Below are 40,564 nucleotides of genomic sequence, written 5' to 3'. Positions count from 1 at the left end.
CAAAATCCTATATCAAAAAAGATGGCGGATATGTGATTATGGCAGACAACAGTAATTTGCCAATTTCGCAACGAAAAAAAGACCGATTACAAGAAATTTTGAAAACAATGTAGATGATTAGTTCTCTTAAGAAGAGAACTAGTTTAGCAAAAAAGGAAACTAGTTTAGCTTAGAAGACAACTGGTTTAGATAAAAAGGAAACTAATTGAGTTCTGAAGAGAACTTGGAATAAAAAGAATAATAAAAAATGCAAATTCTAAATATAAACAACCGTTTACTCATTTACTATATTTCACTAAAAAGAAGGACTGTAAATTAGCTGAAAAATAAAACCAAAAACAAAGATTATGAAAAACTCACTTTACATTTTAATACTAATCACAGGTTTTGCCAACGCGCAGATTGTAGCCATTCCCGATGCGAATTTTAAGAATAAATTAGTGAATACACTTTGTATAGATACTGATGGTGATGGTTATGGCGATACCGATGTTGATTCGAATAATGATGGGGAAATACAAGTTAGCGAAGCCGAAGCGGTTTTAAATCTGAATATTTCATTTCCAAATTTCACTCCAATAGCTGAACAAATATCAGATTTAACAGGTATCAGTTCTTTCATTAATTTAGAATTATTTGATTGTACAAACAACAATCTTATTACGCTAGATTTAACTGGATTGACAAGTTTGAAAACAATAAATTGTTTAAATAATCATATTTCTACATTGAACATTATCGGATTAACCAATTTAGAATATATCTATTGTGATTACAACCAAATAAGTGTTTTAAATCTAACGGGTTTAACCAATCTTAAAAGTTTGAGTTGCTATAATAATCAGCTAAGTGCATTAAATTTAAATGGATTAACAAATCTTTTAGGACTTGAATGTGGAAAAAATCTTATAACTAGTTTGAATTTAAGTCCTACTCCAAATCTTGTTGTTTTGAGATGTAGTGATAATTTATTGAATACCTTAAATGTCAATTTTTTAACAAATCTAGCAGAGTTAGAATATGGTAATCCGGGATTAAACAGTGTTGCAATTAATAATTTAGTAAACTTGCGTGGTTTGTTTATAACTGGTGGTATTCAAAATTCTATAAACTTAAATCCATTAGTTTCACTACAATCATTACGATTAACGAATACTAATTTAATTCAAATTGACGCTTCCAATTTACCTTTTTTAAATCGTTTTTATGCGTATAATAATTATTCTTTAAATTATGTAAACATTAAAAACGGACGTGAATTTAATCCTGCAAATGGCGGCAATGGAGTGTATTTGCAAACTAATCCAAACTTAAATTTTATATGTGCTGATGAAAATAACATCGTTTATATTAATCAAGAGTTAGCAACACAAAATAACACAACAACTCAAGTCAACTCTTATTGCAACTTTACGCCAGGCGGAGATTACAACACTATAGTTGGACAAATTCAATTTGATGCAGATAATAACGGTTGTGATGCAAACGATTTTGGTTCTCAAAATGTTAGAGTAAATATTACTGACGGAACAGTTCAAGGCGCTGCATTTAGCAAAGTAAACGGTGGTTATACATTTTACTCCCAATCATTAAATCAAGAATTATCTGTCTCTACTGAAAACCCAAGTTGGTTTACTGTTTCACCAGTTTTGGCGTCTTTAAGTTTTCCTGATGTTAATAATAATGAAACAGTACAAAACTTTTGTATTACTCCAAACGGCATTCATCCAGATTTAGAAATTATCATTACTCCAACTGTTCCAGCGCGACCAGGATTTGATGCAATCTATAAAATTGTATATAAGAACAAAGGAAATCAAACTTTATCGCAACAATATGGCATCAACTTTTTCTACAATCAAAACCTTATGGAATATGTTTCAGCATCACTAGCACCAAGCCAAATGGTTGTTGGAGGAATTTCTTGGGATTATGCCAACCTACAACCGTTTGAAAGTAGAGAAATTGTATTCACACTAAACATCAATGCACCAACTGATACAAATCCAGTTAATAATGACGATGTTTTGGTGTTTACTACCTCAATTATGCCTCAAGCTGGCGACGAAAACACCTCTGATAATACCTTTGTTTTGAATCAAGTTGTTGTAGGTTCTTATGATCCAAACGATATTACATGTCTTGAAGGCGATGTCGTTTCACCAACCGAAATAGGTGAATATCTGCATTATAATATTCGTTTTGAAAACACAGGAACAGCTTCTGCTGAAAACATTGTAGTAAAAACCGAAATCAATCCTGATGAATTTGATATTAGCTCGTTACAATTATTAAATGCTTCTCATGGAGTTGATGCTAGAATTAGAGGAAACATAATTGAGTTTATCTTCCAAGAAATTTATCTAGAAACTGGTGGTCACGGAAATGTGTTACTAAAAGTAAAAACTAAACCAAGTTTACAAACAGGTGCTTTGGTAAAAAATAAAGCCAATATTTACTTTGACTACAATTTTCCAATAATAACTAATGACGCAGTGACAGTATTCCAAACGTTAAGCAATCCTGATTTTGAAATTGACAAAAGTGTAAAAATATATCCAAACCCAACAAACTCATTAGTCAATATTAGTGGCGATTTCAATATCAAATCGATACAATTATTTGATGTTCAAGGAAGATTATTACAAACAACTTTATTAAATGATACAAATGCAACTTTAGACTTAACCCCAAAAGCCAAAGGATTGTATTTTATCAAAGTGATTTCGGAAGCAGGAATTAAAGTTGAAAAGTTAATTAAGAAGTAAGTGGTGTATTAAAATTAGGAAAAGACGCAAGCAATTGTGTCTTTTTTATTTATATATCATTTTTGCAAATTTTATCAAATAATTAACGAAAACGTTGTCTTAAATCTTTTTTATTTCATTTTGAATTCCCTATTTTTGTTAAATTATTAATTTTAATAAGATTTAATTCCCATTTTATCTCATGTCAAAAACTGCTATATTAGAATTTGATGGCAAAAAATATGAATTTCCAGTAATTGTTGGAAGCGAAAATGAACCTGCTATCGACATTGAAAAATTACGCGCACTAACTGGTGCAATTACTCTTGATCCAGGTTATAAAAACTCAGGTTCATGTACAAGCGACATCACTTTTCTTGATGGTGAAGAAGGAATTCTTCGTTACAGAGGTTATGCTATCGAAGATTTAGCCGAAAAAGCTGGATTTTTAGAAACAGCCTACCTTGTTATTTTTGGAGAATTACCAACCAAAGCTCAATTAGAGCAATTTGAAAACGACATTCGTAAATACACTTTAGTAAACGAAGAAATGAAAAACATCATTGATGGTTTTCCAAAAACAGCGCATCCAATGGGTGTTTTATCTTCGTTGACTTCAGCTTTAACCGCTTTTAACCCAAAAGTAGTTAATGTTGAAAACGAAAAAGAAATGTATGAAGCTGTTTGTAAAACAATGGGGAAATTCCTTGTAATTGCAACTTGGACCTACCGAAAAATGATGGGCTATCCTTTAAATTATTATGATAATACAAAAGGATATGTTGAAAACTTCATGCACCTAATGTTTGAATTACCAACTGGACCATACAAAGCAAATCCTGTTGTAATTGACGCTTTAGACAAATTATTTATTCTTCATGCTGATCATGAGCAAAACTGTTCAACATCAACTGTTAGAATTGTAGGTTCATCACATGCAGGATTATTTGCATCCATTTCTGCCGGAGTTTCTGCACTTTGGGGACCATTGCATGGTGGTGCAAACCAAGCTGTTCTTGAAATGCTAGAAGCTATCCAAAAAGATGGTGGCGATGCTGCAAAATATATGGCAAAAGCCAAAGACAAAGACGATCCATTCCGTTTAATGGGATTTGGACACCGTGTTTACAAAAACTTTGACCCAAGAGCAAGAATTATCAAAAAAGCAGCCGACGAAGTTTTGGCAACTTTAGGTGTTAATGATCCAATCTTGAATATTGCAAAACAACTAGAAGAAGCAGCACTAGTTGATGATTACTTCGTATCTAGAAAATTATATCCAAATGTAGATTTCTATTCAGGGATTATTTACCGTGCATTAGGAATTCCTACGGATATGTTTACCGTTATGTTTGCTATTGGTCGTTTACCAGGTTGGATTGCACAATGGAAAGAAATGCGTGTAAACAAAGAACCAATTGGAAGACCAAGACAAGTTTATACAGGTTATCCTTTGAGAGAATTTAAATCTATTGATTTAAGATAAATTCAAAAAAATATTGATGTAAAAGACTCGTTGTTTTAGCAACGAGTTTTTTTTATTGTTTGTTTTTATTTTGTAAGAAAAATAAATTATCTATTTGTAAAAATATGTATTTAATCGAATAATTTTGCTTTTTGTGGTTTTTTTGTGCTTTTTAAGAATATATTTGAGATGTCAAAAAACAACAACTAATAATCAAATAATTTAATTAAACTTCAAAATGATTAAATTGTTTGATAGTATTTGCTTTTAGCTTACTGTTCAAAAAATCATTTTAGTTTATAAGATACTCTAATTAAGATATTTATCATGCTAAAATAGAATAATAACCCTCAAATTGAACAGTTATGAAGATAAAAAACTACTATTTGCTTACCGCTTTGATTTTTTTAGGAACGAATTTAGCTTCCTATTCTCAAACGATTAATACTTTTTTTGGTGGTAACTCCGGGACTAACAATACGGGAAATTATAATACTGGATTTGGAATAAATTCTCTATTAAATTACACAAGTCATAGTAATAATGCTTTTGGTTTTGAAACATTAATAAATTCTTCTGGAGGTTATAATTGTGCATTTGGGAATAATGCTCTTCAAAAAAATACAACTGGAAGTTTAAATAGCGCATATGGAACTCGTGCATTAGAGAATAATACAACAGGATCAAGAAATATTGCTATTGGTCATAGGTCTTTAGGTAGTAATATAGCTGGTATTGGGAATACTGCACTTGGTTATGGTGCGCTTACTACATCAACAGGAAATGATAATATTGCTATAGGTCAAATAACGCCAAGACATCTAGTAACTGGTAATTCTAACATTTTTATTGGAAATGAAACAGCAGTTAATTTATATAATGGAAATTATAATTTACTACTAGGAAATGTTAGATTGAATAATTCGGCAACAACAAATAAATTAGCAGGAAATAATCTTGAAAAAACTGTAATTATTGCTGATGGGCACGGAAATCAAAAGATGTTGATGAGTAGAGGTGGAAATATAGGAATCGGCTTGGGTAACAATATTATACCAAGAAATAGATTAGATATTGGTGGAGGTGTTGTAATTGGTAGAGGTTTTACACCTAGTTTTTCAGATTTTGATGGTTATCTTGCTCCAACAAATGGTTTATTAGTAGAAGGTAGAGTAGGTATTGGAAACTCTAGTCCAAAAAATAAAATAGAGATTACTCACGGAACAGATGGTTTTTCAGGTTTGAGATTTACAAATCTAACAAGTAATTCAGTACCAATTCAAACTCAATCAACAGATAAATTTTTAACTGTTAATCAATTTGGAGATGTCATTTTTCAAAAAGTAGCACCATCAAATGTTTCATCAAATCTTTTAACTTCGGCTGGAAATACAATGACAAGTAATGTAGCATCATTAATTTCTACAGCACCTATAGTTAATTCTATTTCAAATACAATTACACCTTTTAATCAGTTAATTACAACAATTAATGGAGTGTCTAGCGTACCTGTTAATTTGCCAGAATTTGATTTTTCTGAATTGGATGCTAGTACAACTAATGAATTACAAACCATTTCTATTTCTGGAAATACTATATCATTGTCAAATAATGGAGGTTCAATAACATTGCCAACATTAGTTGATACTGATCAACAATCATTGTCATTAATAGGTAATACATTATCAATTTCAAATGGTAATTCTGTTGTTCTTCCAACTTATGTTGATACAAATACCGATCAACAATCGTTGTCATTAACAGATAACACATTATCAATCTCTAATGGTAATTCAGTTGTTCTTCCAACTTTTGTTGATACAAACACTGATGAACAATCTTTGTCATTGACAGGTAACACATTGTCAATTTCAAATGGAAATTCAGTAATGCTTCCTATTTACACAGATACAGATGCTCAATCATTGACATTGAATGGAAATATACTTTCAATTTCTAATGGAAATTCCGTGACTATTCCAACTTTAAATTTTGCAAATGGAACAAATACAACAATTTCTGGGAATGGAACAGTTTCAAATCCTTTTCAAATAAATACAACAATAACAGATACAAGTATATATGCTAACAATGGTGTGATAAATCAAGCTACTACTGTAAATAATAATCGTATCGTTGATATGAATAATAGTAATATATGGTTCAATTCAGCAAATAGTACAACAAATGGAAATATATATATTGGAGATTCTGCTACTTATCCAACAAATACAGGCGATTATAAACTTTATGTTGAAGGTGGTATTTTAACTGAAAAAGTTAAAGTAGCTTTGAGAAGTACAGCTAATTGGGCTGATTACGTTTTTGCCGATAATTATGAATTAATGCCATTAAAAGATGTAGAAAAATTTATAAACTCAAATAAACATTTACCAGGAATTAAATCAGCAAAAGAATTAATGGAAGATGGTTTAGATGTAGCTCAAATGCAAGCTAAACATATGGAAAAAATTGAAGAGTTGACGTTGTATGTTATTGAGCAGGAAAAGAAAATAAATGAACAAAATCTAGTTATTCAAAAGTATAATTCAGAATTGGAATTGCTTAAAAAACAAGTAAATGCATTAATTGAAAAAACAAAGTAATATGAAGAAAATAGTAAAAACAGCATTGCTGATTATTGTTTTCCTAAATTCTAACTCAATTTTTGCTCAACTCCAAGAGTATATTGAAAATGAAAATAATAGAATTTTAAAAGCTCAGCAAACAGAAATTGAAATTGAACGGTTTATAAACAGTAATTTTAAAAATTATAAACTTGCAAAAGAAATTACCGAAGAGTTAAAAGAACATCTAAGGGAAGAAGAAGAGTTTTCAGATGAAGAATTTGAAATCGCATTGATAAATGCTAAAAGACATGAATTAAGGAAATTATTTTTCAAACAAAATCCTGATTATAAAGAGTATTATTCTGCTCAAGCGATGCCTCAGTCAATCGCACAAGATTGTGTCAATGGTGATTTTGAGTCAGGTGTTGCAGGTTATTCATTTTGGTCTGATAATTATGCACAACCAGCATCTGGAGAAGATTTTTTTCAATCCTGTTCCACAGTTACTGAACGAACTGCTTCTAACGTGATGACAGCATCAACCAATAACTTTGGTTCAAGAGTTAATTTAATTAATAGTGCTGCTTCAGGATATCAAGTGAACGATCCAGTTTTGGCAAGTTTTGGGGTTAATGTACCTACTTTAAACTCCAATGGCGGTATTAGATGTATAAAGTTGAACAATACTGGAGGATACGGTTCATCAGATTTAACTACGTTATCAAGAAATTTTACAACTATAAATCAGTCAACAATTGATTTTAATTTTTCTCTGATTATGGATAATAAACCTGAACATGGACAAGAAATTCAACCTTTTTTTAGAGCTAGAGTTTATGACCAATTTGATAATATTGTTGATGAAATATGTATAATTGCAAATCCTGATAACTGTCTTTTCAATATCATATATATAAATTCTGAAAGGAGAATGCTATATACAGGTTGGATTTGTGCTAGACTTAATGTTGAAAGTATTTTAAATCAACCAGGAAGAATTGAATTTACAATTAGCGATTGTCAACCTTCAAGACACTTTGGAACGGTTTATATAGATAATATTTGTGGTTTGACTTGTGCCGTTCCTCAATTGGGTGCTTTAAGTCTTGAACCAACAAATATTGTTTGTCCTGATTTGTCTGATGAAACTCCAATGAGTGTTTGCGGTACTTATCAATCGCCTGTTAATGCAACATTAAGCACTTTGGTTTTATATATTTTACAAAATGATGAAATTATTGGTACAATAAATTCTCCCACTCTGTTAACAGCAAATACATTTTGCTTTACAGTTTTGCCAAGTCAATTTGGAGTAGATCCATTTGGAGATTATGAATTTCAAGTTGATGCCACTTTTAATGTGGTTTGTCCTGCTGGTAATTTTGTATATGACATAACAGATTATTCTGCTAATGTTGGACCAGATGTAACTTTTGTCGATTGTTGTAAACCAACTTTAACTTTAACTTCTCCTGTAGATAATGTTAGTAATTTAGATGCTAATATCGAAACTCAAAAAGAGCGTTCTGATTGGATTAGAGCAACAAATATTGTAGAAGTTGGAAATAATGACTTTCAAGATGGAGTGATTTATCACTCGGGAAATTTTGTAGAGTTAAATCCAGGCTTTGAAGCAGTCTCTGGTTCACAGTTTGCAGCTTATATTGAAGGTTGTTCAAATAATTATGTTTACAGGTATCAAAATCCTAACAATACTAAACCAGAACCAAAAGAGGAAGAAATTAATTTGATTAGACTAGGTTCAGGATTTAAAATTGTACCTAATCCTTCAACGGGAATATTTGAAATAATTATGAAAGACAATACTTTTAAACATTATCAAATAACTACCATTGATGGTAAAATAGTTCAAGAAAGTTCAATTAATGTTACCGATAAACATCAGTTTGATGTTACAAGATTTGCAAACGGAATATACATTATCAATGTAGTTTCAGAGAATGGAGAAATCCAATCTCAAAAATTAATAAAGAAATAGGTTAAGTTTAAGTTAGGTTTTGGGGTGCAATTTGCTTGGAAAAGCTCTGTTATTTGACAGAGCTTTTTTTATATATTTGGAAAAAAAAGAAGATGATAACTTCTATTCGTTTGATAACTCTAGAAATCAACACACACACACACACATTAGAGAATAAAATTCTTAATGGTAAAAATGAAATAGTTTTAAATCAATTTTTAAGATTAGGAGAAAACCGTTTCGATTTAGAAATTGTTTTTGATATACCTTTTAAAAAAGTAAGAAATCACGATTTCAATTGGATTACTCCTTTTGTTGGATTTAAGGCATGTGAGTTTGCCCCTAAGATTTTACAATTAGAAAACGATTTTTTTGTTCAGGCAAATTGTAATATTGGCATTTGGGAAATTAAAGATTTAAAAACCTTATTATGGAGATTTAATCCAGAATATTCAACTCCATTAACTAACTTCAAAGGAAAGAGTAATGAAAAAAGTATAATATCTGCAACAGGATTAGATTTGTTAGATAAAACAATAGCCTTATTATTTTCTAAAGAAAATAGTATTGAATTTAGCCGTTCAAAAATCCCTTTTTCTGCAGTAGCTTGTTTTACTGATCATTGCGATTTTGATACTATAAATAATTTGAAGACTCAGCGTGAATTATTCAAAATGAGTAATATTAAAGTTACAAAAGGTTTTTTTTTAAACAACTATTCAAAAAGAGAAAATGCCTCCTATGAAGAAAATAAAGAAGAACTTGATTTTTGGAAAAATGATGGGCATGAATTAGCTTATCATTCTTTAAGTCAGTCAATTAAATCGGTTGAAAAAAGCATCGAAGACTTTAAACTTTTTAGTCCACCATTTAATAATACACCAGTTTGGATAGACCATGGTTATCAACCATATAATTTTTCGCTATATAAAGAAAATAACATTGATGAAATAGAGTATTGTAATACTTTAACACAAAAAAATATTTCAATACTTTGGAATTATATTGATAGTGGAAATGGAACTGAAGGTGTTATTAACCAAATGAATACTTCCGACTTTACTCTCAAAAGCTATTATAATGGAATTAAAAAATTACCTTTTAATCAAAGGATTTCTCTTTTGATTAAAAATATTATGTTCCATTATTATGCTGATGAAAAGAAGATAAGATTATATAAAAATTTAGCGAGCACATTTAAACGAATAATAAAGAAAAAATCATTCAAAGGAGTTTTTGTGTTTTTTAAAGATTCTTTTTCAGTATTAAAACCTCTAATTAGTGTCTTACTTAATTGGAATTATCATAAAAAAATTCCTTATAAATATGCCAAATATTCACCTATAGTGTTTAAACACAAAATAGGTCAAAAATACTTTTATGTGTTTCAAACGTTAGAAATTATAGATTTTAAGACTACACTTTCAAAAAAGAATATTCAAAAGCTAATAGATGAGAAAGGTGTTTTTATTGGACATACATATTTTTCAGCACCAATGAAATATCACACAGGTAGAGTATTTAGGGAAGAAGATAAAATTGATGATTTGGTTAAAGAAAATTTTTTAAATTTAGGTATTTCAATTAAAGAAAATAAAATTTGGAATCCACTGCTTTCAGAGTTTGTGAATTATGTTTCTGGATTTGAAAAAGTGGTTTTAGATGTTGATAATAATGGTAGAATAGTGGTTATTGAAACAGGTAATCTAATTTTTAGACAAATCGAATAATGGAAATAAAAATAATTTCTTCTAATGATGGTGAATGGTTAAAAAAATGGGATGATTTTGTTATCAATGAAAATATTTCTAGTCATTTAATGTTATCTGATTGGAATAAGTCCTTCAAAAGTTATGGATTTGATTTTGAGGTTGCTATTTTGCTTGATGATAATTCAATAATTGGTGGTTTTGCTGCGGTTATAGCCAAAGCTATTTTTTTTAAGTTTTATGTTGTTCCATTTGGCCCAATTGTATCAGGTGTTTCTATTTTGCATCTCAATAGCTTAATTGAAAATGTAAAAGAAAGAGCAAAAAAATGGGACTGTTGTTATTGTCATGTTTCATTACCTTTTTCAAAATCTAGTAATAAACATGTAATCAATTACTCAGAAAGGCTTGACTCTTTAAAAAATGCTTATGAAGGACATGAATTTAAATATGTTTATTCAGCTAACGGTTTAAATTGGAAATCAGTTTCTGAGTTTCAATCAGAAGAGGAATTATTAAATAGTTTTTCAACAGTAGTTCGACGTAATATTAGAAGTTCACTTAGAAAAGAATTAAAATTGGTTTTTGCAGAAAATGAAGAAGATATAAAAAAAGGATATGATTTATGTCTTCTGAACGCAAAACAAAATGGATATGTTTTAAGAGATTGGAATTCGTTTGGGAATACAATAGTTGAAATGGTTCAAAAAAACAAAGCAAAATTTTTACTTGCAATAAATAATGACACTATTAAAGGCGCAACATTGTTGGTAAAAGCAGGAAATCATTATACTTATATTTTAGGCGGTTCAGTAAAAGAGAAACCAGATATTCTTGTAGGTCATTTTTTGCAATATAATGGAAGTAAACTAGCTTGGTTAGAAAAATTAGATGGTTATAATATTTCACTTGGTGGTTCAACAAGTGTTGTAAAATTTAAAAATAGTTATGCTGATGAACAGATTTACTATGAAAACTCTAAATATTATTGGGTATTAAAACCATTATATTTCAAATTATACTTATTTTTAGAAAAAAATGTAAAAAAGAATAAAAGAACAATATCTAAAATCTTATCAATGTTCAGAAAATGATAAAAAAAATAATAAAATTGTTCAAAGTATCAAGCATTGATTTATTAGTTTATTCAATGAAAGATTTAACGAAATTTAATGCGGATATTCAAAAATATCCTCTACAGTTTCAAACAATTGATGAAAACAAGTCTCGTTTTTATATTAAAATTGACGATAAAGTAATTCATGAAAGTTTTACATATAGAAAATTATTTATCCAAAAATTAATTCGAACAAAAGGTCCAACAATAGGCGATTGTAGAACAATTGATTCATATAGAGGGAAATCAATTTATCCGTATGTAATTAATTACATTGCTAATCTAGAACTAAAAAACGGTGCAAAAGAAGTTTTTATAAATGTTTCACCTTCTAATATAAGTTCAATTAAAGGCATCGAGAAAGCAGGATTTAATATAGCTAGAACAATAAAAGCAAAAAGATTTTTGATGTTTTATTTTAGTGTTGAAATTGAAAAAAATAAATAAAATACTTATAAACAAAGCTTCTCTTAATCGGGAAGCTTTTTTATATTTGTAAAAATCCGTGTTAAAAAGTGATGCTTTTTTGCACAAAACTAATTTTATGCTACAATTAAATGTAAAAAACGAAACGTCTCGATTGCGCGCAGTGGTTTTAGGTTCAGCGCTTACTAATGGTCCAACACCAACTGCAGAAGAAGCTTATGATCCAAAATCTTTAGAACACATTCTCGCTGGAACATATCCAATAGAAGCTGATATGATAAACGAAATGGAAGCTTTTAATCAAGTATTTCAAAAATATGATGTAAAAGTTTTTCGACCAGAAATGATCGAAAATTACAACCAAATTTTTACTCGCGATATTGGTTTTGTTATCGATGATATTTTTATTAAAGCCAATATTTTGCCTGACAGAAATCGTGAATTAGAAGCTATTCAATATGTAATCGACCAAATAAATCCAGCCAAAGTCGTTCGTCCACCAGATGATGTTCATATCGAAGGCGGCGATGTTATGCTATGGAACGATTATATTTTCATCGGAACATACAAAGGTTCGGATTATAAAGATTATATCACGGCACGAACCAATATGCAAGGTGTTCAGTATATTAAGGATTTGTTTCCCAACAAAATTGTGAAAGAATTCGACTTGGTAAAATCAAAATTGGAAGCGCGAGATAATGCTTTGCATCTCGATTGTTGCTTTCAACCCGTTGGAAAAAACAAAGGTATAATCTATAAAAGTGGTTTCCGAGAAGAAGCCGATTATGTGTATTTAGTAAAACTTTTTGGAAAAGAAAATCTATTTCACATTACGCGAGACGAAATGTACCACATGAATTCTAATGTATTTTCTATTGATGAAAATGTAGTTGTTTCGGAGAGAAATTTCACCCGATTGAACAATTGGCTTCGCAAAAATGGATTTATAGTTGAGGAAATTCCCTATGCCGAAATTGCAAAACAAGAAGGATTACTTAGATGTTCAACTTTGCCGTTGATAAGAGATTAGAAAAGTTGTCAGTTGTCGGTTATCAGTTATAAACTATGTAGATAAGTTTTATTATGAGTAATTATCAAGATTTAGATATATATAAAATTAGTTTGGCATTGTTTTACGAGATTCATCCAGCATCATTACTTTTACCAAAGCATGAGTTGTATGAACTTGGAAGTCAAATCAGAAGATCATCCGATTCTGTTAATTCAAATATAGTTGAAGGCTATGGAAGAAATCGCTACAAAGCAGATTTTATTAGGTTTTTGGTTTTTTCTCACTCCAGTTGTTTAGAAACTAAAGGGCATTTAATAAAAATTGATCATTTATATAAAGGATTGATACCAAATATTGATAGATTTATCACTGACTATGATAATTTAGGCGCAAAGATTTTCAACTTCATAAAATATGTAGAACAAAACTGGAAAACATAAATTACTATTTAACAATTAACAACCGTCAACTGACAACCGACAACAAAAAAAACAGAAAAATGAACCAAACAACAAACTCAATTCTAATGATTCGTCCAGTAGCGTTTCGAATGAACGAACAAACTGCTGTAAACAATTATTACCAAAAAGTTCTCGACGGATTATCGCCTGAAACTGTAAATGCAAAAGCCCAACAAGAGTTTGATGTTTTTGTTGCCAAATTAAGAAAAGTTGGCGTGAATGTTATTGTCGTTGACGATACGCTTGAACCCAACACGCCAGACAGTATTTTTCCAAACAATTGGATATCATTTCACGAAAGTGGTGATGTAGCTTTATATCCAATGTTTGCTGAAAATCGTCGCGCCGAAAGAAGAGAAGATATTCTTGATATTCTTGAAGACGAAGGTTTTGTCATCAATGAAATCATGGATTACACTCTCGCAGAAGAAGACAACGTTTTTCTTGAAGGAACAGGTAGTTTGCTTCTTGACCGCGAAAACGGAAAAGCCTATTGCGCACTTTCACCACGTGCCGACGAAGAACTGATGATAGAATTTTGCGAAGATTTTGAATTTACACCCGTAATTTTCGAAGCTTTTCAAACGGTAAACGGCGAGCGAAAACTGATTTATCATACTAACGTAATGATGTGTCTCGGCGATACATTTGCTGTCATTTGTGCTGATTGTATTGATGACAAAAAAGAACGCAAAATGGTACTTGATAGTCTTCGTGGCGATGATAAAGAAGTAATTTTAATTACCGAAGATCAAGTCAATAACTTTGCGGGAAACATGCTTGAAGTAAAAGGAAAAGACGATAAAAGATTTTTAGTAATGAGTGAATCGGCTTATAAAAGTTTAACCAAAAAACAAATCGCTCAGCTCGAAGCGCATGTTGAAATTATTCATTCCAGTTTAGATACCATCGAAGCTTGTGGCGGCGGAAGCGCACGTTGCATGATGGCAGAAATTTTTCTTCCAACGGAGTAAGTTATTATTATTTAATAAATCAAAGAAAATAAAAATCCCAAATTCTAATTATGCTATTGGAATTTGGGATTTCATTTTTTGAACTCTTTTGAGTTTAAGATTATTTAATTTTAACAAATTTATATCCACCTTTTTCAGCACCCCAAACTTGCTTTCCGTCTTTATCAAAACCTTGATCCCAGGAAACAATTCCGTCCTTAGTAACAGTAACAATTGAATTGGCAAAACTAGCACCACGAAGTTCGCTTGGGCAAGTTTTATCTCCAGTTGAACCACTAAATTTATTTTTCTCAACTCTTTTTAAAACTACTTCACAACCTTGTTTTAGCTCAATGTCTGTCTCTGATAATTGGTTATATACTTCTGGATTTGTCCATTTTCCAATCCAATCTTTTTCATTTTTAAGGGTATAAATTTCACTTACAAATTCATCACCTCTTTGACTGACTTTATAAACTCTTACTCTATATGGTTTGTCTTGTTTGTCAAACATGGCTTGTTCTACAAAAAGATAATTTCCTTTTTCTTTCCAAATAGGTGTCATTCTTAAAGAAATGTTATAATATGATTTATCTTCAATGGAATGTGCTTCGGATGAATAATGTCCTTGCATGATTGAAACTAGTTCTTTCAAATTTTCATCAGTTTCTTTTTCTTTGTATGCTGCCGATTTACAGGATGAAAATAAAATTGAATAGAATAGTAAACATAAAAAAGGCTTCATTTGGATTTTGTTTTAGGATTTATATTTGATGATATTGTCAATCATACCACCAAAGATAAAAAAATGAAATGGAACTAAGGAATACCAATACAATCTTCCCCAAATTCCTCTTGGTCTAAAGGTAGCAATCTGATGTAGTACATTATCGTCATCAATTCTAAATTCAAGCCAAGCTTCACCCGGAAGTTTCATTTCGGCATAAAGTAATAATCTTTTTTCCTCCTTGTTAGCAAGTAAAACACGCCAAAAATCGAGCGAATCTCCATTATCTAAGTGAATTGGATTTGTTCTACCTCGCCGCAAACCAACTCCTCCAAAAATTTTATCAATAAATCCACGTAGTTTCCACATCCAATTTCCATAATACCATCCACGAGAACCGCCAATAGACCAAATGTTCAAAAGTGTATTTTCAACATTTTCAATTTTTCTCATCTGATGGTCTTTCAAACAGCCATATTTTGGAATTTGGATAAATTCCGAAAAATTTGGAGCAAATTGACTACTACTTATGCTGTCTTTCCAACTAGAAATTACTAAGTTTTGCTCAATTTTTATAAAAGCAAGTTTGATAGCATCAACATAAGTGATTGGTTTTATATTTAATATTTTTTGTAATCGATTATCACTACAAACCACTTCCATCTTCATACTATTAACTAAATAGATAGCAAGTTTATATGAGGTTGAGGTAACAAAATATAACCAATAAGACGACAGTTTTGGTGTCATCATTGGTATTGTTACAATCATTAATTTAATACCTCGAGTTTTTGCATAAAGTTGCATCATTTCTTTGTAAGTTATGATATTTGGTCCGCCAATATCAAACGATTGATTGTAGCATTCTTTTTTAGAAATGACACCCAACAAATAGTTGATTACATCGCGAATAGCAATCGGTTGACATTTTGTTAAAACCCATTTTGGCGTAATCATTACAGGAAGTTTTTCGCATAAATCCCTAATAATTTCAAAGGATGAACTTCCTGAACCTACAATTATTCCAGCACGTAAAACAGTAGTGTTAAAGTTACCTTGATATAAAATGGTTTCAACATCCTTTCGAGATTGTAAATGTTTTGAGAGTATGTCTTCGTTTACAATTCCACTTAAATAGATAACTTGCTTAATACCAATTGCGTTCGCATATTCATTAAAATTTTTAGCTGCCTTGGATTCTAAAGTATCAAAATCGGTAGTGGAAGAAGACATCGAGTGTATCAAATAATAAGCAACATCAATATCTTTTGGAATTTTTTCCATTGAAGGAGTTGTCAAAAAATCTACTTCCCAAATTTCAATTAAATCCAAAGTAGATTTATCTAATCCTAATCGGTTTCTATCGCGAACACTACAAACCACTTTGTGTCCAGCCGTCAAAAGTTCGGGCAACAATCGTCTGCCAACATAGCCATTAGCACCAGTAAGTAGAATTTTCATAAATACTATTTTGAAATAAAGATAGTACTTATAAACATTCAACAGTAGTTAAATTCCTCTGATGATACTTAAAATAGCACTTATAATATACTGAATTCCAATAGCAACGGTTAAAAACCCTACAATTCTAGAAATAGCAACAATTCCCGAAGCTCCAAGATATTTTGCCAAATAATGAGCACTTCTTAAAATAAGGAATATCAAAAGTGAAACAATCAGTATGGATAGTGAAGAAGCTAAAATATCCGTAGTGGAATTATGATCTTGATTAAAAGCAATCAATAACGAAATCGAACCTGGACCAGCCAACATCGGCATTGCAAGTGGCGTTAACGCAATCGAATTTCGGTTCAACGAATCTTCTTCCACTTTTTTGCTAATTCCTTTTCGTTTTTTCGGATTAGCGTTGAGCAAACCAAAACCAGAACTTGCAATCAAAATTCCTCCAGCAATTCTAAGTGCCGAAATCGTAATGCCAAAAAATTTCAAAACATATTCACCAATAAAAAACGATATCAATAAAATAATACAAACATTTATTGCCGTCATCAGCGAAACTCGTGAACGTTCCGTTTTACTATAATCTTGTGTCAAACCCACAAAAATAGGAATAGCACCAATTGGATTTAGTACCGAAAACAAAGCACCAAGAAGAACAAAAAATGTGTTTAAAAAGACATCCATTTTTTCTAAAATTTTTATTCACTGCAAAGATAAACAAAGAATAAGAGGCAACGTTAAATAAAAAATAATATTCACTAATTTTGCAACATGAAAAACAAGAAAACACTCGTTCTCGGAGCTACAACAAAACCTGAAAGATACGCTTTCAAAGCCATCACAATGCTAACCGAAAAAGGACATTCCGTTTTGGCAATCGGTCAAAATGCAGGCGAAGTTGCTGGAATAAAAATCTACACAAAACAAATTCCACTAAAAATATCGATACCATAACCTTGTATTTAAACCCAGTTCGTCAGCGCGAATACTACAACTACATCATCGAAACCAAACCCAAAAGAGTACTTTTCAATCCCGGAACCGAAAATCCAGAGTTTTACCAACTTCTGCAAAGCAATGGTATCAAAGTAGAAATCGCTTGCACGTTAGTTTTACTTGCAACCAATCAATATTAGGAGCGAATCGTTCGGGCATTTTATAAACCATTTTCCCGCTTTTCGTTACAATCTTTATAAACTCTCATAGAGTTTATAAAGGATTTCCACTTCAATCGGGGCTAAAAAGTTATCCATTTGAACTTTTGTATACAAACCTGACAGGTTTTCAAAACCTGTCAGGTTTAAATACGAAAAACTTCGTGGTTAAATTTTAAAATCTAGTTTCAGAAGTAGCTGGTTTACTAATCAACAACAAACCAATAAACGTAATCAAACCATTGATGATAATTAATTCGTTATCAATAACATAATTCCCAAAAAGCACTGCCGAATTTTTTGCCAAGAAAAAACAAACCAATGGCGAAATAATGCAAATAAACGGAACAAATTTATCGTGAACTGTTTTCGATTTCATAAACAAACCAAAAGCATACAATCCCAATAACGGACCATAAGTATAGCTTGCTACTTTAAAAATCATCGTCACAACCGATTGGTCATTCAAAGAATTAAAAACGATAATCACCAAAAACATCAATAGCGAAAAACCTAAATGAACCAAATGTCGGTTTTTTACATTTTTAGGATTTGATGCGTTTTCAGTTTTGTCCATGTTTAGAAAATCCACACAAAACGAAGTAGTTAAAGCCGTCAAAGCACTATCTGTTGTAGCAAAAGTGGCAGCCGTTAATCCTAATAAAAATATAATAGCAGGGAAAATTGCCAAATGATTAAACGCAATTTCTGGGAAAAGATAATCCGTTCGTGCAACACCATTTACCATCGGAATTTCAATATTGTTTTTAGTCGCAAAAAGATAAAGCAATGCACCAACACTAAGAAAAAAGATGTTGATAACCACAAAAATTCCAGTAAAAGTGAACATGTTTTTTTGAGCTTCGCCAATGTTCTTACAGCTTAAATTCTTTTGCATCAAGTCTTGGTCAAGTCCAACCATAGCGATAGTAACAAAAATTCCTCCAAGGATTTGTTTCAAAACAAAATTCCCTTTTAGATAATCTTCATAAAAGAAAATTTTGGAATAATTGCTGTTTTTTACCGCTTCAAAAGCTTCAATTGCCGATAAATCTAGACTTTGGCAAATGAAAATTATCGTCAAAAACACCGAAGAAACTAAGAAAAAAGTTTGTAAAGTATCCGTAATAATAATCGTTTTTAATCCGCCGCGATACGTATATGCAAAAATTAATCCGAGCGAAATTAAAACCGTTACTGCAAACGGAACATTAAAGAAATCAAACACATAACGTTGCAAAACAATCACCACCAAATACAATCGAAAAGCCGAGCCAATTGTTCTACTAATCAAGAAAATAGAAGCTGCTGTTTTGTAGCTAACTATACCAAGTCGTTGTTCGATATAACCATAAATGGAAGTCAAATTCATCCGATAATACAACGGAAGTAGTACTTTGGCAATTATCAAAAATCCAATAGCATTTCCTAAAACAAATTGAAAATAACTAAACTGACTTTCAGGTGAACCAACATTTCCTGGAACCGAAATAAAAGTAACTCCAGACAGAGCTGTTCCAATCATTCCAAAAGCAACTAAATACCATTTTGAATTTTTATTGGCTTTGAAAAAAGTATCATTATCCGAACTTTTCTTTGAAACTAAATTTGAAATTAGAATTAAAACTCCAAAATAAATGATGATGATGACTAAAATAGTTCCTGCTGACATGTGTGATTTTTTGTTGTGCTAAAATAGAAATAAAACAGAATATAGAAGAAAGAAAATAGAGAATAGATAACTCTGCATTCTTTGTTCTATTTTCTTTTCTCTTTTTACACTATTTTTGTCAAATGGAATTTTCTTCGAAATTGTTAGAAAAAGCAGTCAACGAAATGGCGCAATTACCTGGAATTGGTAAAAGAACAGCACTTCGTCTAGTTTTACATTTATTAAAACAACCTGTGGAACAAACTCAGTTTTTGTCGCAAGCATTGACAACGATGCGAGAAGAGATTAAGTTTTGTAAATCCTGTCACAATATTTCCGACGTTGAGGTTTGTGAAATTTGTAATAATTCGGCTCGAAACCATAAAATTATTTGTGTGGTTGAAGATGTTCGTGATGTTATGGCGATTGAAAATACGAATCAATTCAAAGGAATTTATCATGTTTTGGGAGGGAAAATTTCTCCAATTGATGGCGTTGGTCCAAGTCAGTTAAATATCCATTCACTAGTGGGAAAAGTAAAATCGGGACAAATTGAAGAGTTAATTTTTGCATTAAGTTCCACAATGGAAGGTGATACAACCAATTTTTATATCTACAAACAAATAAAAGATTTAGAAATAAAGACTTCAACAATAGCTCGCGGAATAGCCGTTGGCGACGAATTAGAATATGCTGATGAGGTTACTTTGGGAAGAAGTATTTTGCATAGAGTTCCTTTTGAAAATTCTTTAAACCGATGATTGTTGAATAATAGTTTTTTACATTTTTGTAATTAGAATTGAAAAGCTATATTTGTTGACAATTTTTATTGAAACAAATGGATAAATTTAAAATATTTTTCACTCTTTTTTTTGGAATTCTATTAACCTCTTGCATACCAACAAAAGATTTGATTTACCTTCAAGAAAATGACAAAAAAAGTGATTTTGATCAGACAGTAGAAACGGTTAATCAAAAACCATATAGACTTCAAGTTAATGATATTTTGAATATTAATATTAAGGCTTTAGATACTAAACTTGTTGAAATATTTAACGCTAATACACAAACAACAGGTGCTATTAATGAACAAGGTGTTTATTTTAATGGTTATCATGTTGATGATCATGGTAATGTAAGAATTCCTGTTTTAAATGAAGTAAATGTTTTAGGAAGAACTTTAGAAGAGGTTAGAATTGCTATTGAAAAGCGATTGCTTGATGAGTATTTTACAAGCGATGCAGGTATTTTTGTAGTAGTTAAACTGGCAGGTTTTAGATATGTTGTTAATGGTGAAGTTGAGTCGACAGGAACAAAAATTATGTATCAAGATAGGGTTAACATTCTTGAAGCTATAGCTAATTCAGGAGATATTACAGTTACTGGAGATAGAAAAGATGTGATTGTTATGAGAAGATTTCCACATGGAACAGAAACCTTTCATATCGATTTGACAGATGCAAATTCAATGAAATCTCCTGTTTTTAATCTTCAGCCAAATGATTATATTTATGTAAAACCTTTGAAGCAAAAAACTTGGGGAACCGGAAAAACAGGCTTAGAATCTTTGACTACAGTTATTACAATTTTGTCATTAGCAACAACAACATTTTTATTACTAAGAAACTAGATCATATCCAATGTTAGATGTAAAAGATTTTTCTTTTTTAGAAAGCAAGAATAGTTTTGATTTTAAAGGTTTTTTAATCAAAATTTTAAGCTATTGGAAGTGGTTTATAGTTTCATTAATTATAACGTTCTCAATAGCGCATCAAGTCAATATTAGAAAACAAAAAATTTATGGTATTGATACTACAATAGCTATAAAAGAAGAAAATAATCAACTTTTTACATCCAATACTAGTTTAATTTTTAATTGGGGTGGAACTTCAGATAAAGTACAAAGTATTTCAACGATATTAAAATCTAGGTCGCACAATGAATTTGTTGTTAATGAATTAAATTATTTTATAGACTATTTTGTTAAAACAGATTATTATTTTCAAGATGTATTTGGACAAGTACCATTTAAAATTATACCAAATAAAGCTGAAAATCAACTTTATCAAACTTTTATTAAAGTCAAATTTTTAGATGAGAAAACTTATCAAGTTAGCATTCCTTTTGAGACAACTTCAGTAAATGTTATTAATTATTCAAATAATACTGTTCAACCATTACAAGTAAAAGCAACAAATTTTACCAAAAACTACCGAGTTGGTGAAATAGTATCATTGCCTTTTTTAAATTGGAAACTTGAATTAGATCCAAATGTTTCATTCAAAAAAGGAGAAGAAGTTCTTGTAAGATTTAATTCTTTCGATGAAACTGTTAGTCGTTTAAAATCAATAAGTGTAGAAATTGATGAAAAAGCAACTTCCATATTGAAATTGAGAATGGAAGGAACAAATAAAAATAGATTAGTAGATTACTTAAATACTACCATTAAAGTTTTAATTGACAAACAGCTTGATAGTAAAAATAAATTTGCCGAAAATACCATAGCATTTATTGATCAAACACTATTTGCCATGGAAGATTCGTTAAATGTTTCCGGAAATAGATTGAAAAATTTCAGTAAAAATAACAATGTACTAGATATTCAAGACAAAGGAGCGAATTTTAAAAATCAATTACTAATACTAGATGTTGAAAAAGATGAAATAGATAGAAAATTATCCTATCTAAACTCTTTAAAAGAATACTTAAACAAAAGTGTTGATTATTCCAAACTACCAGCGCCAACAGTCGTTGGAATAGCTGAGCCAAACATTGTTCAAAATGTAGCAAAAATAATAGATTTATCAGTAAGAAGATCGGATTTAAAACTTTCAGTCAAAGGCGATTTGTTTTATAAAGATATTGATAATCAAATAGGTTCATTGAAAAAAGTTTTACTAGAGAATATAAGTTCTTTAAGAAATACTTTGCAATACGATAATATCAAAGTAACTGATAAACTAAATAGATTAGAAAGTGAAATTACGGTTCTTCCTGAAAAAGAATTAGAATACTTAAACATTTCTAGAAAATACAACTTAAGTGATAACGTTTATAATACTTTTTTACAAAAGCGAATTGAGGCATCAATTATTAAAGAAGCAAACTTATCAGATATACAATTTATTGATCCAGCAAAAGATATTGGAGGCGGATTAATTGGTCCAAGAACAGAAGTAAATTATGTCACAGCTTTTTTTGTAGGACTATTTATACCTTTGATAATTATTTTTATAATTTTCTTCATAAAAAATTCTATTCAAAATATTGATGATATTTCAGTCATTACCCAAATTCCAATTATAGGAATAGTTGGTATTAAGCATTCGGAAAGTAATTTATCAGTTTTTGAAAGGCCGAAGTCGGCTTTATCTGAGTCCTTTAGAGCAATTCGTTCTTCATTACAATTCTTGTACAAAAAGAAAAGTTTATCAGGTTCAAAAACATTGATGCTAACATCTTCAATCAGTGGTGAAGGAAAAACATTTTGTTCTATAAATATTGCAACAGTTTTTGCGTTGAGTGAAAAGAGAACTATTATTTTAGGTCTTGACTTAAGAAAACCTAAGATTTTTGATGATTTTAATGTGAAAAATGATGTTGGTGCAGTGAATTTTTTAATAGGTCAAAAAAAATTAGACGAAGTAATTCAAAAAACCCATATTCCTTATCTTGATGTAATAACCTCTGGACCAATTCCACCTAATCCTTCCGAATTAATTCTTGGTGAGTCCATGAAAGAGATGATGACCGAGTTAAAGAAAAATTACGATTACATTATTCTTGATACTCCGCCAGTTGGACTTGTTTCAGATGCCCTTGAGTTATCACAATATAGTGATGTAACCTTGTATGTGGTTAGACAAAATTTCACAAAAAAGGAAATGTTGACACTATTAAATAATAGGACTAAACGAGGAGAACTTGATAATATTAGTATAATCTTTAATGGTTATGAAAATAAAGCTAAGTACGGTACAGGTTATGGCTATGGTTACGGCTACGGATATGGCTATGGTTATTCTAATGGATATCATGAAGAAGAAGCACCAAGAGGTTTTATCGCTAGACTAAAAAAGATACTATTTAAATAATAAAGTTGATGAGTAATAATAATCAGTCAATATTGATTACTGGTGGAGCAGGTTTTATAGGCTCAAATCTATGTGAATATTTTTTGTCAAAAGGATATAAAGTTACTTGTCTTGATAATTTTTCAACAGGACATAAATATAATATCGAACCTTTTCTTCAAGACCAAAATTTTAAGTTTATTGAAGGCGATATAAGAAATTTAGATACCTGCAAAGAGGCTTTGTCAGGTATCGATTATGTTCTACACCAAGCAGCATTAGGCTCAGTACCTCGTTCAATTAAAGATCCAATTACTACAAATGAAGTTAATGTTTCTGGCTTTTTGAATATCTTATCAGCATCAAAGGATGAAGGAGTAAAAAGGGTTGTTTATGCAGCAAGCTCTTCAACATATGGAGATTCTGAGAGCTTACCCAAAATTGAAGAAACTATTGGAAAACCTCTTTCACCATATGCTATTACTAAATACGTAAACGAATTATATGCTGAAATTTTTAGCAAAACTTATGGTATAGAAACTATTGGTTTACGTTATTTTAACGTTTTTGGTAGAAGACAAGATCCAAATGGTGCCTATGCAGCTGTTATTCCAAAGTTTGTAATGCAATTGATGAACAATCAAAGCCCAATCATAAACGGTGATGGAAACTTTTCAAGAGATTTTACCTATATCGATAATGTAATTCAGATGAATGAACTAGCAATGTTATCTGACAATCCATTAGCTGTAAACACCGTTTTTAACACTGCATTTGGTGACAGAACAACATTAAATGATTTAGTAAATTATTTAAAAATTTACCTGTCAGAATATAATTCAGATATAAAAAATATTGAAATCATACATGGTCCAAATAGAGCAGGAGATATTCCTCACTCATTGGCAAGTATAGAAAAAGCAAAAGAATTATTAGGTTATAATCCTAAATATTCATTTCAAAATGGTTTGAAAGAAGCTGTTAAATGGTATTGGGAGAATTTAAAATAAAAAGAATGAAAATTACAAAAATTTGCTGTATCGGCGCAGGATATGTTGGAGGACCAACCATGGCAGTTATTGCTGAAAAATGTCCGCATATAAAAGTAACCGTTGTTGATTTAAATGAAAAAAGAATAGCAGCTTGGAACGATGTAAATGTTGATAATATACCAGTTTATGAGCCAGGATTAGGCGAAATTGTGGGTAAAGCTAGAGGGAAAAATTTATTCTTTTCTACCGAAGTTGACAAAGCCATTGACGAAGCTGAATTAATATTTATTTCAGTAAATACGCCAACAAAAACCTATGGAACTGGAAAAGGAATGGCAGCCGATTTAAAGTATATCGAACTTTGTGCTAGACAAATTGCTCGCGTTTCCAAAACAGATAAAATAATTGTTGAAAAATCTACTTTACCAGTTAGAACTGCAGAAGCCATCAAAAGTATTTTAGACAATACAGGAAATGGTGTTCAATTTCAAATTTTATCCAATCCAGAGTTTTTGGCAGAAGGAACAGCTGTAGAAGATTTGTTAAGTCCAGACCGAGTTTTAATTGGTGGCGAAACCTCTCCAGAAGGTCAAAAAGCCATTGAAGCTTTGGTAGATGTTTATGCTAATTGGGTTCCAAGAGAACGAATTTTAAAAACCAATGTTTGGTCATCAGAATTATCAAAACTAACAGCAAATGCCTTCTTAGCTCAACGTGTTTCTTCCATTAATGCAATTTCTGAATTGTGTGAAAAAACAGAAGCAGATGTGAATGAAGTTGCCAAAGCTATTGGAATGGATAGCCGAATTGGTTCTAAATTCCTTAAAGCATCAGTTGGTTTTGGTGGTTCATGTTTTCAAAAAGATATATTGAATTTGGTTTATATTTCAAAAGCATTTGGTCTTAACGAAGTTGCCGATTATTGGGAACAAGTAATCATCATGAATGACCATCAAAAAAGACGTTTTTCTAGGAATATTGTACAGACGTTGTATAATACTGTTTCTGGAAAAAAAATAACATTTTTAGGATGGGCTTTTAAAAAAGATACCAACGATACAAGAGAATCAGCTGCAATTTATGTAGCCGATGATTTGATTAATGAACAAGCAAATATAGGATTATTTGATCCAAAAGTTCCTTTCCAACAAGTATTGAGTGATTTGGATTACCTTGAAACTCGTTCCTCCGAAGAAAATCAAAAATACATCAACTCATTTGAAAATCCTTATGAAGCATGTAAAGATGCTCATGCTGTAGCTATTTTAACGGAATGGGATGAATTTAAAGACTACGATTGGCAAAAAATTTATGATAACATGCTAAAACCAGCCTTTATTTTTGACGGTAGAAATATACTAGATGCTGCTAAAATGAAAGAAATAGGATTTGTATATCAGGCAATCGGTTCTTAATAAAATTATAAAAAAAATCATGAATATTAAAATAGCAATTATAGGATTAGGTTATGTAGGATTGCCATTGGCGCGACTTTTTGCGACAAAATTCCCAGTTATAGGATTTGATATCAATCAAACTAGGATAGCTGAACTTAATTCAGGACAAGATTTGACACTCGAAGTAGAAGAAGATATTCTTAAAGCAGTTTTAACGCCTTCAATACCAGTTGATAAGGGTTTATTTTGCTCAGCAAATATTAATGATATCGCCAATTGTAATTATTACATCGTTACGGTTCCAACACCAGTTGATAAAAATAATCGACCAGATTTAACTCCATTATATAAATCGAGCGAAACAGTTGGTAAAGTATTGAAAAAAGGCGATATAGTTATTTATGAATCTACTGTTTATCCTGGTGTAACTGAGGAAGAATGTATTCCAGTTTTGGAAAAAGTTAGCGGATTAAAATTCAATGTTGACTTTTTTGCAGGATATTCTCCAGAGCGAATTAATCCAGGAGATAAAGAACATACAGTTGAAAAAATTCTAAAAGTAACTTCGGGTTCAACTCCAGAAATTGGTCAGAAAGTAAACGAATTATATAAAACGGTTATCACAGCTGGAACACACTTAGCACCAACCATTAAAGTAGCCGAAGCAGCCAAAGTGATAGAAAATTCGCAGCGCGATATCAACATTGCTTTTGTTAATGAATTGGCAAAAATTTTCAATTTATTAGAAATTGATACACATGCCGTTTTGGAAGCAGCTGGAACAAAATGGAACTTTTTACCATTTAAACCGGGATTGGTTGGTGGACATTGTATAGGTGTTGATCCTTATTATCTAGCACAGAAAGCACAAGAAAAAGGTTATCATCCCGAAATCATTTTGGCAGGAAGGCGTTTGAACGACAGTATGGGAGAATATGTTGCTTCGCAAGTAGTTAAACTAATGATTAAAAAAGGAATTGCCATTAACGGAGCTAATTTGCTGATGCTTGGTATTACTTTTAAAGAAAATTGTCCCGATGTTAGAAATACAAAAATTGTAGATGTAGTTCAGGCATTGGCTGATTATGGTATTAAAGTAACTATTTTTGATCCATGGGCAAAACCTTCTGAAGTAAAGCATGAATATAATTTGATCACTACAAATGAATTGCCAGCCGAAACTTTTGATGCTGTAGTTTTAGGTGTTGCACATAAAGAATTTACCTCCATCAATTTTTCTAAATTGAAAAAGGAAAATGGTGTTTTATTTGATGTAAAGGGAATATTAAACGAAATTGCAGATGGCAAATTATAATAAAAAAATCGTTATCACCGGTGGAGCTGGATTTATAGGTTCTCATGTTGTTAGACTATTTGTAAATAAATATCCAAATTATCAGATTTTCAATCTAGATTCATTAACCTATGCTGGGAACCTTGAAAATATCGCCGATATTGAAAAAAAAGAAAATTATCAATTTATAAAAGGAGACATTACAGATGCTGATTTTATAAATCAATTATTTGATAAGCATAAGTTTGATGGAGTAATTCATCTAGCAGCAGAGTCGCATGTTGACCGTTCAATTTCTGATCCATTAGCATTTGTAAAAACTAATGTCATTGGAACTATGAATTTGTTGAATGCTGCAAAATCTATTTGGGCAAACAACTACGAAAGAAAACGTTTTTATCATGTTTCCACTGATGAGGTTTACGGTTCACTTGGTGCAACAGGTTTGTTTACCGAAACTACGTCGTATGATCCAAACTCTCCTTATTCAGCATCAAAAGCAAGTTCCGATCATTTTGTTCGTGCTTATGGAGAAACTTATGGTTTGCCTTATGTTATAACGAATTGTTCCAATAATTATGGACCAAATCATTTTCCTGAAAAATTAATTCCTTTATTTATCAATAATATTATCGAGAAAAAATCATTACCCGTTTATGGAGATGGAAAATATACTCGAGATTGGTTGTTTGTAAAGGATCATGCTGTGGCTATTGATTTGGTTTTTCATGAAGGAAAAAATCATGAAACCTATAACATTGGTGGTTTTAACGAATGGCAAAATATTGACTTAGTAAAGTTGCTTTGCAAAAAAATGGACGAAAAACTTGGCAGAATTGCAGGCGAATCGGAAGAGTTGATAACTTATGTGAAAGATCGACCAGGACACGATTTACGTTATGCGATTGATGCGAGTAAAATTAATCGAGAATTAGGATGGAAGCCGTCGGTTACTTTTGAAGAAGGATTAGGCCAAACCATTGACTGGTATCTTGCTAATGAAACTTGGTTGAAAAATGTTACTTCTGGAGATTATCAACATTATTACGAAAAACAATATTCGTAAATATATAGAATAACAAAAAAAAAGGCTAAATCTTATGAATCTCATAATTTTTAGCCTTTTTTGTTTTTATTTTTTTTCTAAAAAATTTCCTTAGAATGATTTTACATACTCATTGTTAATAAATTATCAACACGAAAACGTTTTCGTTATCTAGTTTTTAATTAGTTTTATAATATTATGAATTAATTGTCTAATTTTATACGAAATTCATTTATTTTAAATAAGAAATAAATAGATTTTGCAATAAAATTTCTGTCAATTTTAAAACCAAAAAACAATTAAAAACTATGAAAAAAACATTACAAAGGGTATTACTGTGTTTTTCCGTTTTTTTATCTATGCCAAGTAATGGTATAGCTCAAAATATTTTTAGTGGAGAACCAGTTCAAGTGGTAGGTTCGTTCAACGGATATGCAACATCACCATACAATTCTGATTACAGAACTACTGGATACAGAAAAGTATCCACAACAGCAAGTAATCCTTCTGATGGAAGAGGACAATGGGCAACAACTATTAACGTGCAAAGTTCAGGTGGAAATGTAAGTCCTATAAATATGTCAGGTGGAGGTGGAAATGGGTTTTTATTTATTTCTGGACCATCGTCTAACCGTTTCCAAAACAAATGGGTATTTAGCGGAGTTGGACAAGCAAGTTTGAATGCGGTTAATGGAATTTCAGCTTTTAATAGCGGAAACGATATGGGTTTAAATATGAGTAATGTTGGTCGTTATACATTTGTATTTAATGATGCTGGTTATACTCAAACCAATGCTAAATACTACGTGGGTTACACTACAAACAATCCTGTAACTGTTTCAAATGGTGGCGTTACTTTTTCAAATGGACAACCAGTCATTTCAATTACTACAAGTGCTAATCCATCTGCTGGAGAGAATGTTTACGTAAGATACAGAGTTTCAAATAATGATTTTACATCATCAACTTCTGTGGTTCAAGCTTCAGGTTCTGGGGTTAACTGGTCGGCAACTTTACCAGCTCAATCATGCGGAAGTACTGTTTTTTACTATGTTTACACAAGCACAAGAACGTTATCTCAAATTAACTCTGATAGTGAGTCAGATAGAAGTTTAACAGTATTACGCTATGACGATAACTTTGGTTCAAACTATTCTTTTAGTGTAAGTCCAGTTCCAACAGCTGGTATTACTAACAATAGCGGAACTACAGTTCTTTCGTGTGGGCAACAAAGTATAAGTGTAACAGCAACTGGTGGTGCAACTTACTTGTGGAATGGTGGAGTTACTCCAAATTCAGCTTCAAATGTATTCACTACTGCTGGTTCATATAGTGTTGTGGTTACAGGTGCAAATGGCTGTACAAATTCAACTTCAATTACAATTACTGGAGTAGTAACTCCTCAAACAGATTATTATGTTGATAATGATGGTGATGGTTTTGGTGCTGGTTCACCAGTGTCAACTTGTGCTAATCCTAATCCAGCTTTATATGTTACAATAAATGGTGATTGCAATGATTCAAATAATCAAATTTATCCTGGAGCTACTGAAATTTGTTGGAATAACGTCCTAGAAAATTGTTCTGGAACTTTGTCTCAAGGCTGTACTCCTGTTGTTGTTAATATGGCTACAGCAAATAACAGTACTTTACCTTCGTTTGCTACTGCGGTTGCTGCATTTAATTACAGTTTTCCCGGAGCAACAACTTTACAGTACCGTTTTTCTTTTACAAACAATCAAACTAATGTAACTGAAGAAGTTGTTTCTACATCACGTTTTGCTGCTGTACCAGTTAGTATAAGAAATTATAATATTAGTTATAATGTTAGAGTTTCTGCTATTATTAATGGAGAAGTTGTGCCTTACGCAGGTAATACAATTACTATATTTAGTCCAGTTGTCCCTATGGCTAAGTTGTCGGCAAATCTTTGTAATTCAAATTTATCATCAATAAATTCAACATTATCATCAACATCAGCCTTTGGTGCAATAAATTATACTTTTAGAATTAGATTGACTAGTGATAATGGTGATGAGCCAACTTATGGTTATACAAATCCATCTACTTCAAGATTTACCAATACTAATTCATTTGTTGGTTTTCCACTTCAATACAACACTTCATACAGTGTTGCGGTTCAATATGAATTTATAGACATAGTAACAGGATTACCTACTTTATCAGGTTATGGTGAAGAATGTACTATAACAACTCCAGCAATTCCTGTTGTAAGTTTAAATAATTCATTTTGTGGTTCAAATGTTTCAAGTCTAGGAGTAACATTAACTTCTCAACCAGCTTCAGGAGCATTACAGTATGAATTTAGAATTCGTCTAACTAGCGATAATGGAATGCCACCTGCATACAATTATACAGTGCCTAGTGCAAGTCGTTTTTCTAGTTTGTCAGCTTTCCAAGGGATAACAATCGATTATGTAACTCAATATTCAATTTCTGTTCGTTACAAACTTTTACACAATGGCTCAGAAATATGGTCTGATTTTGGTCCTGAATGTACTATTACAACTCCTTCTTACCCTGTTACAGAGATTAATCCAGCACAATGTGGAATGACAGGAGTATCGCTAGATCAAACATTTGGCATTGTTCCATTCCCAGGATTCCCTAATTACAGAATTACATTGTTTGAACAAGTTGGGGAAAATTTAATACCTGTTGGTGCTCCAATTATTAGAACGGTACCAAATTTTAAATTGAACATGTTTCCTGGTGCTCAACTTGAGAAAAATTATAGTGCTGCAGTTTCAATTCAAATTGGAGGAAGTTTTAGAGAAGACGGAAAAAGCTGTGATATATCTACTATGACAGTTAATGAAATGCGTTTGTCTAAAGTACAACCTTCAGTTGTTTCCTATCCAAACCCTTTCAATGATACGTTTAACCTTGAAATTAATGGTTTTAATATCAATTCAAGCATCAATGTAAAGATTTATGATCTTCTTGGTCGATTAGTGGAACAACACGATAAAATAGCTAATGAACTAATTCAAAATCCAATTGGTTCTAACTTAACAACTGGAGTTTTCAATGTAATTGTATCTCAAAATGACACTGTAAAAACACTAAAAGTTATTAAAAGATAATTTTTCAAATCATAAAAAGTAAAAAGCCCTCAACTTGAGGGCTTTTTTTATCGATAAAAGGTTTGTAAAAATCGACGAACTAACTTATTGGTAATCATTAACAATTAGTTAATGTTTTATTGCTTAATTCCAAAAAAAATGCTATAATTTTGTAGTTGTCAAAGTTCAAATTATAACATTATGAAAGAAAAATTATTTTGTAATCTAAGGAAATCATGGCTTCTGATTTTGATGATTTTGCCATCTTTTTTTAGTTGGGGGCAAACCCCAAACGGTACACTTGATTTTGGAAATCCAACAAGTGGAACAACTGCAACTACAGCCAATACAGGTCTTGGTGGTGTTAGAGTGGGTACTGGAGGTGGTGGATTTACAATCCAAAATCCAGGTCAATCTATTGGAACTGATGGTGAATTAAGAGGTATTGCGCCTACAGGTGGTTCAATCAACAGTATTGCTGTTACTTCAACTGAGTTTGGTACTGCAGCTAGTACTTTTACAGTTTCTTTTGATTTACATCTTTCAGGTGGTTCTTCTGGAACTTGGTATTTTTTCGCAGGAAATGGTACAGGGTTCAATGCAACTCAATCATCAACATTTACAGGAAATCAAATTTTTACTGGTCTTCGTTGGGTTTTTGGTGCTTCCAATACTATTACTACCAATAATAGAAATGCTGGAAATTGGAATGCAACAGGTTTGTCAGGAACACCTTTTGCTCAAAATACAGCTTACTCAGTTACTATCATAGGTAATAACAGTGCGTCATCTGTCAGCTATACAGGTGGTTCAGTTGCTTCTAATACTTATGATTTGTGGGTTAATGGAGTTTTAGTAGGAGATGATTTAGCAAAAGCTCAATTAGCAGCTAACAGTAATATCAATGCTTTCCGTTTTTATGCTGAAAGTTCTACTAGTAATGTTGCTCAATTAGCTCTTGATAATGTAGTTTGGTATAACACTTGTGTTTTACCTAGTTCAGGCACTCCAACTGTTGTAGCAACACCTTCTATTGCTGCATCAGGTACAGCAGTAGCTACTGATACTTATGTTAATTCAACTAACATAACTTTGTCAACATCTACAGCTAATGCTACGATTTATTATACTACAGATGGCAGTACACCAACAACTTCTTCAAATCAATATTCAACTCCTTTTGCAGTTACAACTTCTACTACTATAAAAGCAGTTGCGGTAGCTGATGGATTAACAAATAGTGAAGTAGCAACAAGAGATATTACAATTGTTAATGCTCCAAATAATGATGCGTGTTCAAATGCTGGAGTACTTACTGTTAATGGTTCAGCTGTTAATGGAAATTTACAATATTCAAGCTTTGTATCACCATTCAACAGAAAAGATGTTTGGTATTCTGTAACACCTACTTATTCAGCAACGCATACAATCACTCTTTCTGATTTTTCAGGTGATGCTGATTTGTATATATTTGATCAATCTTCAAATTGTCCAACCACTTCTACAGATATTGGTTCTTCAATTTTAGATAATCCAGAAGTTATTTCTGTATTCTTAACTTCTGGTGTTACCTATTATATAAGAGTAGCAGCTTGGAATTCAGCGGCTGAAAATACATTCTCTATTCAAGTTACTGCCGATGAACCTCAGCCTTCAATAACTACAAACCCAGTAACAGTGCCTCAGCTTGCGGCTACTATAGGAAGTACAGATACAGAAACAATAGCAGTTAATGGTTTCCTATTAACTGAAGATATTTCAGTAACTCTTGAAGGTACTGACGCTGCACAATTTTCTATTTCTGAAACTAGCTTCACAGTAAATAGTGGAAACGCTTCGGGAAGTTTAGTAATTACGTATCAACCAACAACATTACAAACACAACATGCTGCTTCAGTTAGACTTTCTAGTCTTGGTGCCGATGATGTAGTGTTGACTTTAACAGGAGTACCTTCTTTGGCAACACCTGTAGCAACCGCTGCAACAAATGTTTCTTCTTCTAGTTTTACAGCAAACTGGGATGAAGTTTCAGGTGCAGAAAGCTATGAATTAGATGTATATAGAATGGTTGCTGGCGAAGCTCCAGAACTAGTGGTTAATGGCGGTTTCGAAACAGGCGATAAATCAAATTGGACAGGTTCTAATAATGCTAACTATACAGTTCAAACGTCTTCTCCAAATTCTGGAACTTACTATGCTTCTCGTTCTCAAGGAACAGGTTCATCTGTTCTTCAACAAGATGTTACTGTAGAAATCGGACAAACGTATGTATTCTCTTTCTGGTACAATAACTACAATGGTTCTGATTCTAATGGTTTAAAAAACTATACCATTCAAGGTACATCGGGCTCTAATTATATCGATGCAGGAACTCCTAAGTTAGCCGCAGCAAGTACTTGGACTAAATACGAAAAAACATTTACGGCTACCAGTTCAATTATTAGAATCAGTATAAGAGCTTATCAATTAGCAGATATCGATGATATCAGTTTAAAATTAGCAACTGGTGTAACTTCTATTCAGTATGTTCCTGGTTACGAAGCATTAGCTGTAAACGGAACTTCTCAACAAGTTTCTGGACTAAGTCCTCAAACAGAATACAGCTATGTAGTAAGAGCAACAAGTGGTACTACTACAACTTCAAACTCTAATGAAATCGATGTAACAACACTAGCTGCTCCACCTACATTTGGTACAGTTTTCCAAAGTGGTGATTTAGTATGCGATGGTACTAACGCTACTTTCTTCATCACAGGATTAATTGCCGATAGCGTTTCAAATATTACTTATACTATTAATGATGTTGAATTCACTGCCAATAATGTAGTGGCTAACGCTTCTGGTTTAGCAACACTTTCTATCCAAGTTTTCGAAGAAAACAATGGTCAAAATTTAGTTATCACTCAAATAGAGAGAACAGATGCTACAACAGCTCCTTTTTCTCCAACGACCAACAACACAGTAGTAATTAGTGTTTCTGCTAACCAAACTTGGTATCAAGATACAGATGGTGACGGATATGGAAAAACAGACGTTACTATAGTTAATTGTACTCAACCAGTAGGTTATGTACTTTTAAGCGGCGATTGTAACGACAATAACGCATTGATAAATCCTTTTGCGATAACTATACCAGACTTAAACTTTAAAAATTACTTAATTAACAACAGTAGCATTAATTTAAATGGTGATTCAGAAATTAGTTGTGATGAAGCAATTGCTTATTCAGGTGTAATCGATGTTAATTCGCTGAATGTAAGTTCTTTAACAGGGATTGAAGCTTTTATTAACATAACTGGTTTGTTTTGTGCTAACAATCAATTAACAAATTTGGATTTATCGATGAATACTGCTTTAACTAGTTTAGGTTGTTTAAACAACCAGTTAACTACTTTAAATTTGTCTGCTAATTCGCAACTACTATATTTGGATTCTCGATCAAATCAACTTACAAACTTAAATGTTAACGCCTGTACATCATTAATCTCGTTACTTTGCTCCGGTAATCAGTTAGCCAGCTTAGATGTTTCGACAAACACTGAACTACAACAAATTGATTGCTCTGGTAATCAACTAATAAATTTAGATGTTTCTTCATGTGATAGATTATTTACGTTGCATTGTTCGGGTAATTTACTTTCTAGCTTAGATGTTACAAATAATACGGCACTCAACAGTCTTTTATGTGGTTTCAATCAATTGTCTACTTTAGATGTATCAAATAATAATGTTTTAACTTCTCTTAGCTGTATATTTAATCCTAATTTAACATGTATTAAAGTATCCAATGTTGCTGCGGCTATTTCTAATCCACAATGGATAAAAGATGCAACAGCTATCTATCGATTGAATTGTGAAACACAAACCTTCTATCAGGATATTGATGGTGATGGTTTTGGAAATACATTAATAACAACAGAATCGTTGGAACAACCATCAGGTTATGCAGCATTAAGCGGCGATTGCAACGACAACAATCCAGCAGTTAACCCTGGCGCAACAGAAATTTGTTGGAATGGAATTGATGACGATTGTGACGGATTACAATCAGAAGGATGTTCACCAGTAGTGGTAAACATGGCAACGGCAAACAATACAACCTTGCCATCCTTTGCTATAGCAGTTTCGGCTCAGCCATACAGCTATGCAGGTTCTACAACAAGAACCTACAGATTTACTATTACAAACAATCAAACAGGCGTTTCACAAGAAGTAGCTTCGCCAACACGTTTTGTTACTATACCACAAAACATGCGTAACTACAACGTTAGCTACACAGTAACCGCAGCAGCAGTTATTGATGGAGAGAATGTACCTTATGCAGGTAATACCATAACAGTGTTTAGCCCAGTAATTTCATTAGTGAAATTAGCGCCAGCAAGCTGTGGAGTTACTTTAGCAAGCTTAACGTCAAACATCAGCTCAACAGTAGGATTAAATGCAATCTCATATACTTTTAGAGCAAGATTGACAAGCGACAACGGACCAACGCCACAGTATTACTATGTACAATCACCAAGTAGATTTGTATCGATGAATTCATTCATTGGATTAACACCACAGTATTCTACAAGCTATACAGTAGATGTACAGTTTGAGTTTATTGATGTTATTTCAAATACAGCCGTTCAATCAGGTTATGGAGAAACATGTACAGTAGTAACACCAAGTATTCCGTTAATTGGATTAAGTAGCCCAACATGTGGAACAACAGTAAGTTCGTTAGGAGCAACCATCTCGGCAAGTCCAGCCTTGTTTGCACAACAATACGAATTCAGAATTCGATTGACTAGCGATAATGGTCCAGAACCAACTTATTATTATACAGTTCCAAGCGCAAGTCGTTTCTCAAGCTTATCAGCTTTCCAAGGCGTAACATTACAGTATAGTACTAGTTACACAGTATCGGTAAGATACATGATAATGAATGGAACTACTCCAGTTTGGTCAAACTTTGGACCAGCATGTGCTGTAACAACGCCATCTTTCCCAGTAACGGAGATAACCCCATCATTATGTGGATTATCAACAACAGGCTTAGACCAAACGTTGACTATAGTGCCTTATCCAGGTTTCCCAACATATCGAGTTACTTTATTCGAGCAAGTAGGAGAAGATTTGATACCAGTAGGTTCAATTGAACGTACAGTACCAAACTTCAAATTGAACATGTTTACCGCAGCAACAGTGAACAAAAACTATAGCGTATCGGTAGCAATTCAATTAGGAGGTGTATTTGGACCAGACGGGAAAGCGTGTGACATTTCAACGATGGTAGCGCGTTTAGCTAAAGTTCCATTTGCAGTTGTAGCTTATCCAAACCCATATTCAAGTGCATTCCAGTTAGATGTAAACACATCAGAAACTGCTGGAATTGACATTACAGTATATGATATGGTAGGACGATTAGTAGAACAACGTTCAGTATCAGTTAACGAGATAGAAACAGTAGCAATTGGTGAGCGTTATCCATCAGGTGTTTACAATGTAGTTGTAACACAAGGTGAGCAAACTAAAACACTAAGAGTGGTAAAACGTTAACAATTAGAATTTAGAACTATTAGTTTACTAAAAAAACCCCTTTCGATTTTCGAAAGGGGTTTTTGTCAAATTTTAAAAATAATTATTAATTACTTATCAACTAAAACTAGTTTAAATCAATCTTTCGGAAATTGTTTTGATGATTAGTTCGGAAACTTGTTTACAGTTGGTTTTTCTGAGAATATTTTTTCTGTGATTGTCAACAGTATGTTTACTGATGAATAATATTAACGCAATTTGTGTGCTGGTTTTTCCTTTTACAATTAGGTCTAATACATCTTTTTCTCGTTTTGTTAAGTTGTACGTTTCATGGGAAGTCTGTACTGAAATGTAATCATCAACTTTTACATTATAGTATGATTTTTCACCCTCTAATCCAATAAAAGACAGTCCAGATGGTTGGTTGTTGGATTTTAAATGGGTAATATCCGTTTGTACTCCAATAACACGAATAACTGCTCCGGTATCATCTGTTTGAATAGTAACCGTTTGCATTAATATCCATTTGTAATCACCTTCAACGGTCTTCATTCTATAATCATAACTCACTTTATATTTAAGAACTTGTTCTGGAGTTAACTGACCAAAAAATTCCGCTACTTTTTGTTCGTGTGCTAAAAATCTTTTTTGATCATTAGGATGCATGTTTTCAAAAACATATTGAGGGGAAAAATCTTCAGTATTTTCTACTTTCATGATGTTTTTAACATTCTCGCTAACATATTCAAAAGTTGCAGTAGCTGGATTAAAAATGTAATAATAGTAGTCGCCTACTTGAAAAATGTCTAGTAATTTTTTATGGATTTCTAATTCAAAATTCACATCCATAGGTTTATCCTGATACCTAGCAATTTGATACCAAGTTTTTTTCATTTCGTCAAATTTGAGTAATTCCATATTTTTAAATTAGGTCAATAAATCACTATAAATAGCTATTTTAAACTATTTTCAAAAATAATAAATTTGAATTTTAAATAAAACACTCAAATTAAAAGAATTAAATTCTAATTAATAATTTTAATATAATCAAACTCAAATATGAAAAAGAACTATTTTTATTTATGCATCCTTTTTTTAATGAGCTTTTTGCTTAATGCTCAGCCAGGGGCGAACGATAACACTTTCAACATTACAGTTGGTGAGTTTTTTAATTCTGGTGCTAATGATAATGTTATTACATCGGTAATTCAGTCTGATGGTAAAATCATTATTGGAGGAAGTTTTACTAATTACAATGGTATACCCATAAACAGAATTGCCCGTTTGAATACGGACGGCAGTTTAGATACAACTTTTAATACGGGTTCAGGGGCGAATATTCACGTATCTACTTCCGCAGTTCAACCCGATGGCAAAATAATAATTGGGGGTTTTTTTACTAGCTTTAACGGTAGTTCTATAAACCGTATTGCTCGTTTAAATTCGGATGGTAGTTTAGATACTACTTTTAACACAGGTTCGGGGGCTAATAATACTGTTTGGAACACCGCAGTCCAACCCGATGACAAAATAATAGTTGTGGGAGAATTTATAAGTTTTAATGGCACAACCAGAAACCGTATTGCTCGTTTGAATCCGGATGGAAGTGTTGACACCACTTTTAACACGGGTTCAGGGGCTAACAATATAATTTATACCACCGTAGTCCAACCCGACGGCAAAATAATAATTGGTGGAGATTTTACAAGCTTTAATGGCACTTCCAAAAACCGTATTGCCCGCTTGAATACGGATGGGAGTTTAGACACTACTTTTAATCCAGGTTCGGAGACGAATAGTATTATTTATACCGCCGCAGTCCAACCCGATGGCAAAATAATAATTGGGGGTTTTTTTACAAGTCTCAACGGCATAATCAGAAATTACATTGCTCGCTTGAATCCAGACGGGAGTTTAGACACTACTTTTAACCCAAGTTCAGGTGCTTATAGTGTTATTTATACCACCGCAGTCCAACCCGATGGTAAAATCATAATTGGTGGGAATTTTACAAACTTTAATGGCTCAACAAGAATCTGTATTGCCCGATTGAATTCGGATGGTAGTTTAGATACTACTTTTAACCCGGGTTCGGGGGCGAATAATACTGTTAGGACTACCGCAGTTCAACTCGATGGCAAAATCATTATTGGAGGGGATTTTACTCAATACAACGGAATTACAAGAAATAGAATCGCAAGGCTTTTAAACGCTATTACACCTGTTCCTGACTCAAATGGTATTCTTTATGTTAAGAAAAATTCTAGTGGAAACGGTTCTAGTTGGAATGATGCTTTGGGAGATTTAGCAGAGGCGTTATCCGCAGCTGAAAACAATCCAACAATAACTCAAATTTGGGTAGCTCAAGGTAGCTATGAGTCCGTTGGAACAGGTTTGAAAATGCGTAACAATCTTACTATACTCGGTGGTTTTCCTTCAAACGGTAACCCAAACCTTTCAGATAGAAATTGGAATATTTATCCTACTGTAATAACGGGTAATGGAGTTAGAAGGGTTTTTAATAATGGTTTCTTCAATGCTGAGGCACTCAATAATACTGCTATTCTAGATGGATTTACAATTCAAAACGGGTATAATAATGTTAGTGGTGCAGGTATGTATCTTTTTAACGCATCTCCTATCTTTAGAAATTTAGTTTTTGAAAACAATCTATTAGCTTCAGGTGGTAATGGTGGAGGTGCAATATTTTGTAGAGAGTCCTCTCCTGTTATCTCCAATGTAATTTTTAGAAATAATTCTGCTGCTAATGGTGCTGGTATGTTTAATTTTAATGCTAATCCAACATTGGAGAATGTTACTTTTGAAAATAATCTAGCATCAAACTCCGGTGGAGGTTTGTATAATTTTAATTCTTCACCTGTAGTTTCAAATGCTGATTTTGCATTTAATGAAGCGGGATCTGGTGGAGGAATATATAATAATGGTGGTAATCCAACTTACTTCAATGTAACAATACACAATAATATTAGCAATGGATTTAATGGAGCAGGAGCAGGTATTTACAACCAAAGTTCAAATGCATCTTTCACTAATGCATTAATTTACAAAAATACTTCACAAGGTAATACCTCTTCATATGGAGGAGGTATAAGTAGCCATGACACCACTTTAAACCTCACAAACGTTACATTAGCCGATAATACCGCGTCTGTTGGAAGTACTTGTTATAACTTTTATTCTACAGTTGTTGTTAAAAATAGCATCTTAAAAGGTACTTATTTTAATGATACACAAAGTAATATGAGTTTCTCGAATTCTAATTTTTCGTGGGATGTTTTTACAACCAATGTAACTTTGGTTACTTCAAATATTGTCAACCAAGATCCTTTATTTGTTAATCCTACAGAAAATGATTATAGTCTTACTTCTTCAAGTCCTCTTCTCGATGCTGGAAGAAATACATTCTTTGAAAATTTAACAAACAGTTCAATAGACATATTGGGGAATCCAAGAGTTTTTAATCTCAATCAATTTGGTATTATAGACATGGGAGCTATTGAATATCAAGGACTATGTGATGGAGCCTTAACATTTTTCAAAGATAATGACAACGACGGATATGGTACGGACAATGAAAGTGTTTTAGCATGTACTCAACCAGTAGGTTATGCAGCATTAAGCGGCGATTGCAACGACAACAATCCAGCAGTTAATCCAGGCGCAACAGAAGTTTGTTGGAATGGAATTGATGACGATTGTGAT

25 protein-coding genes and 1 pseudogene are annotated in these 40,564 nt (G+C 32.0%); 21 read left to right on the top strand and 5 right to left on the bottom strand.

Going from position 1 to position 40,564, the window contains the following annotated elements:
* The first annotated feature begins 347 nt into the window (after window positions 1-347).
* The 10 genes from IAI56_RS07485 to ctlX all read left to right on the top strand — a co-directional run bounded on the left by IAI56_RS07485 (window position 348) and on the right by ctlX (window position 14,462).
* Window positions 348-2,768: a DUF7619 domain-containing protein gene (locus IAI56_RS07485; RefSeq protein WP_187657277.1), complete on the top strand. Its 2,421-nt coding sequence runs from the start codon at window positions 348-350 to the stop codon at window positions 2,766-2,768.
* A 181-nt stretch (window positions 2,769-2,949) separates the two neighbouring features.
* The gene (locus IAI56_RS07480; protein ID WP_187657276.1) at window positions 2,950-4,233 is read left to right on the top strand and encodes a citrate synthase; all 1,284 of its coding nucleotides are present in this window, start codon (window positions 2,950-2,952) and stop codon (window positions 4,231-4,233) included.
* Window positions 4,234-4,577: 344 nt separating this feature from the next.
* A complete protein-coding gene (locus IAI56_RS07475; RefSeq protein WP_187657275.1) occupies window positions 4,578-6,818 on the top strand; it encodes a beta strand repeat-containing protein in 2,241 nt (746 codons plus the stop codon).
* A gap of 1 nt (window position 6,819) precedes the next feature.
* Entirely contained in the window at window positions 6,820-8,781 is a 1,962-nt protein-coding gene (locus tag IAI56_RS07470) for a T9SS type A sorting domain-containing protein (RefSeq protein ID WP_187657274.1), read from the top strand.
* Between the two features lie 53 nt (window positions 8,782-8,834).
* A complete protein-coding gene (locus tag IAI56_RS07465) occupies window positions 8,835-10,490 on the top strand; it encodes a hypothetical protein (RefSeq protein ID WP_187657273.1) in 1,656 nt (551 codons plus the stop codon).
* The gene (locus IAI56_RS07460) at window positions 10,490-11,563 is read left to right on the top strand and encodes a GNAT family protein (RefSeq protein WP_187657272.1); all 1,074 of its coding nucleotides are present in this window, start codon (window positions 10,490-10,492) and stop codon (window positions 11,561-11,563) included. Before IAI56_RS07465 ends, IAI56_RS07460 begins: the two co-directional genes overlap by 1 nt.
* Window positions 11,560-12,033, top strand: coding sequence for a hypothetical protein (locus IAI56_RS07455; RefSeq protein ID WP_187657271.1), 474 nt, complete (start codon window positions 11,560-11,562; stop codon window positions 12,031-12,033). The genes IAI56_RS07460 and IAI56_RS07455 overlap by 4 nt, the downstream gene beginning before the upstream one ends.
* Window positions 12,034-12,130: 97 nt before the next feature.
* Complete coding sequence (locus IAI56_RS07450) at window positions 12,131-13,045, top strand: dimethylarginine dimethylaminohydrolase family protein (protein ID WP_187657270.1); 915 nt, start codon at window positions 12,131-12,133, stop codon at window positions 13,043-13,045.
* Between the two features lie 53 nt (window positions 13,046-13,098).
* Complete coding sequence (locus tag IAI56_RS07445; protein WP_187657269.1) at window positions 13,099-13,467, top strand: four helix bundle protein; 369 nt, start codon at window positions 13,099-13,101, stop codon at window positions 13,465-13,467.
* A 59-nt stretch (window positions 13,468-13,526) separates the two neighbouring features.
* A complete protein-coding gene (gene ctlX / locus IAI56_RS07440) occupies window positions 13,527-14,462 on the top strand; it encodes a citrulline utilization hydrolase CtlX (protein ID WP_133532714.1) in 936 nt (311 codons plus the stop codon).
* A 100-nt stretch (window positions 14,463-14,562) separates the two neighbouring features.
* Here ctlX and IAI56_RS07435 read toward each other — a convergent pair whose 3' ends face one another.
* From IAI56_RS07435 to IAI56_RS07425, 3 genes are read right to left on the bottom strand one after another with little or no spacing between them, the layout of a single operon-like run.
* Window positions 14,563-15,186, bottom strand: a complete 624-nt coding sequence (locus IAI56_RS07435) for a chromophore lyase CpcT/CpeT (protein ID WP_187657268.1) — start codon at window positions 15,184-15,186, stop codon at window positions 14,563-14,565.
* Between the two features lie 12 nt (window positions 15,187-15,198).
* Complete coding sequence (locus IAI56_RS07430; protein ID WP_187657267.1) at window positions 15,199-16,629, bottom strand: SDR family oxidoreductase; 1,431 nt, start codon at window positions 16,627-16,629, stop codon at window positions 15,199-15,201.
* A 48-nt stretch (window positions 16,630-16,677) separates the two neighbouring features.
* Window positions 16,678-17,313, bottom strand: coding sequence for a MarC family NAAT transporter (locus IAI56_RS07425; protein WP_187657266.1), 636 nt, complete (start codon window positions 17,311-17,313; stop codon window positions 16,678-16,680).
* Window positions 17,314-17,400: 87 nt separating this feature from the next.
* On the opposite strand from IAI56_RS07425, the pseudogene IAI56_RS07420 reads away from it, so the two are divergent.
* Window positions 17,401-17,765: pseudogene (locus IAI56_RS07420) on the top strand (CoA-binding protein).
* Between the two features lie 193 nt (window positions 17,766-17,958).
* Here the strand turns inward: IAI56_RS07420 and IAI56_RS07415 are convergent.
* On the bottom strand, window positions 17,959-19,455 hold the full coding sequence (locus tag IAI56_RS07415) for a sodium:solute symporter (RefSeq protein WP_187657265.1): 1,497 nt from the start codon (window positions 19,453-19,455) through the stop codon (window positions 17,959-17,961).
* A gap of 122 nt (window positions 19,456-19,577) precedes the next feature.
* Between IAI56_RS07415 and recR the strand changes: the two genes are divergently transcribed.
* The 9 genes from recR (at window position 19,578) to IAI56_RS07370 (ending at window position 36,862) form a co-directional block, all read left to right on the top strand.
* The gene (gene recR, locus IAI56_RS07410; RefSeq protein ID WP_187657264.1) at window positions 19,578-20,195 is read left to right on the top strand and encodes a recombination mediator RecR; all 618 of its coding nucleotides are present in this window, start codon (window positions 19,578-19,580) and stop codon (window positions 20,193-20,195) included.
* A 77-nt stretch (window positions 20,196-20,272) separates the two neighbouring features.
* Complete coding sequence (locus IAI56_RS07405) at window positions 20,273-21,064, top strand: polysaccharide biosynthesis/export family protein (RefSeq protein WP_187657263.1); 792 nt, start codon at window positions 20,273-20,275, stop codon at window positions 21,062-21,064.
* A 10-nt stretch (window positions 21,065-21,074) separates the two neighbouring features.
* Window positions 21,075-23,528: an exopolysaccharide transport family protein gene (locus IAI56_RS07400; RefSeq protein ID WP_187657262.1), complete on the top strand. Its 2,454-nt coding sequence runs from the start codon at window positions 21,075-21,077 to the stop codon at window positions 23,526-23,528.
* A gap of 8 nt (window positions 23,529-23,536) precedes the next feature.
* Entirely contained in the window at window positions 23,537-24,517 is a 981-nt protein-coding gene (locus IAI56_RS07395) for an SDR family oxidoreductase (RefSeq protein WP_187657261.1), read from the top strand.
* Between the two features lie 5 nt (window positions 24,518-24,522).
* On the top strand, window positions 24,523-25,914 hold the full coding sequence (locus tag IAI56_RS07390) for a UDP-glucose 6-dehydrogenase (protein ID WP_187657260.1): 1,392 nt from the start codon (window positions 24,523-24,525) through the stop codon (window positions 25,912-25,914).
* A gap of 19 nt (window positions 25,915-25,933) precedes the next feature.
* Window positions 25,934-27,211: a nucleotide sugar dehydrogenase gene (locus IAI56_RS07385; protein WP_187657259.1), complete on the top strand. Its 1,278-nt coding sequence runs from the start codon at window positions 25,934-25,936 to the stop codon at window positions 27,209-27,211.
* Window positions 27,198-28,256, top strand: a complete 1,059-nt coding sequence (gene rfbB, locus IAI56_RS07380; RefSeq protein WP_187657258.1) for a dTDP-glucose 4,6-dehydratase — start codon at window positions 27,198-27,200, stop codon at window positions 28,254-28,256. Before IAI56_RS07385 ends, rfbB begins: the two co-directional genes overlap by 14 nt.
* Window positions 28,257-28,543: 287 nt before the next feature.
* Window positions 28,544-31,342 carry a MopE-related protein gene (locus IAI56_RS07375; RefSeq protein WP_187657257.1) on the top strand — a complete coding sequence of 933 codons (2,799 nt, stop codon included), beginning with the start codon at window positions 28,544-28,546 and terminating at the stop codon, window positions 31,340-31,342.
* A 180-nt stretch (window positions 31,343-31,522) separates the two neighbouring features.
* Window positions 31,523-36,862, top strand: coding sequence for a chitobiase/beta-hexosaminidase C-terminal domain-containing protein (locus tag IAI56_RS07370; RefSeq protein WP_187657256.1), 5,340 nt, complete (start codon window positions 31,523-31,525; stop codon window positions 36,860-36,862).
* Between the two features lie 111 nt (window positions 36,863-36,973).
* Here the strand turns inward: IAI56_RS07370 and IAI56_RS07365 are convergent, their stop codons facing one another.
* Window positions 36,974-37,759: a LuxR C-terminal-related transcriptional regulator gene (locus tag IAI56_RS07365; RefSeq protein WP_187657255.1), complete on the bottom strand. Its 786-nt coding sequence runs from the start codon at window positions 37,757-37,759 to the stop codon at window positions 36,974-36,976.
* Between the two features lie 141 nt (window positions 37,760-37,900).
* On the opposite strand from IAI56_RS07365, the gene IAI56_RS07360 reads away from it, so the two are divergent.
* On the top strand, window positions 37,901-40,564 hold a 2,664-nt coding region (locus IAI56_RS07360), incomplete at its 3' end, for a MopE-related protein (RefSeq protein WP_280527441.1).

This window comes from Flavobacterium macrobrachii (assembly GCF_014486675.1).
Lineage (GTDB): Bacteria > Bacteroidota > Bacteroidia > Flavobacteriales > Flavobacteriaceae > Flavobacterium > Flavobacterium macrobrachii.
Note: the sequence above shows the minus strand (reverse complement) of the source record. Positions and strands in the feature narration are given on the sequence as shown.

Coding starts and splice junctions, on each gene's coding strand:
- IAI56_RS07485 (WP_187657277.1), top strand. CDS start 348: ATGAAAAACTCACTTTACATTTTAATACTAATCACAGGTTTTGCCAAC.
- IAI56_RS07480 (WP_187657276.1), top strand. CDS start 2,950: ATGTCAAAAACTGCTATATTAGAATTTGATGGCAAAAAATATGAATTT.
- IAI56_RS07475 (WP_187657275.1), top strand. CDS start 4,578: ATGAAGATAAAAAACTACTATTTGCTTACCGCTTTGATTTTTTTAGGA.
- IAI56_RS07470 (WP_187657274.1), top strand. CDS start 6,820: ATGAAGAAAATAGTAAAAACAGCATTGCTGATTATTGTTTTCCTAAAT.
- IAI56_RS07460 (WP_187657272.1), top strand. CDS start 10,490: ATGGAAATAAAAATAATTTCTTCTAATGATGGTGAATGGTTAAAAAAA.
- IAI56_RS07455 (WP_187657271.1), top strand. CDS start 11,560: ATGATAAAAAAAATAATAAAATTGTTCAAAGTATCAAGCATTGATTTA.
- IAI56_RS07450 (WP_187657270.1), top strand. CDS start 12,131: ATGCTACAATTAAATGTAAAAAACGAAACGTCTCGATTGCGCGCAGTG.
- IAI56_RS07445 (WP_187657269.1), top strand. CDS start 13,099: ATGAGTAATTATCAAGATTTAGATATATATAAAATTAGTTTGGCATTG.
- ctlX (WP_133532714.1), top strand. CDS start 13,527: ATGAACCAAACAACAAACTCAATTCTAATGATTCGTCCAGTAGCGTTT.
- IAI56_RS07435 (WP_187657268.1), bottom strand. CDS start 15,186: ATGAAGCCTTTTTTATGTTTACTATTCTATTCAATTTTATTTTCATCC.
- IAI56_RS07430 (WP_187657267.1), bottom strand. CDS start 16,629: ATGAAAATTCTACTTACTGGTGCTAATGGCTATGTTGGCAGACGATTG.
- IAI56_RS07425 (WP_187657266.1), bottom strand. CDS start 17,313: ATGGATGTCTTTTTAAACACATTTTTTGTTCTTCTTGGTGCTTTGTTT.
- IAI56_RS07415 (WP_187657265.1), bottom strand. CDS start 19,455: ATGTCAGCAGGAACTATTTTAGTCATCATCATCATTTATTTTGGAGTT.
- recR (WP_187657264.1), top strand. CDS start 19,578: ATGGAATTTTCTTCGAAATTGTTAGAAAAAGCAGTCAACGAAATGGCG.
- IAI56_RS07405 (WP_187657263.1), top strand. CDS start 20,273: ATGGATAAATTTAAAATATTTTTCACTCTTTTTTTTGGAATTCTATTA.
- IAI56_RS07400 (WP_187657262.1), top strand. CDS start 21,075: ATGTTAGATGTAAAAGATTTTTCTTTTTTAGAAAGCAAGAATAGTTTT.
- IAI56_RS07395 (WP_187657261.1), top strand. CDS start 23,537: ATGAGTAATAATAATCAGTCAATATTGATTACTGGTGGAGCAGGTTTT.
- IAI56_RS07390 (WP_187657260.1), top strand. CDS start 24,523: ATGAAAATTACAAAAATTTGCTGTATCGGCGCAGGATATGTTGGAGGA.
- IAI56_RS07385 (WP_187657259.1), top strand. CDS start 25,934: ATGAATATTAAAATAGCAATTATAGGATTAGGTTATGTAGGATTGCCA.
- rfbB (WP_187657258.1), top strand. CDS start 27,198: ATGGCAAATTATAATAAAAAAATCGTTATCACCGGTGGAGCTGGATTT.
- IAI56_RS07375 (WP_187657257.1), top strand. CDS start 28,544: ATGAAAAAAACATTACAAAGGGTATTACTGTGTTTTTCCGTTTTTTTA.
- IAI56_RS07370 (WP_187657256.1), top strand. CDS start 31,523: ATGAAAGAAAAATTATTTTGTAATCTAAGGAAATCATGGCTTCTGATT.
- IAI56_RS07365 (WP_187657255.1), bottom strand. CDS start 37,759: ATGGAATTACTCAAATTTGACGAAATGAAAAAAACTTGGTATCAAATT.